The following is a 57,050-nucleotide window of genomic DNA, read 5'->3' as shown; positions in this document are numbered from 1 at the left end:
GCTGACGAACAAGCTCAAGTCCGCCGAGGGCGATACCTCCACCGTGCGCCGGGAATCGATGATCGGCGCGCAGGGCCGGGTGATCGCCGACATCCCCGACGACGGCTTCGGCATCGTCACCGTCACCGTCAACGGCCACCTGACCCGGCTCAATGCCCGGGCGGATGCGGCGCTGCCGAGTGGCACCAACGTGCGGGTCAGTGAGGTTCTGACCGCCACGTCTGCCAAGGTGGTGCCGACCTCGCTCGAGGACCCGCTCGACTGACCTGCCCCGCCGAAGGAGCCCCGCCGTGGATCTGGCCGCCATCATTCCCATTGCCCTGATCGTTCTTGTCGTATTACTGGTGATCATCTTCATCGCGCGGCGCTATCGGGTGGCGGGGCCGAACGAGGCCTACATCGTGACCGGCCGACGTGGCGCCAAGCCGGTGAAGAATCCGGAGACCGGAGAGATCACGACCGACCTGTCCGGGCAGAAGGTCGTGATGGGTGCCGGGGTGTTCGTGATCCCGTTCATCCAGCGGCTGCACATCCTGGACCTGTCCTCGCGGCGGATCATGGTGCAGATCCGTGGTGCCGTGTCGGGCCAGGGCATCAAGCTGAACGTGGACGGCGTGGCCATCGTCAAGGTCGGCGGCAACGAGGACTCGATCCGGGCCGCCGCCCAGCGCTTCCTCGCCCAGCAGGACGAGATCGAGACCTTCACCCAGGAGACGCTTGCCGGCTCGCTGCGCTCCATCGTCGGCTCGCTGACCGTCGAGCAGATCATCCGCGACCGGGCGGCGTTCGCCCAGCGGGTCGCCGACGAGTCCGAGTCGTCCCTGACCGGCCAGGGCCTGGTGCTGGACACCTTCCAGATCCAGGACATCACCGACGACGGCAGCTACCTCGCCGACCTCGGCCGGCCCGAGTCGGCCCGGGTCGGGCAGGTCGCGGCGGTGGCCGAGGCGGCGGCCCGCCAGGAGTCGGAGCAGGCCCGGATCGCCGCCGAGCAGGAGATCGCGGTCGCCGGCCGGACGCTGATGCTGAAGCAGGCCGAGATCAAGTCCGAGACCGACGCCGCGGCCGCACAGGCCGCCGCGGCCGGGCCGCTGGCGCAGGCCGATCGCGACCAGGCGGTGCTGGCCGAGCAGGAGAAGGTGGCCGTGCGGCAGGCGGCGCTGAAGGACCGGCAGCTCGACACCGAGGTCCGCAAGCCCGCCGACGCGGAGCGCTACCGGGTGGAGACCGAGGCCGAGGGCCGGCGCAACTCCGAGATCCTGGAGGCCGAGGCGCGCAAGGCGGCGGCCATCGCGGCCGCCGAGGCCGAGGCGGAGAAGGCCCGCCTGACCGGTGAGGGCGACAAGTCCCGGCGCAGCGCGCTCGCCGAGGCCGAGGCCATCGAGGGCGCCCGGCGGGGCGAGGCGGAGAAGGCCCGGCGTACCGCCGAGGCGGATGCGGTCCGCGCCGAGGGCGACGCGCAGGCCGCGGCGATCCTCGCCACCGGCCAGGCGGAAGCCGAGGCGATGAACAAGCGCGCCGACGCGTTCGCCCGGTACAACGAGGCGGCCGTGCTGCAGATGCTGGTCGAGGCCCTGCCGCAGGTGGCGCGCGAGGTGGCCGCGCCGATGCAGAGCATCGACAAGCTGACCGTCGTCTCCACCGACGGCGCCGGCGAGATGCCCAAGCAGGTCACCAACAACGTCGTGCAGACCATGGAGTTGATCAAGAACACCACCGGCGTGGATCTGTCCAAGCTGGTCGCGAAGTACTCCGAGGACGCGGCGCCGACCAGCGCACCGGCCCCGGTCGTGCCGGCGCCGGTGTCACCGGACGACGAGGGCTAGAGCCGGCGCAGGAAGTCCGGGTCGTCGTCCGGGCTGAGTGGCGTGCGTCGGTGCTGGCCGAGGCTGCGGGCGTTCGGCCGCCCGAGCAGCAGCCAGGCGGCAGGGCCGACGACCGGCAACAGCACGATCGCGAAGAACCACAGCCACTTGGGCATCGCCCGCACGGCATCGCGCGGCGCCTGCGCCAGCTCGATCACGCAATAGATGAGCAGCGCCACCGCAATCAGAATCGGCAGATAGCGGATCATCGGCCAAGTGTACGCCGCGGAGCGGGTCCTGGCGGGTCCGCGGCCGGCGAACCGACCGCCTCCGTTCCCGGCCGGAGAAGCGCGGCGCCCGGACGCGCCGTGGTGGCGCGCCCGGGCGATTCGCGGGGCCGACTCAGTGCGTCGGGAAGCCCAGGCTGATCTGGCTCTCCGAGGGCTCCGGCCAGCGGGTGGTGACGACCTTGCGGCGGGTGTAGAAGTTGAACGACTCGGGCCCGTACATGTGGGTGTCGCCGAACAGCGACTTCTTCCAGCCGCCGAAGGAGTAGGCCCCGATCGGCACCGGGATCGGCACGTTCACGCCGACCATGCCGACCTCGATGTCGAACTCGAACTGCCGCGCGGTCTTGCCGTCGCGAGTGAACACCGCGACCCCGTTGGCGTACTGGTTGGCGTTGATCAGCTCGACCGCCTGGTCGTAGCTGCCGACGCGAACGACCGACAGCACCGGACCGAAGATCTCGTCGTCATAGACCTTCATCCCGGGCTCGACATTGTCGACCAGGCTGACGCCGATGAAGAACCCGTCGCCGTCGAACTGCTTCTCCCGCCCGTCCACCACCACGGTCGCGCCTTCGCCGGCGGCGCCCTCGACATAACCGGCGACGCGATCGCGCGCGTCGCGGGTGATCAGCGGGCCCATCTCGGACTCGGGATCGGTGCCGTCGCCGATCTTCAGCCCGGGCAGCCGGTCGGCGACCTTGCCGACCAGCTCATCGGCGACGTCGCCGACGGCGACCAGCACCGACACGGCCATGCAGCGCTCGCCGGCGGACCCATAGGCCGCCGAGACGGCCGCGTCGGCCGCCGCATCAAGATCGGCATCCGGCATCACGACCATGTGGTTCTTGGCGCCGCCGAGGGCCTGTACCCGCTTGCCGTTGGCGGCGGAGGTCTCGTAGATGTGCTTGGCGATCGGCGTCGAGCCGACGAAGCTCACTGCATCGATGCCATCGTGGTCCAGGATCGCGTTCACGGTCTCGGCATCGCCGTTGATCACATTCAGTACGCCGGCCGGCAGCCCTGCCTCGGCGAACGCCTGCGCGATCCACAGTGCCGCGGAGGGATCGCGCTCGCTGGGCTTGAGGATCACCGCGTTACCGGCGGCGATCGCCGTGGTGATCATCCACAGCGGCACCATCGCGGGGAAGTTGAACGGTGTGATGCAGGCGACCACGCCGACCGGCTGGCGGGTCTGGTGCACGTCGACGCCGCCGGCGACCTGCTCGGAGTACTCGCCCTTCAGGTGGTGCATCAGCCCTGCGCAGAACTCGACGTTCTCCAGCCCGCGCGCCACCTCGCCGGCCGCGTCGCTGACCACCTTGCCGTGCTCGCTGGTGATGATCCGGGCCAGCTCATCGGTCCGCTCGGTGACGATCTGGCGCAACCGGAACATCACGCCGGCTCGCTTCGCGAGCGGGGTGGTACGCCACTCGCGCTGCGCCTTGCGGGCGATGTCGACGGCATTGTCGAGCTCGGCGCCGGAGGCGAGCGCCACCTCGCCGCTCTGCTCGCCCGTCGCCGGGTTGTAGACGGGGCCGGTCTTCTCGCCACCGTCGACCACCTGGCCGTCGACGAAGTGTCCGATGCGCTTCACTGCTGCTCCTTGTCGGTCTGTGGCAGGCCGGGTGCCTGCGGGTCGATGTTGCGGATGATCACGCTGCAGTCGAGATCGGCATCGCCGTCGTCGATCACCTGCTGCAGTTGGCCGGCGACCAGCTCGGCGGCCGGCAGGCGTACCCCCACCTGCTCGGCTCCGGACAGCGCCAGGCCGACGTCCTTGCGGGCCAGGTCGGTGCGGAAGGTCGCGGCGAAGGAGTTGTTGGCGGCGGCGGTGTCGATCACGCCGGGTACCGGATACCAGGTCTGCAGGGCCCAGGAGTTGCCCGAGGAGACCTTCGCGATGTCGTGGAAGACCTTCGCGTCCAACCCGAGCTTGCGCGCCAGCACGGCACCCTCGGCGCATGCCTGCAGGCAGATGAACAGCATCATGTTGTTGCAGATCTTGGCGGCCTGGCCCGACGTCGCGCCGCCGGTCGGGATGATGTTGCCGCTCATCGGCTCGATGATCGACTTCGCCGCCTCGACGGCATCCTCGGCGCCGCCGACCATGAAGGTCAGGGTGCCCGCGGCGGCGCCGCTGATGCCGCCGGAGACGGGTGCGTCGACGAACCGGAAACCCTTCTCGGCGGCCGCATCGTGCAGATCCTGCGCGGTCTGCACGTCGATGGTGGAGGAATCGATCAACAGGGTCGACGGATCGGCGTGTTCCAGGATGCCGCCCTCGCCGAGATAGGCCTCCCGGGCATGATCACCCTTGGGGACCATGGTCACGACCGCGTCCGCGCGCTCGACCGCCTCGGCGATCGAGCCGACCACGTTCACCCCGTCTGCCGCGGCCGCCTCGGCGATCTGTGGCACCACGTCGAAGCCGCGTACCTCATTGCCCGCCCGGACCTGATTGGCGGCCATCGGCCGGCCCATGTTGCCGAGCCCGATGAAGGCGATCACTGCCATGCGCTTCCTCCTCGTCGAGATGCCGTCAGGCTAGGCTCGCGACCTCGGCGAGGCAATGCACACAGAGCCCGAAACTTTGCACCTGCGCCGTGCGTCTGTGCACAATCGCGGGCATGGCCCCGACCGGCGGAAGCAACCCGAATGCCGACGATCTGCTCGTCCTGCTCGCCGTGGCCCGGCTGGGACGGTTCACGGCGGCGGCCGACGTGCTCGGCGTGAACCATACGACGGTGTCGCGGCGGATCGCCGTCCTCGAACGAGCCGTCGGGGGGCGCGTCCTGGTGCAGACGCCGGGCGGCTGGGAGTTGTCCGATCTCGGCCGGCGGGTGCTGCCGGTCGCGGAGGAGATCGAGCGGGCGATGCAGTCGCTGGCCGTCGCCGCGGGCGGTGCGGAGGAGGTACGCGGCACCGTGCGCGTCGCCTCGCCGGACGGATTCAGCATTCACGTCGTGGTGCCGGCGGCGGCGGCGCTGCACCGCGAACACCCCGGGATCGACTGCGAGCTGATCGCCGCCACCCAGCGGCTGCGGCACCATCGCAGCGGCGTCGACATCGAGATCGTGGTCGGCGAACCGCCCGTGCACAAGGCGATCGCGGTCCGCCTGGGCCAGTACGCGCTTGCCCTCTACGCCACCGAGGAGTACCTGGCGCGGGCCGGCGTACCCGAGTCCGTCGCCGATCTTGCCCGGCACACGCTCGTCTACTACATCGAGTCGGCGCTGCAGGTCGACGATCTGGACATGGCCACCCGGGGCCTGCCCGCCCCCGCGGGATCGCTGGCCTCGACCTCGGTCTTCGCGCACGTCGAGACCACGCTCGCCTCCGGGGGCATCGGCCTGTTGCCGGACTACATGGCGGCGATGCATCCGCGGTTGCGCCGCGTGGTGCCCGGCTTCGAGCACCCGCTGTCCTACTGGGCGGTGCTGCGTGAGGAGGCACTGCGCAGCCGCCCGGTGCACCTGATGCTGAACCAGATCCGGCGCCAGGGCGCCCGGACCGTCAGTCCCGACGCGCAGCCTCCCGCTCGGTGAGTTCGCGGTAGTCGTCGTCGATCTTGGTCAACGAGATTCCCTTGGTCTCCGGGGCGATCAGTACGCCGATCATGGTGATCACGCAGCAGATCACGATGTAGATCGCGATCGGCAGCGAGCTGTTGTACGTGCGGAGCAGGGTGACCGCGATGATCGGCGCCAGCGAGCCGGCGAAGATCGACGTGACCTGGTAGCCGATCGACACGCCCGAGTAGCGCATCCGGGTCGGGAACTGCTCGGCCATGATCGCCGGCTGGCCGGCATACATCAACCCGTGTGCGATCAGGCCCAGCACCAACGCCAGCAGGATCGACCACGCCTGACCCGTGTCGAACAACCGGAAGGCATAGAACCCCCAGGCGGCCGCGAGCACGACGCCGATCGCATAGACCGGTCGGCGCCCGACGCGGTCGCCGAGCCAGCCCCAGATCGGCACGGTGAAGAAGTGGATCAGGTGGGCGATCGCCAACAGGCCGAGGATCTCGGTGGTGTTGATGCCGACCGTCTGGCTCAGGTAGGTGATCGAGAAGGTGACCACGATGTAGTAGAAGACGTTCTCCGCGACGCGCAACATCATCGCGGTGAGCACGCCCTTCGGGTAGCGGGTCAGGACCTCGCCGAGGCCGAAGCTCTGGTGGGCCTTGGCCTCGCCCTCGGCCTGCGCCTGCTGGAAGATCGGCGCATCGCTGACCCGGGTGCGGATGTAGTAGCCGACGACCACGATCACCGCGGACAGGAAGAACGCGATCCGCCAGCCCCAGGCCAGGAAGTCCGCCTCCGGCATGGCATTGGACAACACCAGCAGCACCAGCGTGGCGAGCAGGTTTCCGGCGGGTACGCCGGACTGGGGGAAGCTGGACCAGAAACCGCGGGACTTGTTGGGCGAGTGCTCGGCGACCAGCAGCACCGCGCCGCCCCATTCGCCGCCGACGGCAAAGCCCTGGGCGAAGCGCAGCAGCACCAAGATCACGGGGGCGGCGTACCCGATCATGGAGAACGGCGGGATCAGGCCCATGGCGAAGGTCGAGACGCCGACCAGGATGATGCTCACCTGAAGCAGGTGCTTGCGGCCGTACTTGTCACCGAAGTGCCCGAAGACGATGCCGCCCAGCGGCCGGGCGACGAAGCCCACGGCATAGGTGACGAAGGCGGCGATGATGCCGTCCAGCGGGTTGCCCGTCTTGGGGAAGAACAGCGGGCCGAAGACCAGGCTGGCGGCGGTGGCGTAGAGGAAGAACTCGTACCACTCGACGACGGTGCCGGCCATCGAGGCGGCGACCACCGGGCGCAGCCGCTCGCGGATCGTGCGCGGCGACTCGTTGCCCGGATCGGGGTTCACCGGCGGATCGGCCGGGGCGGCGTGCGACATGGAGCGACTCCTCGTCTTCGTTGACTCCCCGCGAGTATGGACCTCCGCGGGCGGGCGCGGCAATGAAACCGGCCGCCCCGATCTGTGCAATCACGCAGATACGGGTGCGGTGACCTGCACACGCTCGGGGCGCGTGTAGACGTTCATCCGCCGGCCGCGGACGAACCCGGCGAGCGTCATGCCGACCCGCTCGGCGAACTCGACGGCCAGCGAGGACGGCGCGGAAACGGCCACCAACAAGGGGATTCCGGCCATCGCGGCTTTCTGGGCGAGCTCGAACGAGGCGCGCCCGGAGACGACCAGGGCCGTCCGGGAAAGCGGCAGCCGGTCCTGCAGAACCGCCCAGCCGATCACCTTGTCCACGGCGTTGTGTCGGCCGACGTCCTCGCGTACCACCAGCGCCTCGCCGGTGGCGTCGAACAGCCCGGCCGCGTGCAGGCCGCCCGTCTTGTCGAAGGCCCCCTGCTGCTCCCGCAGCCGGTCGGGGAGTTGCGCGATCAACTCGGCGGGCCAGCGGGACGCGTCGGCGCCGGGGTCGTGGCGCAACTGGGTGGTGATCGCGTCGATGCTGGCCTTGCCGCAGATCCCGCAGGACGAGGTGGTGTAGAAATTGCGGCCCTCGGGCAGGACGATTCCGGGCGCCGCCGCGACATCGATGATGTTGTAGGTGTTCTCGCCCTCGACCGATCCGGCGCAGTAGCGCGCGTTGATCACATCGGTGCGGCCGCCGATGATGCCCTCGGTGAGCAGGAAGCCGTGGGCGAGCTCGATGTCGTGGCCGGGGGTACGCATGGTCACCGCCAGCGAGGTCCCGTCGACCCGCAACTCCATCGGCTCCTCGGCGATCAGCGTGTCCACGCGGTGCTTCTCGACCGGGTCGGCGGCAAGGTCGATCGTGGTGATCCGGCGTCGCGAGGTCAGCCTGCCCATGCCGGCCAGCCTACGCCGGGCCGGCGGACTTGCCAGAGCGCGCGCGGCGGGGGAGGGTGCGGCCATGCTGCCCGCCGGAGCCCCTGCGCCGGGGGAGGTTCGCGCCCTGGTGCTGACCGGTGGGGCCTCGCGGCGGATGGGGCGGCACAAGCCGGCGATCGCGGTGGACGGGGTGCCGATGGTCGCCCGGGTGCTGGCGGCCGCCGCGGCGTACCGGCCGGTCGTGGTGGGGAGTGCGGACGGCGTACCCGCGGGTGTGCCGGTGATCGCGGACGGTACGCCGGGAGCGGGGCCGGTCGCCGCGATCGCCACCGGTCTTTGCACCGTCGCCGCCGCCACCCGGGTGCTGCTGCTGGCCGCCGATCTGCCGCGGCTGACCGCCGCCCACCTGGCCGCCCTGGCCCGGGCCGGGGGCGACTGCGCGGTTACGGTGCGCGACGGTCGGGCGCAGTGGTTGTGCGCGGCGTGGTCGGCGGCACTGCTGGCCGACCGGCTGGCGGCCGAACCGGCGCGCGGGCGGTCGATGCGCTCGCTCTACGCCGGGCTGGTGCCGGTCGAGGTGCCCGATCCGGCCGGCGCATCGGTCGATGTGGACACCCCGGCGGACCTGTCGGCGCTCTGAGCCCGCGCCAGGTCGAGGAACCGGCCGATCGTCCTTCGCCACAGGGCGCGCAACTCGGCATCGCGACGCTCGGCCTCGGCCAGCACGGCGTCCGGGTCGAATCCCCACTCGCGCAGCTTGTCCGGGTCCCACTGCCGGACGCGGGCGGCCGCAACCTCCGGGTGGAACTGCACGCCCCAGACGCGATCGCCGAGCCGCAGCACCTGGTTGGCGCAGCGCTCGCTGCTGGCCAGCAGCACGGCGCCGGGCGGTAGGCCGGTGATCTGGTCGCGATGGCTCTCGATGGCGGGGAAGGGACTCGGCAGCTCGCCGAACACCGGGTCGTCGGCGGCCGCGGGCAGCAGTTCGAGATCGACGACCCCCTTCTCCGGGAGGCCGTGCTTCGCCGCGACCGTGCCGCCGAAGGTATGGGTGATCATCTGCGCGCCGAGGCAGATGCCGAGCACCGGTTCCCGCGCCCGGCCGGCGGTGGCGCGCAGCAGCGCGCGCTCCCCCGGGAGCCACGGCCGCTCGGCGTCGTCGTCGGGGAGCATGCCGCCGCCGAGGATGATCAGCGCCAGATGGCCGGAGGCGTCGGCGGGCAGCGGGTCGCCGTCCCAGGCCTGGATCACGACCGGCCGCAGACCCGCCTCGGCGATCCAGTCGAGCAGCATCGCCGGCCCGGAGTCGGGATCGTTCTCGATGACCAGGACGGTGTCGGGGTCGCTGGTGGTGCTCATGTGACCAGCCAACCAGATCGCGCGTGCCACACCGGGCATCGACCGCCTGCCGGGAGTGGGGGAGCCCGTGCATCCGCGGGCCCAGTCGGCATCCAGGGGCCCAATCGGCAGGCGCGGGCCCAGGTCGGCATCCGCGGGCCCAATCGGCCGAGGGGGGCCTACCCGAGCGCGAGCCCGACCAGCATCCCCACCGCGCAGGCCAGCTCGGCGAGGCCGGTCAGCTTGAGCACACCGATCAGGGGCCGGCCGGTGGCACCGGCCAGCACGGTACGCACCGCGGGCGCGGCCACCGGGACGAAGAGCAGCGCCAGCAGCGCCCACCAGGTACTCGTCGCGGCGAGCGCGATGCATGCGGCGGCCGCGGCGACGATCAGCACCAGGTAGCCGGCCCGGGACCGCCGGTCTCCGAGTCGGACGGCCAGGGTCTTCTTGCCGACGGCGGCATCCCCGGCGATGTCGCGCAGGTTGTTCGCCATCAAGATCGCGCAGGCGAGCAGCCCGATCGCCAGCGAGGCGAGCAGCGCGTGACTCCACGCGGCGCCCGACCCGAAGCCCGTCTGGACCAGCGCGGTGCCGGCGGTCGCCACCAACCCGAAGAAGATCAACACGAAGACCTCGCCGAGACCGGCGTACCCGTACGGACGCTTGCCGCCGGTGTAGTACCAGGCCGCGAGGATCGCCGCGATGCCGACGCCGATCAGCCACCACTGCCCGGTCAGCGCGGTGATCGCCAGCCCCGCGATCGCGGCCGCGCCGAAGCAGCCGAAGGCCGCGGCCTTCACCGTCGCCGGCGCGACCGTGCCCGAGCCGACCAGCCGCAGCGGCCCGACGCGATCGGCATCGGTGCCGCGGATGCCGTCGGAATAGTCGTTGGCGAAGTTCACCCCGACCTGCAGCGCCAGCGCGACGATCAGGCACAACACCGCAAGCAGCGGCGCGAAGGCGCGGTGGAAGATCGCAACGCCGGATCCCGCCAGGACCGGCGAGACCGCCGCCGGGAGGGTACGCAGCCGCGCGCCCTCCAGCCACTGTGCCGTGCTCGCGCTCACCGGCGCTCCTCCTCGATCTCGTCCCATTCGTTGATCAACTTCTGCCGGTCGGGCTTGCCGCTGGCCAGCAGCGGCACCTCCGCCACCCTCGCCAGCGCCCGGGGCAGGGCGGCGGCCGACAGGATGCCCGACAACCGGTCGCGCAGCTCGGTCAGGTCGAGCGGCGAGGTGGTGGCGAGCGCGACCCGCGTACCCCACTCCGGATCCGGTACGCCAACGACCACGCCGCTCACCCCGATCCCCTCCACGGCCCGCTGCACCTCGGCAAGATCGACATTCACCCCGCCGGAGATGATCACCTCATCGACCCGCCCCCGCACCCGCAGCCGCCCATCCTCGAAGACCCCGCGATCGCTGGTCCGGAAGCGATCGCCGGCCAGCACCTGGTCGGTCAGGTCGGGCCGCAGCCGATACCCGGCGAAGATCATCGGCCCGGCCAGCTCGATCCGTCCCGCCTCGCCGAGCCGCACGTCCACCCCGTCCAGCGGCACCCCGTCGTAGACGCAGCCGCCGCAGGTCTCCGACATGCCGTAGGTGGTGATCACCGCAACCCCGGCCTCGCGCAGCCCGGCCAGCAGCTCCGGCGCCGCCGCCGCGCCGCCGAGCAGCACCGCGTCGAACTCCGCCAGCCGCGCCAACAGCGCCGGGTCGCCCAGCGCCCGCCGCGCCTGCGTCGGCACCAGCGACAGGTAGTTGCGGCCCGGCCGCACCGCCAGCCCGGCAAGATCACCGGGCCACGGCACCGGCCCGCTCCCGGCCAGCAGCGCCCGCGCCACCACCATCGCGCCGGCGACATAGTGGGCGGGCAGCGCCAGATGCCAGCTGCCCGGGCCGCCCAGCCGGGCCTGCGTCGCGGCCGCGCTCGCGGCGATGGCGGCGGCGGGCAGACGCACCCCCTTCGGCGCCCCGGTGGAGCCCGAGGTCGCGACCACGAGCGTGCCGGGCAGTTCGGGCTCGTCGGGTCGCAGCGCCGCCACCGCCCGCGCGGACTCGGCCGGGTCGGCCGGTAGCGGCAACATCGCGGGTCCGCCGTCCAGGGTGCGGCGAAGCGCCGCCGCGAATGCGGCCACGTCCGCGGCGTCGACCACTTCCAGCACCCGGACACTGTAGGGGCGCTAGGTTGGCTCGGTGCCCGCACGCCCCGCCGCGAGCGCCGCCATCGCCTGGCGGCTGCCGATGCGTACCCGCTTCCGCGGGCTCACCGAGCGCACCGGCATGCTCGTGCCCGGGCCGGCGGGCTGGGCGGAGTGGAGCCCGTTCGCCGACTACACGGGCGCGGAGCTGGTGCCGTGGCTGCGCGCCGCGGACGAGGCGCGCACGCTCGGCTTTCCCGAGCCGGTCCGCCGCCGCGTACCCGTCAATGCGACCGTGCCCGCCGTCGATCCCGAGCGCGCGCACGCGATCGCCGCGCGGTCCGGCTGCGGCACCGCGAAGGTCAAGGTGGCCGAGCCCGGCCAGCGCCTCGCCGACGACCTCGCCCGGGTGGAGGCGGTACGCGACGCGCTCGGCCCCGGCGGCCGCGTGCGCGTCGACGCCAACGGCGCCTGGTCGGTGGACGAGGCGATCACCGCGCTCGGAGCTCTCGCCCGCCTCGGCCTGGAGTACGCCGAGCAGCCGTGCGCCAGCACCGAGGACCTGGCCGAGTTGCGCCGGACGCTGGCCCGCCGCGGGATCGACGTGCCCATCGCGGCCGATGAGTCCATCCGGCGCAGCGGCGATCCCGAGCGGGTGGTGGCGCTGGGGGCCGCCGACATCGCCGTGCTGAAGGTCCAGCCGCTCGGCGGGGTCCGCGCCTGCCTGGCGCTGGCCGATCGGCTCGGGCTGCCGGTGGTGGTCTCCAGCGCGCTGGAGACCTCGATCGGCCTGGACGCCGGGCTGGCACTGGCCGCGGCGCTGCCCGAACTGCCGTATGCCTGCGGGCTGAACACCGGGCCCCTGCTCGACGGCGATCTGGTCGCCGAGCCGCTGCGCGCCGTCGATGGCGAGATCGCCGTGCCGGCCGCGCCGCCGGCCCCCGATCCCGAACTGCTCGCCGCCGCGGCCGACGGCGCCCCGGCCGCCCACTGGGCCGACCGGTTGGCCGCGACGCGCGCCCTGGCCGAATACGAGTACGCCCGATGACCGCGATGGACCTCGCCCGCGTCGTGATCGCGGAACTGGTCGCGGGCGGCGTGGCCGATGTCGTGGTGGCCCCGGGCTCGCGCAATGCCCCGCTCGGCTTCGCCGCCTGGCAGGCCGCCGAGCGCGGGGAGCTCGCCCTGCACGTGCGGATCGATGAGCGGGACGCCGGCTTCACCGCGCTCGGTCTGGCCATCGGCGGCGGCCGCCCGGTGGCGGTGATCACCACCTCTGGTACCGCCGTCGCCAATCTGCATCCCGCCGTGCTGGAGGCCGCCCACGGCCGTCGCCCGCTGATCGTGATCAGCGCCGATCGGCCCGGCTACCTGATCGGCTCCGGCGCCAACCAGACCACCGACCAGCGCGGCATATTCGCCCCGGCGGTACGCGACGACGCCCAGCTCGCCGACGCCGATGATCAACCGGGGCACTGGCGGTTCGCGGTACGCCGACTGCTGGCCGCGGCGACCGGGCTGCGCGACCGCCGGCCCGGGCCGGTGCACCTCAATGTCGCCCTCCGCCCGCCGCTGGTGCCCGGCCCGGCCGACCGCGAGCTCGCCCCCGCGCGGCCCTTCCGCGCCGAGCCCGCGCCCGCGCCGGATCCCGTGCGGCTGCCCGCCGCACCGCGCACGGTCGTGCTGGCCGGCGACGCCGATCCCGCGGTCGGCGCAGCGGCCCGTGCGCTGGCCGAGGCGGCGGGGCTGCCGTTGCTCGCGGAGCCGTCGTCCAATGCGCGCGCCGGCGGGTCCGCGATCGGCGCCTATCGGCTGCTGCTGGACCGCTTCGCCGACCGGATCGAGCGGGTGATCGGCTTCGGCCATCCGACGCTGTCCCGTCCGGTGTCTCGGCTGCTCGCCCGCGAGGACGTCGAGCTGATCATGGTCAGCCCGACGGCGGACTGGATCGATCCGGGGCTGGCGGCCGACCGGGTCGTCGACGCGGTGATCGTCGACGGTCGTGGCGACCCCGGCTGGCTGGTCGACTGGCGCACCGCCGATGCCGAGCTGGGCGCGGCGCTCGTCGACGCCCTGGACCGCGCCGGCGCGATCACCGGCCCGGCGCTCGGCGCCGCGGTCTGGTCGGCGTTGTCCGGGGTGACGGCACGCGGCGACGTGCTGGTGCTCGGCTCATCCAATCCGGTGCGCGATGTCGATCTTGCTCCGATCGGCGAACAGGCGCCGGTGACGTTTGCCAACCGGGGGCTGGCCGGCATCGACGGCACCGTCGCCACTGCCGCCGGGATCGCCCTCGGCGCCGGCCGGCCCGTCCAGCTCCTGGTCGGCGACCTGACCTTCCTGCACGACGTGAACGGACTCCTGCTCGGCCCGGACGAACCGCGCCCGGACCTGCGGATCATCGTCGCCAATGACGACGGCGGTTCGATCTTCGCGACCCTGGAGCAGGGCGCGCCCGAACACGCGGGCGCCTTCGAGCGGATCTTCGGCACCCCGCACGGGACGGACCTGGCCGCGCTCGCCGCGGCGTACCGCGTGCCCTACCAGCGAATCGACGATCTTTCGGTGCTGGGCAAGCAGCTCGCTCGCGCGCCGCGGGGCATCGAGATGATCGAGGTCCCCCTCGATCGGACCGGCCGGCGCGAGCTGGATCAGCGGCTGCGATCCCTCGGGCGCGGCGAGTCGCCCGGCTGAGCCGGGCCGTCCGGGTGCCGCGGCCTGATCATGGTCGCCAGCAACAGCAGGCACCCGGCGACGGCGATCGCGATCCCGCCGAACAAGAAGACCTGGCCGGCCGGCCCGGTCAGCCACTTTCCGAGGATCGTCGCCAGCGCCGCGCCCAGCGCGATCAGCCCGAGCGCGCCGAACAGCCGCAGCGGATAAGTGTCCCTCACGCCGACCACGGTAGCGCCCCGATGATCATTGCTGCTCGCGCAGCCAGCGGCGCAACTGCCAGGTCGCGGTCACATCGTCCTCGTTGTAGGCCAGCACCCGGGCCCGGGCCGCGGCTCGTTCGACCGGATCGACGGCATGCACCGCCTCGTCGAACCAGGTCAGCGAATTCAGCCCGCCCGGATCCTCGTCGCGCCAGGTGAACCCGGCACCGCGCGTCGCGACCGTCTTCAACCCGAGTCCGTGGGCGCCGAAGTAGTGATCGGCCACCACCCGGTACAGATCGCAGAACCCCTCGCGCGCGAACTCCAGCGCCCAGGCCAGCTCCGGATCGCCGGCGGCGGCGAGCCGGCGGAGCTGGACCACCTCGTAGTCGGAATAGTGATAGACCCGGACGGTACGCCCGGACGCCACCAGTTGCCGCAGCCAGCGGATCGCCCGCACCGCCAGCGCTCGCTCGCCGCGCGCGTCCAGCTCCCACCAGGCGGAGAACTCGACGAACTCCGGCGGGCTGCCCGCGGCGACGTCGTGCACCCGGAAACCCCACAGGTACACGCGTTCGGAGCGCGACGTCTCGATGTCGAGGTCGATCTCGACGTCGGCCGCGGGCACCTCGATCGGGCCGCTGGTCAGCCGCTCGAGGGCGACGTCGCGGGCGAGCAGGTCGGCCCGCCGGGCGGCCAGTTCGAGCCGCCGTTCGGCACCCGGACGGTGCCGCACCAGCGGCAGGTAGTCGATCTTGAGCCGGTCCAGATCTGCCCCGACCAGGTCATGCACGGTCTCGACGCCGAGGCCGCGCAGCGCCGAGATCTCGCGGATGTCCAGCGGGCTCTTGTCGATCCGTAGCGAAAGATCATCATCGTCGAGCTGCCCGCGGCAGTTCTCCCACCAGACGCAGTGATCGCATTCGCGGATCCGGATCGGCCGAACCAGTGGTGCCGGGTCCTGCGGGCCGCCGGTACGCCGCAGCGCGACCTTGGCCACCTTGACCCGGAACCGGAACTCGTGGTCATAGCGCTCCAGCGGCGAGCGCAGCCGCCAACCCGTCGGGCTGGACGCCGAATAGGTGCGCAGGAAGGCCTGGCCCAGGTCGATCCAGGTGACGCGGCGATCGGTGCCGATCAGCGCCGCCCGGGGCGGCCCGCCGGCCGCCCAGCCGGCGGCCTGCAGCATCCGCCAGTGGTGGGCGGCCTGCAGCAGCAGGCCCTCGTTGCGGGTTCGCCATGATCGTTCCGGATCGCCGCGGCTGGCCGAGAACTCCGGTCGGGTGAGCGCGGCGATCCTGATCACCGCGCCCTCGGCGGCCTCGCTGGGCCGGGACTGACGGCGGCGCTCGGTGAGTTTGCCGAACCGGGTCAGCACCGGGAAGTAGCCCGCCGTGCCGTCGGCCCGGTTCGGGCCGCGCAGCAGCGCCGCCGGCCGGCCCGTGCGGCGGCCGAGGCCATCGACCGGCGGGCTGCCGGCGATGATCAACGAAAGCCCCAGCGCGATCGCGTCGGCCGTGCGGGCGGTGCGCTCGGTGGGCGAGTCGATCCCGCGCAGGTCGATGGTCGCCGGCACCGCGTCGGCCAACGCATCGAGCATCTGGCGCGCATGCTCGGCGCCGCCGGCGAACACCTCGGGCAGCGACTCGTCGCTGGCCGGCTGCGGCGGCACGGTGGCGTCGAAACGATTGTGGGTCTTCACCGCGCAGGAGCGCGCGGCGTAGGAGTCGAGCAGGAACCCAGCGCTCATCTCGCCGTGGCGCGGTGCAGGGCGACGATGCCGCCCGAGAGGTTGTTCCAGGCGACCTCGCCCCACCCCGCCCCCGCGATCAGGTCGGCGAGCCCGCGCTGGTCCGGCCAGGCCCGGATCGACTCGGCCAGGTAGACGTAGGCGTCGGGATTGGAGGAGGTGGCCCGGGCGATGGCTGGCAGGGCGGCGAGCAGATAGCCGGTGTAGGCCTCTCGGAACGGCCCCCAGGTCGGCGTCGAGAACTCACAGACCACCAGCCGCCCGCCCGGGCGGGTCACGCGCCGCAGCTCGCGCAGCGCCGCCGAGGTGTCCTCGACATTGCGCAGCCCGAACGACATCGTGACGGCATCGAAGGCGTCGTCGGCGAAGGGCAGGGCCAGCGCGTCGGCGGCCACGAACGGCAGATCGGGCTGGCGGCCCTTCCCGGCCCGCAACATGCCGAGCGACAGGTCTGCCGGTACGCCCACCGCCCCGGCGTCGGCGAGCGGGCGCGTCGAGGTGCCCGTGCCCGCGGCCAGATCGAGGATCCGCATGCCCGGCCGCGGGTCGACGGCGCGCACGGTCGCCGCCCGCCAGGTGGGCGCCAGCCCGAGCGACAACACATCGTTGGTCAGGTCATAGCGGTCGGCGACGCGGTCGAACATGGCCGCGACCTCGCCGCGGCGCTTGGTCAGGGAGGCGCGATAACCGGTCTGCATCACCGCCCCATCTTCGCAGAACGACCCGACAGCCAGCGATGGACGACGGCGCCGCCGCCCGAGTCGGTGAATCGGCCCGGACGCGGCACAATCGCCCTCATGGCCAAACGCGACTCGCGCCCCGTGCTCGAGGTGAAGAAGCTCACCCGCAGGTACGGACCCGTCACCATCGTGGACAACTTCAATCTCGCCGTGCGACCCGGCGAGGCCGTCGCACTGACGGGCCGCAACGGCGCGGGCAAGTCGACGGTGCTGCGCTGCCTGGTCGGCGCCGACAGCGCCGACGAGGGCAGCGTCGAACTGGACGGGACGCGGGTCAGCGAGACCGACCCACGGATCCGGCGTGATCTTGCCGTGGTGATCGACGACCTGGACTTCTTTCCCGACCTCAGCGTCGTCGAGCACCTCGACCTGTTGGCCCGCGCCCACGGCGTCGACGATGCCGACGAGTTGGTCGACGCCGTGCTGCACGAGGTGCAGCTCGTCGGCCAGTCGGGTCAGTTGCCCGGCACGCTCTCCTCGGGCCAGCGCCGGCGTCTGGCCCTGGCCACGGCCTTCGTCCGGCCGGCCCGGCTGCTGGTCCTGGACGAGCCGGAGCAGCGCCTCGACGTCGAGGGCGTGGCCTGGCTGGCCGAACGCCTGAAGGCCGACCGGGAGGCCGGAGTGGCGATCGTGATGGCCACCCACGACCCGGTGCTCAGCGAGCACGTCGCCACCCGCACCGTCGAGCTCGGCGGGCCGCGCGGATGAGCATGAAGATCACCACCTCGCCGCCCGGGCGCGGCCTGGAACGCGAGCTGCGCGACCAGATCCGCGAATGGCGCCAGGGACGCGCCACCAAGAAGCTGTCCGAGGCGCTGTCCGATGCCTACGTATTGATCTTCGCGGTCGTGGTGATCGGCGCCATGTTGATCAACGTGCTGCTGACCGCCCAGGTGACGGCGAGCCAATGCGCCGAGGGCTCCTGCCTGGCCGCGCGCACCCTGTTGCCGGTGGCCACCTGGGCGGGCGTGGTGGCGATCGCGATCGCGGTCGCGCGGCTCTTCGGGCCGGTGGTCGCCTCGACCGCCGAAGGTTTCTGGTTGATGGACGCGCCGGTCGATCGCGGCCGGCTGCTCACCGGCCGGTTGGCGGGAGTGCTCGCGGCGGCGACCGGCATCGGGGCAGCGGCGGGCGCGCTGATCACCCTGCTCACCGGCACCCAACCCGCGGGCGTGATCGCCTGGGCCCTGGCGAGCGGGCTCGCCGCCGCCGCGCTGACCGCCTTCGCCGCGGCCGAGCAGGGGGCCGAGCGGACCATCTTCGTCCGGCTCGCCGAGGTGGCGTTCGGGCTGTCCGCACTCGCGGCGATCCTTTTGGTGGTGGCGATCGCCGCCGACTGGGTACGCCTGGCGATCGCACCCGCCGTGGAGGTGCAACTCGCGTTCGTGATCGCGGCCGCCTCCTTGCTGGTGTTGATCATCTCCGCGGTGCTGGCGCGGGCCCGGCTGACGGCGATCCGCCGGGTCCGGTTGACCAGCGGCGGTGCCTTGGTGAAGGGCCTGTCGGGCTCGTTGTTCGCGCTCGACTTCGGCCTCGCCCATGACATCCTGACCGAGCAGCGGGCGAAGGAACGCGGCCACGTCCGGCCGACCCGCGGCCGCGGCCAAGGCCCGTCCGCCCTGGTCTGGCGCGATCTGCAGCGGCTGCTGCGCCGGCCGCAGGTGCTGATCGGTCCCGTGGTGGCCGTCGTCGTGCCCTATGCGGCCGCCGCGCTCGGCCTGGGCACCGTCGCCTCGCCCCTCACCGCGATCGCCCTGTTCTGGGCGCTGGTGCCGATGCTCGGCGGCCTGCGGGTCCTCTCCCGCAGTCCCGGGATCGCCCGGGCGCTGCCCTTCGCCGGCTCCCGGATCCGGGTCGCGCAGGTGCTCGTGCCCGCGGTGGTCGCGATCGTGTACGCCGTGGCCACCGTTCCCGCCTATGTCGGCCTCGGCGCGGGCGGGCGCCCGTTGCTGGAGGCGGTCGAGGTGGCCGTGATCACCGCCGCGGCGGGCCTGTTGGCGGCCGTCCGCTGGATCACCGCGAAGCCCGCCAACTATCAGGCCCCTGCGGTGGCGAGCCCGATCGGCTCGCTGCCGACCGGCATGATCGGCAACCTGGTCCGAGGCTTCGAGGTGGCGTTCCTGATCACCATTCCGCTGGTCTTCGGGCTGCCGATGGTGATCTCGCTACTGATCGCGGTGATCACCGCGATCGTCCTGTTCGGGGGCGGGGTGAACATGGAGGAGTTGCAGCGCCAGCAGGCCGAACAGCGGCGCCGGATGGATGCCGAGCGGCGCTGAGTCAGGCGTCCCGCACCGGTGCAGCGGCCGCGGGGCCCCGACGCCTCGGGGGACAACGTGGGGCTCATCGGGCCGGGCAACACCGATGCGGGACGTGTTCCAGTCTGCACCGAGGCGGCCGGTCACGTTTGACCTTTCGCGACATTGCTTTGACCGTCGGCGACAACCTCGGCCCGCGGGCCGGCCGCGGCGTATCGGTGTGCGGCGATCAGAACTATCGTCGTCATTCATGCGGGGGCGACGATGGCCACCATGATCCGCGCGGCAGCGCTGCGCGGGCTGCCTGCGCTGGTCGATGAGTTGGGCGCCGACGGCGCTGCTCTCGCGCGCCGCCACGGCGTACCGCCGGAGTTGCTCGAGGTCGCCGGACCGCCGACCCACGGCTCGGAACTGATCCGGGCCGACGATGCGGCGGCACTGATCGAGGCCGGGGCCGAGGCCACCGGTCGCTCCGATTTCGGTCTGACGCTCGCCGAGCGGCACGGACCGGAGATGCTCGGGCCGCTGGCGCTGGTGCTGGAGAACTCCTCGACCCTGGACGAGGCGCTCGAGCTGGCCTCGCGCTACCTGTTCATCCATTCACCGGCGATCCGGGTCTTCCTGGTCGCCGACCACGACGAGGGATCCGCCGTCGCGGGTCTGCGCTACGAGAGCGAGCGGGCGGGCCCACAGGGCTGCGAGTTCGGCGTCGGGGTGTTCCACCGGATCGTGCTCGCGCTGGCCGGCGGCCCCTACGGCCTGGTCTCGGTGCACCTGCCGCACCCGCCGCAGTCGTCCCGGCAGCGCTACCGGGACTTCTTCGGCGCCGAGGTGTCGTTCAATCGGCCGGCGTCGGTGCTGTGGGTGCCGAACGGGCTCGGCGCATCGGCGCCGACCGGCGGCGACTCCCGGCTGCGCCATCTGGCGCTGGCCCACCTGGAGGCCACCTTCGGGCCCGCCGAGCCGCGCGTCGGTGACCAGGTTCGGCTGGTCATCGAGGGGGCGCTGGGCAGCTCACTGATCCGGCTGGAGGCCGTCGCCGCCACCTTGGGGATGCATCCGCGTACCCTGCAGCGCCGGCTCGCCCGGGAGGGGCTGCGGTTCGCCGACCTGGTCGACGAGGTACGCCGGGACAATGCGCTCGACCTGATCCGGCGTACCGACCTGCAGTTTCGCCAGATCGCCGACCTGGTCGGGCTGAGCGAACCGGCCGCGCTGACCCGGTTGGTGCGGCGCTGGACGGGGCGCAACCCGAGCGCGGTACGCCGGAGCACGACCGCGCCCGGCGTAGGGTCGGCTCATCCGTAGACGCTCACCTGCGCCAGGTACGCCGGTGCCCGCGAGCCCGTCACGCTGACCCGGACCTTGTCGGCGTTGACCGGGGTGTCGAGCCGGATGATCCGGCTCATCCCGATCGAACCGCGCTCGGCCACCGTGCGCCACTGGCCGTCGACGCGCGCCTCGACGGTGAACGACTCGACCTGCTGGCCGTGCTCGGACACCTCCTCGGCCAACCGGAAGCGCGAGACCCGGCGCGCGCCGCCGAGATCGATCTCCACCGATCCGGCGCCGACCTGCCCGGAACTCCAGGCGGTCAGGGGATCCCCGTCGGTGATCGCGGTCCGCTCGCCGACGGCCCGGCCGGCCCGCGCGCGCTCGGCGGTGTCGCGGGTGATCACGGGACGCCCGGCGGCCAGATCGGTGCCATAGACCCGGTCCAGCTCGGTGCGGAAGGCCCGCAGCGCGGCAACCGATGCCTCGGAGAACCGGCCGGTGGTGGTCGGCGGGACATTCATCAGGAAGACCGAATTGCGCCCGACCGACTTCTCGTAGATGTCCATCAGCTCGGTCGTGGACTTCGGCCGGTCGTTCGGGTGGGCGAACCAGCCCTGGGTCAGCTTGAAGTCGGCTTCGGCCGGCCACCAGCGGATCTCGTCGGCCTGGTCCGCCCGTACGGTCTCGATCAGGTTCTCCCGGCTGCCGGTGGCCGGGTTGTCGTAGGTGTCGGCATAGTCGACGCGGCTCGACGCTTTGACCCGGACCGGAACCGGGCCCCACTCGTTCTCGCGCGCGATGCCGGCCTCGTTGCCCACCCAACGCACGTCGTTGCCGCCGACGGCGATCACCGCATCGGGTTGCAGCTCGCCGATCAGGTCGTAGAACGCCTCGTAGTCGTAGGTCTCCGTCGCGCCCGTGTTGCCCTGCGCGCCGTCGAACCACACCTCGCTGACCTCGCCGTACTGGGTCAGCACCTCATACAGCGTGTTCAGGAAGTAGGCGCCGTAATCGGTTGCCTGGTAGGTGAACGTCGGGCCGCCGGTGCGGTCGTCGCCGGGCACTGGGGTCGGGATCACCCGCTCCGAGCGCGGCGAACCGTTGCCGAAGACGCCCTTCAGCTCCTGGTTGGAGTCGGCGGGGGAGAGGTAGAAGCCGATCTTGAGGTCGTACTTGCGTGCCGAGTCGACGAACTCGCGGACCAGGTCGCCCCGGCCGTCGCGCCACGGGCTCGCGGCCACGGAGTGATCGGAATAGCGCGAGGGGTAGAGCAGGAAGCCGTCGTGGTGCTTCACGGTGAGGATGACCCGCTGGAAGCCGGCGTCGGCGAGCTCTCGGGCCCACTGGTCGGTGTCGAGGTCGGTCGGGTCGAACCGGGCCGGGTCCTCGGTGCCGTGGCCCCACTCCTGGTCGTAGAACGTGTTGATCCCGAAGTGGATGAAGGCGCTCAGCTCGTCGCGCTGCCACGCGTACTGCTGCGGCGTCGGCCTGATCAGCGAGGCCTTCCGAACGATGTTCTCGGTGCAGTCGGCAGGGCTCACCGAGATCGCGACCGACGGCTCGGCGTTCAGCGGCGTGCACTCGGGTTCGGGTTCGGGCTCGGTGGGCCCGGACGGCTGGAACTCGAAGTTGTCGTAGCCGGCCGATGCCGGCGCCGGCGCCAGCCGGATCCGGCGCAGGTCGCCCGGGAAGCCGCGATTGCCGGCCGAGGGGTGGACATCGTTGCCGAAGCCGAAGGCCGACGGGTCGGCCACGGCGAAGGGCGCCCCCTGGGCGGTCGGCAGCTCGGTCCCGTCCAGCCAGACCCGGAGCGCGGCGCCACCGCCGCCCGTCGGCCGGTAGTCCAGCGCCAGGTTGTGCTCGGTGCCCGCGGTGGGCAGCGGCACGCTGCGCGAGGCCCGGGTCCAGCTCGCGCCATCGCGATAGTCGAAGCCGTAGCTGAGGCTGCCGCCCTGGGCGCGAACCTGCAGGCCGCCGCCGGCGGAGAACAGCGTGGCCAGCTCCCCGGCGCCGCCCGCGGGCGTGAAGCGCATCTCGGCGAGGAAACCGGTGGTCGCGGTGTCCGCGCCGAGTGACAGTTCCGAGGGCTCGACGCGGATGCCCTGGCTGCCGCCGGCCAGTCGCACGCCGACGCCGGCGAGTTGTTCCTCGCCGCCGTCCATCCGGCGCAGGGTGCCGCGCAGCACCTCATCACCGGCGGTGGTGTAGGCCTGCGTGCCGACCAGCGAGCCGCCGAAGCCGACATTGGCGGCATCGCTCCCGGCCGCGCGGGCGGCGCCGGGGGCGAGCGTCGCGACCAGGGTGGTGGCGGCGGTGACGGCCAGCAGGCGTGCGAATCGGGGACGCCCCCGACGGAGGGGTTCGTTGTCGCTCACGGTTTCCTCACTCGGGGTCGGGGGTGATCACCGCACCGGTGTAGTCGGGCGCATCGGCGCTGTCGCACCCGGGACGGGCGCGGTCGCAGCCGGCGGTCCAGGCGTCGTCGCCTTCGTAGGCGCCGAGATCGGCCGGCCCGCTGTCCGGGCGGGTGATGCCGGGAATGGCGACACCGGCGCCGCGCGCGGGTGAGTTCGGCGCGAGCCGGAAGTCATCGCCGTCCGCGTCGACCCACGTCTGGCTCGGCGCACCGGTCAGGTTGTGGTCGAAGGTGCCGTTGGGCTGGGCGGCGTCGATCTTCGACGTCAGCACGTTGTTGCGCGCGACGGTCCCGGTCAGATCGGTGATCCGGTAGGTGAACCACATGTCGCCGGCGTCGACGACCGTGTTGTTGAAGATCCGGTAGTTCTTGCCGCCGTTCAGCATCAGGGCCGGGCTGGGGCCGGAGTCCACCACGTTGTGATCGATCAGCGGATTGAAGCTGTAGTTGTCGATGTAGATGCCGACGCCGGCCGTCGCGGGGTCGTGGATCCGGTTGTAGCTCACCCGGGTGTCGGTCATGTCGACCGTGCAGCAGACGTAGAGGCCGCCCAGGTCGGACTGGGTGACGGCGTAGGCGGAGATGTCGTTGTAGGCGATCTCGCTGTCGGTGAGCGACTGCAGTTCGGGCACGTTGCTGTTCACGTTGATGCCGTCGCGACCGGCGCCGTACATGGTGTTGCGGGTGATCGTGAGATTCGACGACCCACCCTGCACGGTGACCGGCGCGGTGTAGTAGCCGCCGTAGGCGATGTCGGTGATCAGATTGTTGGTCACGGTGTGCCCGCTGCCCGACACTGCCACCCCGGAACCCGTCGACAGTGCGATGCGCGAGTCGGCCAGCGTGTTGTCGCGGCCGCGCAGGATGATCCCGGTGTCCATCTTGTGCGCCGCGTCGTAGGCGCCGTGGTAGGGCAGTGAGTCGTCGTACTGCGCGGTCATGAAATGCGAGACATAGCGCGCATCGAGGCCTGTGATCTTGATTCGGGCCGAGTCGTCGTCGGTGCGTACCGTGGCCGCGTTGATCGACAATCCGGCCAGTTCGATGTCGGTACGCCCGGCGAGGTCGACCGCATAGTTGCGCTGCTTGGCCTCGATCCGGGCCGGGGCGGTGCCGTCGGTGATCATCGACAGGCGTTTTGCCGCCGCGTCGTAGAACCACTCGTGCTCGGCGTCGAGGAAGGCGCGCTTGCCGATCAACCGGAAGTTGACATTGCTGTAGTCGCCGCCGGCCTGGGGGTAGAGGGGTGGGTCCGCCGGCGGCAGCGCATAGGAGATCGCCTGACCGTCGTTGGCGGTGACCTCGCCGGACAGGGCCGTCCAGCCGCCGAAGAAGGTGATCGAGGCGCCCGTCAGATCACCGAGGCCGCTCGGCAACGAGCGGGCGGTGAAGGTGCCCTCGGCGCCGCCGGTGGTCACCGCGGAGACCTTGGCGAAGGTCGGTTCCATGGGGTCCAGGCCGGTGTTGGGGAACTGGGCCTCGGGCAGTGCGGTGCCGTCGGCGAAGATCTGGTTGGCCGCCAGGGTGGTGTTGTCGGGATCGACGGTGGCGTCGTAGCCGGGCGCGAGGTCGGCGGGCGCCGACCACAGCCGCGGGTTCTCGGCATCGCGTTCCCAACCCGTGACGGGATCGGCGCCGCTGATCACCACCTTCTTCGCCCGGGGAGCCTTCCGGAAGGTGATCGGGGAGCCGGGCGATCCCGAGCGCGCGGGCCGCACCGTCTCGCGGTAGGTGCCGTCGCCGATCTCGCAGGCATCGCCCGGGCGGGCCTGTGCCGCGCAATCGGCGATGGTGGCGAACGGTCGGCCCCGGCTGCCGTTGCCCGGCAGGCCGGTGCGGTTCTGCTGCTCGGTTCCCCGGACCTGGTCGACCGTCCAGGTCCGACCTCTGGGGGCGCTCTCGGCGCTGCCCGGGAAGCCGACGAGAGCGATCGGGATGGCCGTCGCGAGGATGGCGCCGGCCAGGCGAAGGCCGATTCGGCGGCGCGGGCGAGCGACGTCGTGGCGTGGGGGGATCGGCATGGGGCTACTCCTCATCGAGCGCTTTCCCAGCATCCAAGCAGCATTGGTTGGATGATTGCAAGGGTGGTCGGAGGCCGGATGAGATTTGATCATGAACGGCTTCGTCCGCCGGATGCCGCCGCCGCCGGGGTTGCGCTTCCCGTCGGCCCGGTTACGCTTCGGGGCGAACGTGTCGAACCGCGAGAGAAGTCGAAGCACCATGGAACCTGAACCGTTGACGGCCGCCCGCTCGGCCGGCTGGGGCAGTGACGTCGAGGCGGCCGGGGACCCCGCGCGGGCCAGGACACCCCGAGCCGCGACCGCGCCCGAGGGCTACCCGGCGGTGTCGGGTCGCGTCGCCTATCTCGATCTTCCCGACGGCGCGGTCGGCGTGGCCGCGCTGGTCAAGGTGCGCGACGGCGACGGCGCCCGGTGGGAGTTGCAGGCCACGGCGGTGGAGGATCACGAGTTGCTGGGCGCGCTGCGCGTGCAGGCCGCGATCCTGGAAGATCGGCTGCGCCGGGACGGCTGACCGCCGCGCGCGTGCCCCGGTCAATTTCATCAACACGAGCGTTGCGAAAATCGGCGGCATTTTCCCTAGTCAAGGCCGGGTACGCCGGCGTCGTGCCGGATGCGCGGCGGCGTACGGAGGGCCTAGACTGCTGACGAGTTAGTGAACTCTTTCACGAGCAGTTCTCACGAGCAGGAGTTGCAATGACCCAGGGTCTCGCCGCGGAGGCGGAGGCCGACGTCATCGTCGTCGGGGCCGGGCCGGCAGGCTCGACGGCCGCCGCCTACCTGGCCCGCCGCGGTCTCGACGTGCTGCTGTTGGAGAAGTCTGCCTTCCCGCGCGAGAAGGTCTGCGGCGACGGCCTCACCCCGCGCGCCACCCGGCAGCTCATCCGCCTCGGGATCGACACCTCCGAGCAGGCGGGTTGGCTGCACAACAAGGGCCTGCGGATCTACGGCGGCGACCGGCCGTTCGAGCTGAACTGGCCCGACCTGACGGACTTCCCGCCTTACGGCCTGGTCCGCCCGCGCGCCGACTTCGACGACCTGCTGGCCAAGCATGCGGTGGCCGCGGGGGCGAAGATGCTGGAGAACTGCAACGTCACCGAGCCGGTCCTCGACGAGCGCACGGGCCGGATCCGGGGCGTCCGGACGCGAGACGGGCGTACCTTCCTCGCTCCGCTGGTGGTCGCCGCCGACGGCAACTCGACCCGGCTTAGCGTCGCGATGGGCCTGCAGAAGAAGGACAACCGGCCGATGGGCGTGGCCGTGCGGACCTACTACACGAGCCCGCGGACCAACGACGACTACCTCGAGTCGTGGCTGGAGCTGTGGGACGGCAAGCCGGGTCAGTCCGATCTGCTCCCGGGCTACGGCTGGATCTTCGGGATGGGCGACGGCACCTGCAATGTCGGCCTCGGCATCCTGAACACCTCCTCGGCCTTCGGCAAGACCGACTACAAGGACCTGCTCCAGCGCTGGCTGGACAACACCCCCGCCGAGTGGGGCTTCCGCGAACAGAACCGGACCATCCCGGTCCGCGGCGCCGCCCTGCCGATGGGTTTCAACCGCACGCCGCACTACACCCGCGGGCTGTTGTTGATCGGCGATGCGGGCGGCATGGTCAATCCGTTCAACGGCGAGGGCATCGCGTACGCCATGGAGTCGGCCGAGCTGGCCGCCGACGCGATCGCCGAGGCCCACTACCGCGGGGTGGGTACGCCGAGCGCCGAGCGCGCCCTGCGCGGCTACCCGACCGCCCTGTCGGACCGCCTCGGCGGCTACTACCGGCTCGGCACCATCTTCGTGAAGCTGATCGGCAATCCGCAGGTGATGCGGCTGTGTACCCGCTACGGTCTGCCGCGGCGTACCCTGATGCGCTTCACGCTGAAGCTGCTGGCCAACCTGACCGACGCCTCCGACGGCGACGCGATGGACAAGATCATCAACGGCCTCTCCAAGATCGCCCCGTCAGCATGAGCGCCGGGGCGATGACGAGCGGGACGAACCGGGAAGGACGGGCATGAACGATCCGTACGCACCACTGCTGGTGCTGTTGGTGATAGCTGCGGGCTTCGTCGCGGTCTCGGTGATCACCAGCATGCTCGTCGGGCCGCAGCGCTGGAACCGCGCCAAGTACGACTCCTACGAGTGCGGCATCGAGCCGACCCCGCAGCCGGTGGGCGGCGGCCGGTTCCCCGTCAAGTACTACGTCACGGCGATGATGTTCATCATCTTCGACATCGAGATCGTCTTCTTGTATCCGTGGGCGGTGAGCAGCAACCAGCTCGGCACCTTCGCCCTGGTCCAGGTCGTGATCTTCGTGGCCGTGGTGATGATCGCCTACTTCTACGAACTCCGCCGCGGCGGTCTCGAATGGGACTGAGGGCTGGGGAAGGGAACTGAGAGATGGGTGTTGAGGAGAAGCTCCCCAGCGGCGTGCTGCTGACGACCGTCGAGGGCCTGTTCGGCTGGATGCGCCAGGCCTCGTTCTGGCCGGCGACCTTCGGGCTCGCCTGCTGCGCGATCGAGATGATGACCTACGGTGCGCCGCGCTACGACTCCGGCCGCTGGGGCCAGGAGGTGTTCCGCGCCTCCCCGCGGCAGGCCGACCTGATGATCGTCGCCGGCCGGGTCAGCCAGAAGATGGCGCCGGTGCTGCGTCAGATCTATGACCAGATGCCGAACCCGAAGTTCGTGCTCTCGATGGGCGTGTGCGCCAGCTCCGGCGGCATGTTCAACAACTACGCGATCGTCCAGGGCGTCGATCACGTGGTGCCGGTCGACATGTACGTGCCCGGCTGCCCGCCGCGTCCGGAGATGTTGATCGACGGGATGTTCAAGCTGCGCGAGATCGTCCAGCGGCAGAAGATCGGCTCGAATGCCGAGGCCGAGATCACCGAGCGCGAGCGCGAGGCGCTGACGGCCACGCCGACGCACGAGATGAAGGGGCTGCTGCGGTGAGCGACAAGACCCCCGACGAGAAGCCCGAGACCGGCCAGAAGCCCGAGACCGGTAAGACCATCGACGACAAGCCGGACGCGGCGGAGTCCGCGCCGAAGGCGGGCGTCGAGCGCGAGGACGCGCCGGCCGGCGACGAGACGCCGGAGATCGCGGTCTCGGCCGAGCAGAGCGCGATCGAGCAGCGCGCGGGCGTCGGCGGTGCGACCAAGGTCCGCCGGGGCATGTGGGGCAGCGGTCGCGGCTCCGGCGACACCTCCGGTTATGGCCGGGTACGCCGGGTGGTCGAGCCCCCGGCCGGCTCGCCGCGCCCCTACGGCGGCTGGTTCGACGAGGTCGTGGACCGGATCGCCGAGCTGGTGCCCGGAGCGGTCGCCGAGGTCGTCGTCGACCGCGGCGAGCTGACGCTGCTGGTGCCGCGGGAGAAGCTGGCCGAGCTGGCGCCGGTCCTGCGCGACGATGCCTGGCTGCGCTTCGAGCACTGCGCGTCGGTGTCGGGCGTCAACTACCCCGAGCACGTGGGCGCCGAGCTGCATGTGGCGTACCACCTGCAGTCGATGACCCACAATCGGCGGCTGCGCGTCGAGGTGACCTGCCCCGATGCCGATCCGCACATCCCGTCGGTCGTCGGCACCTATCCGGCCGCCGACTGGCACGAGCGCGAGACCTGGGACATGTTCGGCGTGATCTTCGATGATCACCCGGCCCTGACCCGGATCCTGATGCCGGACGACTGGCCCGGCCACCCGCAGCGCAAGGACTACCCGCTCGGCGGGATTCCCGTCGAGTACAAGGGGGCGACGATCCCGCCGCCCGACGAGCGCAGGAGCTATGCCTGATGAGCACCGAGACGCAGACCGATCAGCAGTTCGACCCCTACGCCGCCCCGACCGACGAGGCGGTGGAAGGCACCGTCTACACCGCCTCCGGCGCGGACTGGGACGCCATCGTCGCGGCCCAGGCCGAGCGCGGCGACGAGCGGCTGGTGGTCAACATGGGCCCGCAGCACCCGTCGACGCACGGTGTGTTGCGGCTGATCCTGGAGCTGGAGGGGGAGTCGGTCGTCGAGGCCCGGTGCGGCATCGGCTACCTGCACACCGGCATCGAGAAGAACATGGAGGTGCGTACCTTCACCCAGGGCGTCACCTTCTGCACCCGGATGGACTACCTGACGCCGTTCTACCAGGAGGCCGCCTACGTCCTCAGCGTGGAGCGGCTGCTGGGCATCGAGGCCGACATCCCGGAGCGGGCGAACATCCTGCGGGTGTTGATGATGGAGCTGAACCGGATCTCCTCCCACCTGGTCTGCATCGCGACCGGCGGCATGGAGATCGGCGCGCTGACCGTGATGACGATCGGCTTCCGCGACCGGGAGAAGATCCTCGACGTGTTCGAGGCCGTCACCGGGCTGCGGATGAACAACGCCTACTTCCGTCCGGGCGGCGTCGCGGTCGACGTCGATGATCACGGGATGGACCAGATCGCCGACACGATCGCCTGGCTGGAGCAGCGGCTGCCGGAGTATGCCGCGTTCTGCAACGAGAACCCGATCTTCATCGGCCGGCTCGGCGGCGTCGGCAAGCTCGACCTGGCCTCCTGCATGGCGCTCGGCATCACCGGGCCGATGCTGCGCTCGGCCGACTTCGGCTGGGACCTGCGCAAGTCCCAGCCCTACTGCGGCTACGAGACCTATGAGTTCGACGTGCCGACCTGGGACACCGCGGATGCCTACGGACGGTTCCGGGTGCGCCAGGAGGAGATGTGGCAGTCGCTGCGGATCGTCAAGCAGGCCTTCGAGCGGCTGAAGGCGACTGCGGGGCAGCCGGTGATGGTCGACGATCCGAAGATCGCCTGGCCCGCACAGCTCTCCCTCGGCAATGACGGGCTGGGCAACAGCCCCGAGCACATCAAGCACATCATGGGCGAGTCGATGGAGGCCCTGATCCACCACTTCAAGCTGGTCACCGAGGGCTTCCGGGTGCCGCCGGGTCAGGCGTACGTGCCGATCGAGTCGCCCAAGGGCGAGATGGGCGCGCATGTGGTCTCCGACGGCGGTACGCGGCCCTGGCGCGCGCACTTCCGCGACCCGAGCTTCAACAACCTGCAGGCGGTGCCCGCGGTCTGCGAGGGGTCGATGGTCTCCGATGTGGTGGTCGCGGTCGCCTCGATCGACCCGGTGATGGGGGGCGTGGACCGGTGAGCCATTTCCAGACCTATTTCCCCGACTCCGGCGGCTACGACATCTACGACGACGATGCCGACAACGGCGGTCGGGGCTCGCTCACCGAGCAGACCCTGGTCGAACTGCGCGAGATCGCCGCGCGCTACCCGCAGAAGCGGTCGGCGCTGCTGCCGATGCTGCACCTGTGCCAGAGCCAGCTCGGGCGGATCACCACCTCGGCGATGGAGGCGTGCGCGGAGATCTGCGAGATCTCGGTGGCCGAGGTGAGCGGCGTAGTGACCTTCTACACGATGTACAAGCGCAAGCCGGTGGGCAAGCACCTGGTCGGTGTCTGCACCACGGCGCTGTGCGCGATCATGGGCGGCGACGCGCTGCTGGCCGGCCTGCAGGACCATCTCGGGGTCGGGCTCGACGAGACGACCGCCGACGGCGCGATCACGCTGGAGCATGTCGAGTGCAATGCCGCCTGCGACTACGCCCCGGTGATGATGGTCAACTGGGAGTTCTTCGACAACATGAATCCGGAATCGGCGGTGGCCCTGGTCGACGCGCTGCGCGCCGACCAGCCGGTCGCCTCGCCGCGCGGCGCGGAGATCACGAGCTGGCGCGAGGCCGAGCGGGTGCTGGCCGGCTTCGGCGACGGCCGCGCGGACCAGGGCCCGGCCGCCGGGCCCGAGTCGCTGCTCGGCCTGGAGATCGCCAACGAGCGCGGCTGGCACGCCCCCGAGGCGCCCGGCCGGGCAGGCGGGCCGGATGCCGACGCCGGGACCGACCGCGAGGAAGGAAGCGCGAAGTGACCGATCCGATCACCCCGGTGCTCAGTGCCAACTGGGCCGACGAGCGCGCGTGGAAGATCAACAACTACGAACGCACCGGCGGGTACGCCGCACTGCGGCGCGCGTTGCGGATGGCCCCGGACGAGATCGTCGCCGAGGTCAAGGACTCCGGCCTGCGCGGCCGCGGCGGTGCCGGCTTCCCGACGGGCATGAAGTGGTCGTTCATCCCCAAGGACAACCCGAACCCGAAGTACCTCGTGGTGAACGCCGACGAATCGGAGCCGGGCACCTGCAAGGACATCCCGCTGATGATGGCCAGCCCGCACACGCTGGTCGAGGGCGTGATCATCTCCTCCTATGCGATCGGTGCCTCGCATGCGTTCATCTACGTCCGCGGCGAGGTGCTGCACGTCGCCCGCCGGCTGCAGCAGGCGGTCGCCGAGGCGTACTCCGCCGGCTACGCGGGCAAGAACATCCTGGGCTCGGGCTATGACCTGGAGGTCACCGTGCACAGCGGCGCCGGTGCCTACATCTGCGGCGAGGAGACGGCGCTGCTGGACTCGCTGGAGGGTCGGCGCGGTCAGCCGCGGCTGCGCCCGCCGTTCCCGGCGGTCGCCGGCTTGTACGCCAGCCCGACGGTGATCAACAACGTCGAGTCGATCGCGTCGGTGCCGCCGATCATCGCCAACGGACCGGAATGGTTTGCCTCGATGGGCACCGAGAAGTCCAAGGGGATGACGCTGTACTCGCTGTCCGGGCACGTCGCCCGGCCCGGTCAGGTCGAGGCGCCGCTCGGGATCACCCTGCGCGAGCTGCTGGAACTGACCGGCGGGATGCGCGAGGGTCACCAACTGAAGTTCTGGACCCCCGGCGGATCGTCGACGCCGATCCTCACCGACGAGCATCTGGACATCCCGCTGGACTACGAGGGGATGGCCGGGGCCGGCACGATGCTCGGCACCAAGGCGCTGCAGTGCTTCGACGAGACCACCTCGGTGGTCCGCAGCACGCTGCGCTGGATCGAGTTCTACAAGCACGAGTCCTGTGGCAAGTGCACCCCGTGCCGGGAGGGCTCGTGGTGGCTGGTGCAGATCCTGATGCGGATCGAGGCCGGCGAGGGCCGCGAGGGCGACATCGAGAAGATGCTCGACCTGTGCGAGAACATCGGCGGCCGCTCGTTCTGCGCGCTCGCCGACGGCGCGGTCGCTTGCCTGACCTCGGCGATCAAGTACTTCCGCGAGGAGTTCGAGCAGGGCTTCCACACCCCGGCGTGGGAGCTGTTCCCCTACGAGCGCAGCGCGCTGTTCGCGGCGCCCGCCCGGACCGCGACGACGGGAGCACACGCATGACGGTGACCAACAAGCCGCAGGCGGACGAGCAGGTGGGCGGCCAGGTCGAAGAACTCGTCACGCTGACCATCGACGACACCGAGGTCTCGGTGCCCAAGGGCACGCTGGTGATCCGGGCCGCCGAGATGATCGGCACCGCGATCCCGCGGTTCTGCGACCACCCGCTGCTGGACCCGGTCGGCGCCTGCCGCCAGTGCCTGGTCGAGGTGCCCGATGCCGGCAACGGCCGTGGGATGCCGAAGCCGCAGGCCTCCTGCACCCTTGAGGTCGCGCCCGGCATGGTGGTCAGGACGCAGCTCACCTCCCCGGTCGCCGACAAGGCGCAGAAGGGGATGATGGAGCTGCTGTTGATCAATCACCCGCTGGACTGCCCGATCTGCGACAAGGGCGGCGAGTGCCCGCTGCAGAACCAGGCGATGTCCAACGGCGGCGGCGAGACCCGCTTCGAGGCGGTGAAGCGTACCTTCCCCAAGCCGATCAGCATCTCCGCCGAGGTGCTGCTCGACCGCGAGCGCTGCATCCTGTGCGCCCGCTGCACCCGGTTCTCCGAGCAGGTCTCCGGCGACCCGTTCATCGCGCTCGTCGAGCGCGGCGCGCTGCAGCAGGTCGGCATCTACGAGGAGCAGCCCTATGACAGCTACTTCTCCGGCAATGTGATCCAGATCTGCCCGGTCGGCGCGCTGACCTCGACGGCGTACCGCTTCCGCTCCCGGCCCTTCGACCTGGTCTCCACGCCGTCGGTCTCGGAGCTGGACGGCTGCGGGTCGGCCATCCGGGTCGACCACCGGCGCGGCCAGGTGATGCGCCGGCTGGCCGGCGACGAGCCCGCCGTGAACGAGGAGTGGATCACCGACCGCGACCGGTTCGCCTTCCGCTCCGGCCGTGGCCCGGACCGGCTGACCTCGCCGCTGGTGCGCACCGACGGCGAACTGCGCCCCGCGTCCTGGCCGGAGGCCATCGACGCCGCGGTCGCCGGGTTGGCGGCGGCCAGGGATTCGGTCGGCGTGCTGACCGGCGGCCGGCTGACGCTGGAGGACGCCTACGGGTACGCCAAGTTCGCCCGCGCCGTGCTGGGCACGAACTCGGTCGACTTCCGCTCCCGGCCGAACTCGGCCGAGGAGGAGCAGTTCCTCGCCGGCTGGGTCGCGGGCCGGCCGATGGAGGTCACCTTCGACGACCTGGAGCGCGCCGACCGGGTGCTGCTGGTCGGCTTCGAGCCCGAGGACGAGGCCGGTGCGGTGTTCCTGCGGCTGCGCAAGGCGTACCGCAAGAACGGCCTGCCGATCACCACCCTGGCCCCGTACGCGAGCTGGGGCTCGGCCAAGCTCGGCGCGACCGTCGAGCCGACGGTGCCGGGCCTGGAGGCGCGCGCGCTGGACCGGATCGGCAGCGACGGTACGCCCGAACTCGGCCCCGGCTCGATCGTGCTCGTCGGCGAGCGCGCGGCGACCAGCCCGGGCGCGCTGAGCGCGCTGGTCGCGCTCACCGAGCGCACCGGCGCCCGGCTCGCCTGGATCCCGCGCCGCGCGGGCGATCGGGGTGCGGTGGACGCGGGCTGTCTGCCCGGGCTGTTGCCCGGTGGCCGCCCGCTGAGCGACCCGGCCGCGCGCGTCGACACCCAGGCCGTGTGGGGTACGCCCTCGCTGCCGACGGCCCGCGGGCTGTCCGCCGACGCCCAGTTGCGCGCGGCCGCCGACGGCGAGCTGGCCGCGCTGGTCGTTGCCGGCCTGGAGCCGGGCGACTTCGCCGATCCCGGCGCCGCGCGCGCCGGGCTGGAGGAGGCCGGCTTCGTGGTCAGCATCGAGGCGCGGCTGTCCGAGGCGGCCCAGCGGGCCGATGTGGTGCTGCCGATCGCGCTGGTCGAGGAGCGCTACGGGCACTTCCTGAACTGGGAGGGCCGCGAGCGTCGCCTGGAGCGCGCGATCACGGCCCGGAACACGATGACCGATCTGCGGGTCCTGGCGGCGCTGGCCGACGGGCTCGGCCGACCGCTCGGGGTGCGTACCCCGGAACAGGCGAAGGCCGAGTTCGACGAGCTCGGTGCGTGGGAGGGCGAGCGTGCGGCCGACCCGCGGGCCGAGGCGCTGGACGCGCTGGCGCCCGGCGACCTGGGGCCGGGGGAGGCGGTGCTCGCCACCTGGCGGACCATGATCGACAACTCCCGGTCCAATGATCACGAGGAGCACCTGCTCGCCACGGCCCGCCGGCCCGTGCTGAAGGTCGGGCCGGAGACGGCGCAGTCGCTCGGGCTGGCCGACGGCGAGACCGCCCGGGTCAGCCGGGAGGGCGCCCTGGAGTTCGCGGTCGAGGTGGTGCCGGGGATGTTGCCGGGCGTCGTCTGGCTGCCGTACAACGCACCGGGCCTGTCGCTGGCCGACGGGCTGCGCGCGGCGCCGGGCGATGTGGTCCGGGTCGATCCGCTGGGTGCGGCGAGCGCCGTGGAGGGAGAGCGCTGATGAACGATCCGTGGTGGCTGGTACTGATCAAGGCGCTGGCGATCTTCGTCTTCTTGCTGGTGATCACGCTGTTCAACATCGTGTTCGAGCGCAAGGTCGTCGGCAAGATGCAGCATCGGCAGGGCCCGACGATGAACGGCCCGTTCGGCTCGCTGCAGTCGCTCGCCGACGGCATGAAGCTGATGTTCAAGGAGGACTTCCGGCCGAAGAATGCCGACAAGATCGTCTTCAACATCGCGCCCTACCTGATCGCGATCCCCGCCTTCACCGTCTTCGCGGTGATGCCCTTCGGCGGCGAGGTCACGCTGCCCGGCGGGCTGACCACCCGGCTGCAACTGGTCGACACCCCGGTCGGTGTGTTGTTGGTGCTGGCGCTCGCCTCGATCGGCATCTACGGCATCGTGCTCGCCGGCTGGTCCGGCGGGTCGACCTACTCGCTGCTCGGCGGCCTGCGTTCCAGCGCCCAGATGATCTCCTACGAGATCGCGATGGGCCTGTCGCTGGTCGGCGTCTTCCTCTACGCGCAGTCGATGTCCACCGTCGACATCGTCGAGTCCCAGGCGCAGCCCTTCGTGATCCCGTTCCTGAACCTGCAGACGCCGCTGCAGGGCTGGTACTTCGCCCTGCTCTTCCCGTCCTTCGTGATCTATCTGATCTCGATGGTCGGCGAGACCAACCGGGCGCCGTTCGACCTGCCGGAGGCCGAGGGCGAGCTGGTCGGCGGCTTCCACACCGAATACTCGGGCATGCGGTTCGCGATGTTCTTCCTCGCCGAATACATCAACATGGTGACGGTGTCGGCGCTGGCCACCACGCTGTTCCTCGGCGGCTACCTGGCGCCGTGGCCGTTCAGCATGATCCCGGTGCTGAACAACCCGTGGCTCGGCCCGGTCTGGTTCACGCTCAAGATCTTGTTGTTCATCTTCGTCTTCGTCTGGCTGCGCGGTACGCTGCCGCGGTTCCGCTACGACCAGTTCATGAAGCTGGGCTGGTACTGGCTGATCCCGCTGTCGGTGATCTGGCTGATGATGGTCGCCGTCCTGCGCGCCTTCTGGAGCGAGGGCCCGAGCCAGCCGCTGTATGTGATCTCCGCGGTCCTGCTGATCGTGTTGTTCGCGGTGGTGATGTTCGGCGGCCGCGGCGGGGACGACGAGACCGATGCGGCGGCAGACACCGATGCCGACGGCAGTTTCGACGCCTTCGCCGGCGGCTACCCGGTGCCGCCGCGCGCGGGCCAGGAGTTGCCGGAGCTGTCCGGCGTACTGCCCGGTGAGTCGGTCGCGGACCGGGCGACCGGTACGCCGCCGCGCGCGCAGGCCGATGACCGACCGACCGACCGGAGCAACGAGAGGGAGGAGCTCTGATGGGCATCCTCGATGCATGGGCAGGGTTCGGGGTGACATTTCGGACCATGTTCCAAAAGACCTTCACCGAGGACTACCCGACCGGGCGCAAGCGCGGCCACGGGCGTGGCTCGGCCGAGGAGGTCGGTGCGCCCCGGTTCCACGGGCGGCACCAGTTGAACCGCTGGGCGGACGGGCTGGAGAAGTGCGTCGGCTGCGAGCTGTGCGCCTGGGCCTGCCCGGCCGATGCGATCTATGTGGAGGGTGCGCAGAACACCGAGGAGGCGCGCTACTCCCCGGGCGAGCGCTACGGCGCGGTGTACCAGATCAACTACCTGCGCTGCATCCTGTGCGGGTTGTGCATCGAGGCGTGCCCGACCCGGGCGCTCACCATGACCCGGGAGTTCGAGCTGTCCGACAGCTCGCGCGAGGCCATGATCTATGAGAAGGACCGGCTGCTGGCCCCGCTGCTGCCGGGCATGCAGGCCCCGCCGCACGCCCGCGAGCTCGGCGACGACGAGCAGGCCTACTTCCTCGGCCTGCCGGGCACGTCGCCGAGCGACGCCCAGGTCGAGGAGTACCGGGCCGAGGAGCGCGCCGAACGCGCGGGCAGCAAGGGGCGCGGGCGATGACCGCGATGCTGACCGGCCAGGCGGTCGCCTTCTGGCTGCTCGCGCCGGTGATGATCCTCGCGGCGCTGGGCATGGTGGTGTCGCGCAAACCGGTGCACTCGGCGCTGTGCCTGGCGACGGTGATGATGTCGCTCGCGGTGCAGTACGCCGCCCTGGACGCGCCGTTCCTGTTCGCCGTGCAGATCATCGTCTACACCGGCGCGATCTTGATGCTCTTCGTCTTCGTCGTGATGCTCGTCGGCGTCGACTCCCGTGACTCGCTGGTCGAGGTGCTGCGGGGGCAGCGGGTGCTGGCCGCGCTCGCCGCGCTGGCGATCATCGTGCTGCTGATCGGCGCCATCGGCAGCGCCTTCGTCAACCCGCCCGTCGGCCTGGTCGAGGCCAATGCCGCCCGCGGTACCAACGTCAACGGGCTCGCCGAGCTGATCTTCGGCCGCTATGTGGTGCTCTTCCAGGCCGCCGGTGCGCTGCTGCTGACCGCCACGGTCGCCGCGCTGATCCTCGCCCACCGCGAGCGGCTCAGCCCGCATCGCAGCCAGGGCGAGCGGATGCGCGACCGGATGCGGCGCTACGCCGAGACCGGCGAGCACCCGGGGCCGCTGCCGACGCCCGGCGTCTACGCCCGGCGCAATGCGGTCGACGTGCCGGCGCTGCTGCCGGACGGCAGCCCGGCGCCCACCTCGGTCTCGGAGACCCTGCGGGCCCGCGGCCAGGTGCTGGATGCCCGCGAGGTCGCCGCGCCCACCGCGCGGACGCTCGCCGCGATCCAGGACAGCGACGAGGTCGGCATCGCCGGGTCCGATCTCGGCCCGCGGCAGTCCGTCGGCGCCGACGAGCCGAAGGATCATGGCCCCCTGGTCGGCGGGCGGGTCAGGGATCTCAACGAGGTCGTGACCGCCGCCGATGTCCCGCCGCGCGATGCCTCCGGGGCGGACGAGCCCGGTGATGACGACGCCGATCGGAGGGAGGGCCGATGAGCTCGGAGCCCTATCTGGTGCTGGCCGTGCTGCTGTTCGGTATCGGCATGTTCGGATTCATGGTGCGGCGCAATGCGCTGATCATGTTCATGTCGGTCGAACTGATGTTGAATGCGGCCAACCTGGTGCTGGTCACCTCGGCCCGTCAGCTCGGCAGCCTCGACGGGCAGGTCGCCAGCTTCTTCGTGATGGTGGTCGCGGCCGCCGAGGTCGTGGTCGGCCTGGCGATCATCATCACCATCTTCCGTACCCGCCGCTCGGCCTCGGTCGACGACGCCAACCTGCTGAAGCACTGAGGGGTAGCAGCGATGGATTCCTACGCGCCCGCCACCGGGCTCTTCGCCTACGCCTGGCTGATGTTCGTCATCCCGCTGGTCGTCTCGGGAGTGCTGCTGCTGGCCGGCCGGCTGAGCAATGCCTGGGGGCATCTGCTGGCCACGGCCGCCGTGCTCGCCTCCTTCGGGATCGGTCTGGCGCTGTTCGTCGAGATGATCGGGCGCCCCGTCGAGGAGCGCGCCGTCGGCGTACCCGTCTATGAATGGATCGCGGCCGGCGCCTGGCGCTTCGACGTCTCGTTGCTGGTCGACCAGTTGTCGATCGTCTTCGTCCTGCTGATCACCGGTGTCGGCTCGCTGATCCACATCTACTCGATCGGCTACATGAGCCACGATCCCGACCGGCGCAAGTTCTTCGCGTTCCTGAACCTGTTCATTGCCGCGATGCTGGTGTTGGTGCTGGCCGACAACTACCTGGTTCTGTTCGTCGGCTGGGAGGGCGTCGGCCTGGCTTCCTACCTGCTGATCGGTTTCTGGCAGTACAAGCCGAGCGCCGCCGCGGCCGCCAAGAAGGCGTTCGTGATCAACCGCGTCGGCGACATGGGCATGGTCGTGGCGATCATGGCGATGCTGTTCAACTTCGGCTCCTCGGCCTTCGCCGAGGTCAATGCCGGTGCCGCGAACCTGAGCCCGTTCTGGGCCACCCTGATCGGCCTGATGCTGCTGCTCGGCGCCTGCGGCAAGTCCGCCCAGGTACCGCTGCAGGCCTGGCTGCTGGACGCCATGGAGGGGCCGACCCCGGTCTCGGCGCTGATCCACGCCGCCACCATGGTCACCGCCGGCGTCTACCTGGTGGTCCGCAGTCATGCGCTGTTCAGCCAGTCCGAGGTCGCCACGATGGCCGTCGTGGTGATCGGCACGATCACCCTGCTGGCCGGCGCCTGGATCGGTTGCGCCAAGGACGACATCAAGAAGGTGCTGGCCGGGTCGACCATGTCGCAGATCGGCTACATGATGGTCGCCGCGGGCCTCGGTCCGGCCGGCTGGGCGTATGCGATCTTCCACCTGCTGACGCACGGCTTCTTCAAGGCCAACATGTTCCTCGGCGCCGGTTCGGTGATGCACGCGATGGACGACAATGTGGACATGCGCCGCTACGGTGCGCTGGCGCGGTTGCTGCCGATCACCTTCGCGACCTTCGCGATCGGCTATCTGGCGATCATCGGCTTCCCGTTCCTGTCCGGCTACTACTCCAAGGACCACATCATCGTGGCGGCCTTCGAGTACAACACCCTGGTCGGGGTGTTGACGATGATCGGTGCCGCGGTCACCGCCTTCTACATGACCCGGTTGATGATCATGACCTTCGGCGGCCGCAAGCGCTGGGCCGAGGGCGTGCACCCGCACGAGTCCCCGGCGGTGATGACGGTGCCGCTGATCATCCTGGCCGTGGCCTCCGGCATCGCCGGCCTGCTGATGAACAACTGGATCGCCGAGTGGCTGGAGCCGGCGTTCGGCGAGGAGCCGCACGCCACCCACTACCCGGTCTTCGAGACCAGCCCGATCGCGCTCGCAACGCTTGCCCTGGTCGCGGCCGGCGTGGTCGTCGCCTGGCTGGTCTTCGGCCGCGGACGCGCGATCGCCGAGGTGGCGCCCGAGCGGCCGAATGTGCTCGCCGCCGCCGGCGCCAACGATCTCTACGGCGACGCCCTGAACGGCGCCCTGGTGGTCGAGCCGCAGACCCAGCTCTCGCGGGCCATCGTCACGGTGGACGATCGCGGCGTCGACGGGATCGTGAACGGCGGCGCGGGCGCCGTCGGCGGTCTCGCGCGGGCCACCAGGCGGATCCAGAACGGCTATGTCCGCAGCTATGCCCTGACCATGATCGTCGGCGCCATCGTGATCGGTGTCGTCCTGATCCTCGGCCGGCTGGCCTGAGGGGAGGAGTGGAGATGACTTTCCCCTGGCTGTTGGCGCTCGGCCTGCTGCCGCTGATCGGTGCGGCGCTGCTGATCATGTTGTCCGGGCAGGTGGCCCGGGTCGCCGGCCTGGCGTTCTCGCTGGCCACGCTGGCGGTGGCGGTCGTCGTCGCGGTGCTGGTCGCCGGCGGCGCCGTGATCGGCATCCAGGTGCCGTGGATCGCGACCTTCGGCGCATACTTCTCGCTCGGCCCGGTCGACGGGCTGTCGCTGACCATGCTGCTGCTGACCGCGCTGCTGACGCCGATCGTGCTGATCGGCACCTGGGCCGAGCCGGACCGCAGCGGCCGCGGCAAGCACTGGGACTCCAACACCTTCTTCGCCCTGGTGCTGGCCACCGAGGGCCTGGCCCTGTTCACCTTCATGGCCACCGATGTGTTGTTGTTCTACATCTTCTTCGAGGCCTCGCTGATCCCGATGTACTTCCTGATCGGCGGTTTCGGCGGCCCGCGGCGCAGCTATGCGGCGATCAAGTTCTTGTTGTTCTCCCTCGCCGGCGGTCTGGTCATGCTGGCCTCGGTGATCGGGCTGTATGCGATCACCGCCGGTGCCGGGCGACCGACCTACCTGATGAGCGAGCTCGCCCAGTTGAACCTGGACGGCGGGGTCGGCCGCTGGATCTTCCTCGGCTTCCTGTTCGCGTTCGCGGTGAAGGCGCCCATGGTGCCGGTGCACACCTGGCTGCCGGACGCCGCCGAGGAGGGTACGCCGGGAGGCACGGCCCTGCTGGTCGGCATCCTGGACAAGATCGGCACCTTCGGGATGATCCGGATCTGTCTGGAACTGTTCCCCGGCTCCTCGCAGTGGGCGGCGCCGGCGATGATGACGCTGGCGGTGATCTCGATCATCTGGGGTGCGCTGGCCGCGCTCGGGCAGCGCAACCTGTACCGGCTGGTGGCGTACTCCTCGATCAGCCACTTCGGCTTCATCGTGCTCGGCATCTTCGCGATGACCAGCCAGTCGCTCGACGGGTCGATCTTCTACATGTTCAACCACGGCCTGTCGACCGCGGCGCTGCTGCTGGTGCTCGGCTTCCTGGTCGCTCGCCGCGGATCGGCGCAGATCGATGCCTTCGGTGGCGTGATCAAGGTTGCGCCGGTGGCGGCGGGCGTACTGCTGTTCGCGGGCCTGTCCTCGCTCGCCCTGCCCGGCCTGTCCAGCTTCGTCAGCGAGTTCCTGGTCCTGGCCGGCACCTTCGCCCGGCATCCCGGCTGGGCGGTGGTGGCCGTCCTCGGCATCGTGCTCACCGCCGCCTACGTGCTGACCATGTACCAGCGGACCATGACCGGCCCGGTCACCCCGCAGGTGAAGACGACGATCGGGTCGGACCTGACCGGCCGCGAGCGGCTCGCCGTCGCCCCCCTGGTGGTGCTGATCCTCGCGCTCGGCCTGTTCCCGCAGCCGATGCTGAACCTGATCGAGCCGGCCTCGCAGACCACCATGCAGATCATCGGCCTGACCGATCCCGAGCCGATTGCGAAGGGGAACAACTGATGCCCAGTTCCGCGCCGTCCATCGACTGGCAGGCCCTGCTGCCGTTGATCATCGTGTTCGCCGGTGGCGTCGTCGGCGTCCTCGTGGAGTCGCTGCTGCCTCGGGCGTACCGGTCGGCGCTGCAGCGCGCAGTGGCGTACCTGACGGTGCTGGCGGCCTTCGTGTTCACCGGACTGAACTGGTTGCTCGGGGTCTACGGCCCGACGGCCGGCGGTTCGATCATGGTCGACGTGCCGAGCTACTTCACCTGGCTGACGCTGCTCTTCTTCACCGTGCTGGCGCTGCTGCTGTTCGGTGAGCGGCGGCTCTACTCCGGCGTCACGGCGTTCGCGCCGCAGGCCGCGGCGACGCCGGGCAGCCCGGACGAGCGGGAGGCGATCGAGAAGCGCGTGGAGCAGAACGAGCTCTACCCGCTGACCATGTTCGCCCTGGTCGGGATGATGCTCTTCGCCGCCTCGGGCGACCTGTTGATGATGTTCGTCGCGCTGGAGATCATGTCGCTGCCGCTGTATGTGATGTGTGGCCTGGCCCGCCGTCGGCGACTGCTCAGCCAGGAATCGTCGATGAAGTACTTCTTGCTGGGTGCGCTGTCCTCGGCGATCTTCGTCTTCGGTATCGCGCTGCTCTACGGCTTCGCCGGTTCGTTCAACCTGGGCGGTACCTACGACAGCCAGGCGGGCCTGGTCGATCCGGGCCTGGCGGCCGCGATCCAGCTCCAGCCCGAGGGCAACGGGATGCTGTTCGCCGGCCTGGCGATGGTCGGCATCGGCCTGCTGTTCAAGATCGGCGCCGCGCCGTTCGCCTCCTGGGTGCCCGATGTCTACGCCGGAGCGCCGAGCCCGATCACCGCGTTCATGGCCGTCTGCACCAAGATCGCCGCGATGGTCGGCCTGGCCCGGGTGTTCTTCGTCGCCTTCGGCGGCCTGCGCTGGGACTGGCAGCCGGTGCTGGCGATCGTCGCCGTGGCGAGCATGGCGATCGGGTCGGTGCTGGCGATCGCCCAGAGCGACGTGAAGCGGATGTTGGCGTACTCCTCGATCGCCCATGCCGGGTTCCTGCTGGTCGCCGTGACCGGCGCCTTCCAGGCCGCCGGCCCGGACCAGTTGACCAGCCTCGCCTCGGTGCTGTTCTATCTCGTCGCCTACGGGGTGACCACGATGGGCGCCTTCGCGATCGTGACCATGGTCCGCAACCGCTCGGGCGAGGTGAACCAGCTCGGCGCCTGGGCCGGGCTCGGCCGCAAGTCGCCGGTCGTCGCCGGGCTGTTCGCGTACTTCTTGTTGAGCTTCGCGGGGATCCCGCTCACCGCGGGCTTCATCGGCAAGTGGACGGTCTTCATGGCCGCCTGGCGCGGCGGGTACGCCTGGCTCGTCGTGGTGGCCGTGCTGGTCAGCGTGATCGCGGCGTTCTTCTACGTGCGGGTGATCGTCACCATGTTCTTCTCCGATCCGGCCGAGGGCGACGCGGAGGTCGCGCAGGCCGGCTGGGGGACGCAGGCCGTGTTGGTCGTAAGCTGTGTGCTCACCGTCGTGCTGGCCGTCGTCCCGGGGTGGTTGCTGACCCTCTCGGCGCAGGCCGGCCAGTTCCTCAGATAGGAGATCCGTTGCGCCCGCATGCCGAGGACGTCGCCACGGGCGCCGGGGGCGAGTTCGCCGATGGGGTACGCCGGGAGCTGCGGCTGGTCGAGGCGCGCCTGCAGGACGCGGCGAAGGGGCACGACCGCCTGGTCACCGAGATGGCGGGCCACATCATCGCGGCCGGCGGGAAGCGTTTCCGCCCGATGCTGGTGCTGCTCGCCGCCCGGTTCGGCGGGCCGGTGCCCGACGATCGGCTGGTCGATGCCGCCGTCGTGGTGGAGCTGACCCACGTCGCGAGCCTGTATCACGACGACGTGATGGACGAGGCCGACCTGCGCCGCGGTGCGCCGAGCGCGAACAGCCGCTGGGGCAACCTGCAGGCCATCCTGGTCGGCGACTTCCTGTTCTCCCGCGCGTCGTCGATCGTCGCCGGGCTGGGCACCGATTTCGTGGCGGTGCAGGCCGACACCTTCGCCCGGCTGGTGCACGGCCAGATCGCCGAGACCGTCGGGCCCGCGCGCGGGGAGGATCCCCTGGCGCACTACCTGCAGGTGGTCGCGGACAAGACCGCCTCGCTGATCGCCACCTCGGCCCGGTTCGGGGCGATGGTCGCCGGCGCGCCGGTCGCGACGGCGGCGGCGCTGACGGACTTCGGCGAGGAGATCGGCGCGGCGTTCCAGCTCAGCGACGACATCATCGACGTGACCAGCGACGACACGGGCAAGGCGCCGGGCACGGATCTGCGCGAGGGCGTACCCACCCTGCCGACGCTGCTGCTCGGCGAGGCTCCCGAGGATCGTCAGTTGCGGGACCTGATCGCCGGTGACCTGAGCGACCAGGCGCGGCTGGCGGAAGTGCTGGGGCGCCTGCGCGCGCACCCGGTGATCGATCGCGCACGCGACGAGGTCGCCCGGCGGGCGGAGGTCGCGCGCGGCCTGTTGCGGCCGCTGCCGGACTGCGAGGCGCGCGAGGCATTGTTCGCGATGTGTGACCAGGTGGTCACCCGGACCAGTTGATGGCCGGGATCGCCGCCGAGCTGTCGGCGCTGGAGCTGGCCGCCGCGATCCGCGCGGGAGAGCTGTCGATCGCGGAGGTGACGGCGGCCGCCCTGGCCGCCGCCGAGGCCGACTCGCTGGGCGCCTTCGCGCGGGTCGAGCGCGGGTACGCCGAGGCGGCGGCGGCCCAGGCGCAGCGCCGGCTGGCCGACGGCGATCCGGCGCCACTGCTCGGCGTACCGTGCCCGGTCAAGGATCTGACCCGGGTCGCCGGGCTCGGCTTCGAGGGCGGTAGCCGGGCGTGGGCGGGCAATGTCGCCGAGATCGACGACGGGATCGTCACCCGGCTGCGCGCCGCGGGCACGATCATGATCGGCAAGACGAGCACGCCGGAGTTCGGCCTACCGTGCTACACCGAGCCCGACCTCGGGCCACCGGCGCGTACCCCGTGGGACCGGCGTCGCTCTGCCGGCGGATCGAGCGGCGGCGCTGCGGCGGCCGTCGCGTCCGGTGTGGTGCCGCTCGCGCACGGCAGCGACGGCGGCGGGTCGATCCGGATTCCCGCCGCGTGCTGCGGACTGGTCGGGCTGAAGCCGAGCCGCGGGGTGATCAGCCCGGGCCCGCACGGTGTCGACGGGCCGGGGCTGGCGACGCAGGGCTTCCTGACGCGTACCGTCGCCGACACCGCGGCCGTGCTGGATGCGGTCGCCGGGCCGTGGCCGGGTGATCATTTCCCGGGCGCGACGGGCGGTTTCTCGGTGGCGCTGGCCGAACGGGTCCGCGGCCTGCGGGTCGGATTGTTGACCGAGCCGGTGCTGGTGCCGGACGCACCGGTGCACCCGCAGGCGCGGGCGGCCGCGGAGCGGGCCGCCCGGTTGTTGGGGGAGTTCGGGCACGAGGTGTCCGAGGCGCCGGTGCCGTTCGGGCCGCAGGAGTGGTCGGCGTTCGAGGCGCTGTGGGCGGTGGCCGCGCTGTCGGCGCCCGTCCCCGAGGGCCGCGAGGATGATCTTGTTCCGCTGACCCGGTGGCTGCGCGAGCGGGGTCGGTCGGTGACCGGGCAGCAGTACGCCGAGGCGATCGCGGCGGCGCAGCGGCTGGAGCGTACCGTCGCCGCGCGGTGGGCCGGCTTCGACGTCGTGCTCACCCCGACGCTGGCGCAGCCGCCGGCGATGATCGGATCGTTGCGCGATGATCGCGATCCCGCGGCGGACTTCGCCGCCCAGACCGCCTACACGCCCTGGACGTCGATCTACAACCTGGTCGGCCGGCCCGCGATCAGCGTCCCTGTGCACCGGGCCGAGGTCGACGGCACGGAGCTGCCCTTCGGCGCGATGCTCGGCGGCCCGGCCGGTTCCGATCGGTTGCTGCTGGCGCTCGCCGCCCAGCTCGAGGCCGCCGACCCCTGGCCTGCCACCCCTCCCGCGCCTCGTTGACCTCCCTCAGCTCCCACCCCTCCCTTCGCTCATCCCCTCCCTCCGCTCATCCCCCTCCCTCCGAATTGTTTCCGTAGTTATGCCCGCTAACCGCGGCGGATAGCGGGCATAACTACGGAAACAATTCGGAGGGAGGGGGTGGAGGGTGAGTCGGTACGAGGTCAGCGGCCGAGGGCGGTGGCGCGGAGCAGGGCCAGCCGGCCCGGGCCAGGGCAGGCGCGCGGCGACGGCGGCCAGGGCCGCGGCGAGCCGGGGCCCGACCGCGTCGAAGATCGCCCGCTGGTCGGGTCCGTCGAGCCGGGCGACGGCGTCGAAGAGCGCCACCGTCTCGTTCGGCCCGAGACCGAGCAACCAAGCCCCGGGACGCCGCCAGGCAGATCCCGGGCAAGCACGCGGTCGCCGCCGGGTTCGACGCCGCGGCCGACAGCTATGACCGGATGGTCGGGTTGAACCCGGGCTATCGCCACCACCTGCGCCTCGCCGCCGATGCGCTCGTGGCCGGCATCGACGAACCCGAGCCGACACTGATCGACCTCGGCTGCGGCACCGGACTGTCCACCCGCGCCCTGCTGGACGCCGCTATCGCCCGCGGGCTGACGCCGCGGATCGTCGGCGTCGACGCCTCGCCGGGGATGCTCGCCCGCGCCCGGGCCGGGGACTGGCCAGGTGGCGTGGAGTTCGTCGACGGCCGCGCGGAACAGCTCGGCGAGCTCGGGCTGCCCGCCGCCGACGGTGTGCTGGCCTGCTACCTGCTGCGCAATGTCACCGACCTGCCCGCGACGCTCGCGGCGATCCGCGCGGCGCTGCGACCGGGCTCCCCGTTCGTCGCCGAGGACTCCTCGGTCACCGGTTTCGCCTCCGTCCCCGACCTGTGCCGAGCGATGGCGGCGACGGGCTTCGTCGAGATCGCGGCGCGGACGGTGCCGGGCTGGCAGCACCGCATCCTGCACGTCATCCGCGCCCGTTCGGCGCCCGGCCTAGACTCGGAGGCATGAGCGAGGACAACGGCGCGCACCAAGATCCCGAACCGCTGTGGCGCGAGGCCGCCGGGGCCGAGCTGCGGCGCCGACGCACGGATGCCGGTCGTACGCTGGCCGATGTCGCCGACGCGGCCGGGGTCTCGGTGGCGTACCTGTCCGAGATCGAGCGCGGTCGCAAGGAGCCGTCCTCGGAGATGCTCGGCGCGGTTTCCGGGGCGCTCGGCATCGGCCTGGTCGATCTCACCTCCAGCGTCGCCGAGACGCTGACGCGGCGGCCGGCCGGCGAGATCGCGGCGCCGCGCGCCGAGGCCCGCGCCCAGGGGCAGTTTATGTTGGCAGCCTGACCGAACGAGAGGAGCAGTACGCATGACGACAGCAACACTCGACGGACGCACCATCGCTTTTCTGGTCTCCGGCAAGGGGATCGAACAACCCGAGCTCACCGGGCCGTGGCAGGCCATCAAGGACGCGGGCGGCAAGCCCGTCCTGCTTTCCCCGGACGGCGGCAAGGCGTCCACCGTCAACAACGATCTCGACCCGGCCGAGGACTATCCGGTCGACGGGACCATCGCCGATGCCGATCCGGGCGAGTACGACGGCGTGATCATCCCCGGCGGCACGGTGAACGCCGACACGCTGCGGACCGACGACGATGCCCGCAACTTCGTGCGTGCCGCCGCGCAGGCCGGCCGCCCGATCGCGGCGATCTGTCACGGCCCGTGGCTGCTGGTCGACGCGGGGCTGGTCGAGGGGCGCACGCTGACCTCCTACCCGTCGCTGCAGACCGACATCCGCAACGCCGGCGGCACCTGGGTGGACGAGCAGGTCAAGATCGACGACAGCGCCGCGCCGTTGATCACCTCGCGCAATCCCGACGACATCCCGGCCTTCGTCGACGCGACGATCAAGCAGTTCGCGGGCGATCGGGGCTGATCACCCGGCCGGCAACGAGACGATCTCGTCGGCGAGCCCGTACTCCACCGCCTCGGTGGCGGTGAACACCCGGTCGCGTTGGATGTCGCGCTGCAACTCGGGCACGCTGCGCCCGGTGTGGTACGCCAGCACCTCGTCCTGCAGATTGCGCAGCCGGGTGATCTCCGCGGCCTGCACCGCCAGGTCCGGCAGGGTGCCCTGGCTCTCCATCGACGGCGGGTGCAACAGGATCCGCGCGTGGGGCAGCACGAGCCGCCGGCCGGGCTCGCCCGCAGCGAAGATCACCGCCCCGGCGGAGGCGGCCTGCCCGACGCAGTAGGTCGCCACCGCCGGGCGCAGGAATCGGATGGTGTCGTAGATCCCGAACATCGCCGTCGCCGAGCCGCCGGGGGAGTTGATGTAGAGGTTGATCTGCGCGTCGGAGTCGACGGACTGCAGGTGCAGCAACTGGGCGATGATCACGTTCGCGACGCCGTCGTCGATCTCCGTGCCCAGGTAGACGATCCGGTCGCTGAGCAGGCGGCTGTAGATGTCGCTGGTCCGCTCGCCGCGGCTGGTCTGCTCGACCACATAGGGAATCGAGTAGCTGGCCATCTCAGACCCCCATCCCGATCGGCTGCGTCCGCTGCCGCGGGGCGACCGAGTCGAGCTGGGTGATCACGTGATCGGCGAAGCCGTACGCGACGGCCTCCTCCGCCGAGAACCACCTGTCCCGCAAGGAATCCTCGGTGACCCGGGCGACCTCCTGCCCGGTGTGCTCGGCCGTCAGGCTGAGCATCAACTGGTTCAGGTGCGCGAGATTGTCCGCCGCGATCTCGATGTCGATCGCCGTACCGCGGAACCCGGCGGATCCCTGGTGCAGCAACACCCGGGCGCGGGGCAGCAGGTGGCGCTTGCCCGGCGTACCCGCGGTCAGCAGGAACTGTCCCATGCTCGCGGCCAGGCCCATCCCGAGCGTGCTGACGTCGTTCGGGATCAGGGTCATCGTGTCGTAGATCGCCAGCCCCGCCGTCACCGAGCCGCCCGGTGAGTTGATGTAGAGCCGGATGTCGGAATCGGGATCCTCGGCCGACAGCAGCAGCAACTGCGCACACAGCCGGTTGGCGACCTCGTCGTCCACCTCCTGGCCGAGCACCAGGATCCGCTGCTCCAGCAGGCGACCCGTCAATTGATCATCGTGCGTGTTCATGATCGCCAGCCTGCCCCGGCGTACCGCCGAGCGGGGCGCGATCTGCTGCCAGCAGATCTGCGGTCAGCGGATCCGGGCCGGGGTGCGGGAGGCGGTACGCGAACGCGCCCACCACCAGCAGCCGGCCAGCAGCGCCACGCCGAGCAGCGGGCCGACGGCGGTCGCGAGCTGACCGCCGGCGCCCAGCCGCAGCCCCACCTCGGTATCGACGTTGAGGTCCTGGAACGGCTCCCACGTCGCCCAGCCCCAGTAGCCGACCGCGAGCAGCCGCAGCCACCCGGGCAGCGGCCGCAGCAACGCCAGCACCGCGATCGGCGCCAGCCAGGTGTAGGCATGGGTCCAGGAGATCGGCGCCGCGACCGTCGACCCGAGCCCGACCAGCAACAGCGCCAGCATCGGCTCGCCCGCCCGCGCCACGACCACCGCCGCCAGCAGCGTCAGCGCCACCACCGCGCCGCCGAGCAGCACCGTCAGCCACAGCGGCAGCTCGGGCGTACGCAGGAAGCGGACGGCGATCGCCAGCAGCGACTGGTTGGTCACCTGATAGGGCGCATCGGGCTCGCCGGGGAAGTTGCCGGTGGCGATCCGCGCCCAGTAGCCGGCCGACTCGGCCGGCCGCACCGCGAATCCGATCATGGTCGCGCCCGCCGCCGACAACACGGCCACCAGCGCCGGCCGGCGCCGGCCCACCAGCACCAGCGCCACCACGAACAGCGCGGGGGTGAGCTTGATCGCCGCCGCGACGCCGGTCAGCACGCCGGCCGGCAGCAGCCGGTCCGGCACCCCGAACGGCAGCCAGCGCCCGGCCCGGGCGAGCAGGGTCGGCCCCGGCGCGAGGTCCAGCACGCACAGCGCCATCAGGAAGATCCCGACCTGGCCGAGGAAGAAGACCTGCGCGAGCGGGCCGCCGAGCGCGATCGCGACCGCCGCGACGATCAGCGCCGGCGCGGCCCGCAGGCCGATCCGGGCGAACACCGCGGCGGCCAGGGCGGCATTCAGCAGCGGCCAGATCAGGTACGCCGCCCCGGGGCCAGCCGCCGCCAACGGGAGCGTCAGCACGGCCGCGAACGGCGGATAGATCATCGGCAGCCGGCCCGGCGGATCGAAGTACAGCGGCTGGCCCGCGGCCAACCGGTCCGCGGCCGCGAGATAGACGTCCAGGTCGACCTGCTGCAGCAGCCACGGCCACCCGCCGGCGTGCAGCAGCGCGGCCAGGAACGGCCAGGGCAACGCGAGCAGCACCGCGGCGAGCTCGCGCCGGCGTACCCGCGGCGTCACGGCACCGGCTCGTCGGATGCGCGCTCGTGCGCCCAGTCCAGGGTCGCCGCGCACAGGGCGAGCGCCAGCAGCGGGCCGGTGGCGACCACCAACTGCTGCAGGCCGGTCAGGTCGAGCGCGGCGTCGCCGCCGGCGTCGATCGACTTGAACGGCTCCAGCGTCGCCCAACCCCAGTAGCCGACCGCCAGCAGGCGGACGCCGAGCGGTGCCGGTCGGAGCAGCGCCACCACCGCGAGCGGCGCGAGCCAGGTGAAGGTGTGGGTCCAGGCGACCGGGGAGGCGAGGCTGGTGCCGAGGCCGACCAGCAGCAGCGCGAAGGTCAGCTCCCCGCGCCGGGCGATCGCCGTGGCCGCGACCAGCACGGCGACCCCGGCGATCGCGCAGGCCACCAGCGCCGCGGTCTGCCAGGCGGCGTCGCCGCCGAAGCGGACGACCACCGCGCCGAGCGACTGGTTGGTCAGCCGGTACATCGAGTCGGTCTCCTGCGGCAGGTCGCCCGAGGCCAGATTTCCCCAGTAGAGCAACGAATCCGCCGGCCGGACCAGCGCTGCCACCCCGGTTGCCACCGCGGCCGTGATCGTCGCGACCAGCGCCGGCCGCCGCCGTCCGAACAGCACCAGCGCCACGATGAACAGCGCCGGTGTCATCTTGATCGCGACCGCCAGCCCGGTCAGCACGCCGCGCGGCAACAGTCGCTCCCGGCCCGGCCAGATCCGGCTGACCAGGGTCGGGCCGGGCGCCAGATCGAGGATGCACATCGCCATCAGCACGACCCCCACCTGGCCGAGGAAGACCACCTGGTCATACGGGCCGCCGAGCATGATCACCGCCGCGGCCGCGATCGGCGCGCGCCAGCCGCGCAGGCCGATCCGGGCGAACACGGCCACCGCCAGCGCCGCATTCAACAGCGGCCAGGTGAGGTAGCCCGTCTCGGCGTCGGTGATCAGCAAGGGCAGTGCCGCGATCGCCGCGAACGGTGGATAGGTCATCGGCAGGTCGCCGGGATCCTCGGCGTACAGAGGGGTTCCGGCCAGCAGGTCCTCGGCGGTGCGGCGATAGACGTCGAGGTCGACCGCCATCGGATTCCACGGCCAGCCGCCCGACAGCGCGAGCGCGGCCAGGAACGGCCACGGCAGCGCCACGACGAATGCGGTCGGGAACCGCAGCCGCCGGACCCGATCCACCGTCGCGGTCACCGCGGCATCCCCGCGCGCTGGGCGGCGGCGCCGGCGATGACCACCGCGAACCAGGCCAGCGTGAGCAGCAGGCTGCCGGCCGCGACCAGCTCACCGCCCACCCGCGACGCCGGCTGCACGCACGCCCACAGCCCGAGCACGGCCGCGGCCAGTTGCCACAGCCACGGACCGCAGCGGACCAGCATGATCGCCGCCAGCGGCAGCGCGATCACCCACGCCTGCGGAAAGGCGAGCGGCATGATCACGACGCCGCCCAGCCCGGCGGTCAGCATCCCCGCCAGGTGCCGGCCCGAGCGGCACAGCGCGAGGCCGGCGGCCAGCGCCGCGGCGAGGACCACGAGCGCCAGCACCGTGCCGAGCACGGTCGTGGTGGGCTGCTCACCGAGCCCCCGGGCGAGCACCGCGGGGAGCGAGCCGTTCGTCTCGCGCTCGTAGGCATTGCCCTCGGCGAGGTGGCGGCCCGCCAGCGTCGCCGACCAATAGCGCAGCGAGGAGACCGGCGCGGCCAGCCAGGCGAGCAGGGTGATCCCGATCGCCGTCGTCGCGCCGAACAGCCCGGCCCGGCGGTGCCGCGGCGAGGCGAGTTGCAGGATCACGACGACCACCGGAAACACCGCCAGCGCCGCGGCGATCCCGGTCAGCACGCCGCGCGGCAGGCGGGGACCCGGGCGCGGGCGTACCAGATCGGCGATCAGCAGGCAGGTGATCAGCACGGTCACCTGGCCGAGGCGGAAGTTGTCGCGGATCGGCACGGCGAGCGTGATCAGCAGCGCGGCCAGCAGCGGCACCCACGCCGAGCGGGCCAACGCCGGCGACCGGTACGCCAACAGCGGCGCCACCAGTAGCGCGGCCACCAGGCCGGCGGTGATCAACACCCAGAGCAACTGTGCCGCCTCGGGGCCGGCGATCGCGAACGGGATGCCGAACAGCGCCATCGCCGGCGGCATGCTGAACGGCACGCCGCCGCCGCCGTAGAGATCCTCCCCGGACAGCAGCCTTCCCGAGGCGCCGATGATCGCCTGCAGGTCGACCATCGCGCCCCGCCACGGGGTCCAGCTCGCGCCGTCCGCGCGCGAGGCCTCGTACGCCCCGGCGATCAGCGGCAGCGGCCACAACAGCCAGCGCCAACGGCCCGGCGCGCGGGTCACCAGATCTTCACGCGGCGATCCGGCGGCAGCCACAGCTCGTCGTCCCCGTCGGTGCCGAACGCCTCGTGGAAGGCGTCGACATTGCGTACCGTCTGGTTGGCCCGGAACTCCGGCGGCGAGTGCGGATCGGTCGCCAGCCGCTGCTTGACCGCCTCGGGGCGCATCTTGGAGCGCCACACGGCGGCCCAGTTCAGGAAGAGCCGGCGGCCGGCCGGCACGCCGTCGATCTCGGCGTCGGGATCGGCGCCGCTCAGGCGCCACGCCTTGTGCGCGATCGACAGGCCGCCGAGATCGCCGATGTTCTCGCCGATGGTCAGCTCCCCGTTCACCGGGCGCCCATCGGCGCCCTCCGGTGAGAGCTCTGCGTACTGGCCGACCAGCGCCGCGGTGCGCTCCTCGAACGCGGCGCGGTCGGCGTCGGTCCACCAGTTGCGCAGCGCGCCGTCGCCGTCGCAGGTCGATCCCTGATCGTCGAAGCCGTGCCCGATCTCGTGCCCGATCACCGCGCCGATGCCGCCGTAGTTCAGCGCGTCGTCGGCCTCGGGATCGAAGAACGGCGGCTGCAGGATCGCCGCCGGGAAGACGATCTCGTTGCGCAGCGGGTGGTAGTAGGCGTTCACCGTCTGCGGGGTCATGAACCACTCGTCCGGATCGGTCGGCCGGGTCAGCTTGTCCAGTTGATCATCGAGCTGCCAGGAGGCCACCGCGAGCACATTGCCGACAAGATCATCGGCGCGAAGGTCGAGGGTCGAGTAGTCCTTCCACTTCACCGGATAGCCGATCTTGGGCCGGAACCTGTCCAGCTTGCGCAGCGCCTCCGCGCGGGTGTCCTCGGTCATCCAGTCGAGCTCGCTGATCGATTGCCGGTACGCCTCGATCAGGTTCGCCACCAGCTCGTCCATCCGGTCCTTGGCGGCGGGCGAGAAATGCTTGTCCACATAGAGCTTGCCGACGTCCTCGCCGATCGAGGCCTCGACCAGGTCGACGCCGCGCTTCCAGCGCTCCTTCAGCGTCGGCGTACCGGACAGGGTCGTGCCGTAGAACGCGAAGTCCTCGGCGACGAAACGATCATCGAGATAGCCCGCGAACGCCGATGCCGTCTGCCAGCGCGCCCAGGCGCGCCAGGTCTGCGCCGGCGTCGCCGCGAGCAGCTCACCGAGCCCGGCGAAGTAGCTCGGCTGGGCATTCACCACCCGGGCCAACACGGCGTCGTCGAGCTCGGCACCCGCCAGTAGTTGCGCCCAGTCCAGGCCGGGGCTGGCGGCGGCCAGCTCGTCGCGGGTCTGCGGGTTGTACATCTGGCGCAGGTCCCGGGTGCGCACCTTGTCCCAGTGCAGTGCCGCGATCGCCGTCTCCAGCTCCAGTACGCGCGCGGCCTCGCCAGCGGGGTCGTCGCTGCCGATCAGCTCGAACATCCTGCCCAGGTGGGCCGTATAGGCCTCGCGGATCTCGGCATAGGTGTCGTCGCGGTAGTACTCCTCGTCGGGCAACCCGATCCCGGACTGGCCGAGGAACAAGATCACCTGCTGCGGATCGCCCGGGTCGGCATCCACCGACATCCCTACCAGCGTGCGGATCCCGCGACGGGTGGCCCAACCCATCCAGTGCGCCAGGGATGTCGCGTCGGTGATCTCGTCGGCGGTCGCCAGCAGCGGCGCGAGCGGCTCGGCGCCGCGCTCTGCCACGGTGTCGGTGTCGACGAAGCTGGCATAGAGCGAGGCGATCCGGCGCTGCGGCGTACCGGTCTGGTCGCCGGGGTCGCCGAGGGAGGTGATGATGTCGCGGACGGCCTCCTCGGCGTTGTCGCGCAGCTCGATGAAGGCGCCGGTGCCGGGCTTGTCGTCCGGGATCGTGGCGGTTTGTAGCCAGGCCCCGTTGACGTGGCGGTACAGGTCGTCCTGGGGTCGGGTCGCCTCGTCGGTGTGGGCGAGCAGCTCGGAAGTCACCGGTCGAGGCTAGCGCGTCTCGCGGGCAGACTCAGCGGTTCGTCCAGCCGATGCTCGGCGGGTCCTGGTCGTAGCTGACGATCGCCGTCGTCTCCACCGTGAAGTCCTGCGTGTCCAACGGGATCTCCTCGCCGGAGTCGCGGACGCTGCCGTCCAGGGTGTAGGTGATCGTCAGATCGGCCAGGGCCACCGGTGCGCCGTCCTCCGTGCGTACCTGGACACCCTTCAGCGGATCGTTGGTGAGCTCGGTCCGCACGGAGTCCGGGATGATCTCCTGGCCGCTGGTGGTGGTGTCCTTCATCGCGTACGGGCAGTTCTTCGGCTTCAACTCGTTGCTGCCGATGCAGCGGTCGATGCCCTTGCGGATCTGCACCAGCGCGTCGCGCCGTCCCGCTTCGGTCAGCGCCAGTGGCACCTGGCCGAGGCGTTGATCAGGACGATTGTCGGTGACCCGGAAACGATGATCGATCTGCAGCGCGTCGGTCGTCGAGGTGACCAGGTAGGAGCCGGGGAAGATCGGGTAGTTGCCCGGTCCGTCGAGCCGGGCGCCGTTGATCAGGAACGGCATGTTCAGGTCGGCCTCGGGTGACTCCAGCGTCGCCCAGGCCTGCGGCATGGTCCAGCGACCATCGATCTTGGCGACATCGAAGACGCCGGAGACCGGCTCGCCCCCGAGCCTGTAGTCCACCTGGACGCGGGTGTCGTCGCTGGCGACCACGGCGATGTCGGTGATCGGCGCGCGGTTCAGCGAGTCGGCCAGCACCTCCGGGGTGAGCAGCCGGCCGTCCGGCGGCGGGGCGGAGGCATGGGCCAGCGCGCCGGCGGCATCGCCGCGTGCCAATGCCTGCAGGTAGGACTCGACGAACCGGTCCGGCTTGATCGACTGGTCGGCGGGGCCGATCAGGTTCCGGCCGACGAAGAAGACGCCGACCGCGACCACCAGCGCCAGCACGCCGACGATCACCCAGCCGACGACGTTGCGCCGCGGACTCTCCTCCTCGTCCTCCTCGGCCAGCTCGAAGGCGTCGTCATCGGGATCGAAGCCGAGCCGGCGCGCGGACGCCGGCGGCGGCACCGGAGCGCCCAGCGCCCGGGTGGCGTCGGGGTCGAGCGCGCGGGTGGCGTCGGGATCGTCCAGGGGGCCCGGGTCGTCCAGGGGGCCGGGGTCGTCCAGGGGGCCGGGGTCGTCCAGCACTCGCGGGTCATAGCCCATGCCGCGCGCGTTGGTCGCGGTCACCGACTCGTCCTCGGGCTCCGCGGCCCGGCGCGGCTGGTCCGACATCTCGTTCCGTCCTGGGTCTGGTTGCGGCCTGCTCTGCCCGCCGGGTCGGCGGACCGGCCGCCAGCCTATCCGGCGCGGGCCTTCCGGGCGCGGCGGCGGACCACGATGGCGTACCCGGTGAGTAGGGAGAGCGCGATCCAGACCAGTACGAATCCCGCCCAGCGTGCCGGGCTCATCGGCTCGCCGAACCACGCGACGCCGAGGATGAACTGCAGGGTGGGGGCGAGGTACTGGGTCATCCCCATCGTGGAGAGTCGGATCCGCGGCGCGGCCCAGGCGAAACACAGCAGCGGGATCACCGTGACCACGCCGGCGCAGATCAGCAGTGCGTCGTAGCCCGGGCCGAGCGTGCCGAAGCTGCCGACGCCGCGGGCGGCGAGCCAGCCGAGGTAGGCGGTTGCCGGGATCAGCACGACACCCGATTCGATCACCAGCGTGACGATCGGGTCGGCGGGGGCGAACTTCTTGAGTACGCCGTAGGTGGCGAAGCTGGTGGCCAGGGTGAGCGCGATCCACGGCGGGTGGCCGTAGTCGATGGTCAGCACAATCACCGCCGCGAAGGCCAGCCCGATCGCGGCCCACTGTGCCGGGGCGAGGCGCTCGCGCAGCACGAGCACGCCGGCGAGGATCGACAGGATCGGGTTGATGTAGTAGCCGAGCGAGGCCTGCACGACCTCGGCGTGGGTGACCGCCCAGATGTAGACGCCCCAGTTGACCGAGATCACCACCGCGGCCGCCGACAGCAAGAGCATGGCGCGACGATTGCGGAGGGTACGCAGCAGCGGCCGGCGGGCGATGATCAACGCGATCAACGCGGCGACGACGAAGGCCCAGACGATCCGGTGCGCGAGCAGCTCGACGGCCTGGCTGCGATTCAGCAGCGGCCAGAACAGCGGGACGAGCCCCCAGATGGCGTACGCCCCGATCGCCGCCAGCACCCCCGCGCCGGACTCCGCCGGAGCTGCCGGTGTCTGCTTTGCCACGCCCCCATCGTGTCGTCAGTTATCGCCCGCCGCACGCGTGTCCGGGCGGCGATACCTCACGAAGGGATCGGGCGGGTCAGGCGGCGCGCGCGGCGAGCAGCCGGCGGAGCAGTGTCGTGACCCGGACGAAGTCGGTGCGCTGGTCGCCGGCGTCGGCCCGCAGGACGCGCCAGCCGCCGCCGACCCAGGCCTCGTCGCGGCGGATGTCGCTGCTGAGCTGTGCGCCGTCGCGGTGGTGCGCGCCCTCGTACTGCAGGGCGATCCGCTCCCGGCGATATCCCAGATCGGCCTCGGGGGAGTGGGGGTCGTCGGGATCGAGCCGGAGCTGCGTCTGTGGTTCGGGCAGTCCGGCCTCGATGATCGCGAGCCGCAGGCGCGTCTCCGGCGGTGAATCCGACCCCTGGCGGACCAGGGCATGTGCCTCGCGGCCGAGGACGACCCCGGCCCGCCACTCGTTCAGCTCCAGGATGTGGCCCAGGTCCTCCCGCGCGCACCACGGTTCGAGGTGGGCATCCAGATTGCGCCGCGGCCGCCGGATCAGTTGATCCCCGATGATCACCGCCTCGGCGAGGGTGAGTGCGGGTAGCAGCTCGAACCAGGCGCGGGCCCGGGTGGCAATGCGCAGGCCGCCGACGGTGGTGATCTCCTCCTCCGTCACGCGGGCGGCGTGGCCGCGCACGCGTCGCCGGCGCGCCGGCTCGCAGGTGTTGCCGCGGCTGATGTGGAGGGTGGAGTCCGAGGCTAACCTCGTCGGCAGCCAGAAGCCGTGGAGCTGTCCGGCGCTGGCATGGGAGACCCATCCATCGGGGGTGAGAGCGAGCACGGCACGGGCGTGCTCGGCGAGGGGAAGCTCGCCCGCCGGCGCTCGGATGTCGCGGCTGGGCGATTGCAGATCGCTGGCCCGGAGTCGCTTCTCGGTCACGGGGTACGCCGCGGCATCGGCCAGCGTGAATGCCCGCC

At 71.4% G+C, this 57,050-nt stretch carries 51 protein-coding genes and 1 pseudogene (2 of these 52 only partly in view); 30 read left to right on the top strand and 22 right to left on the bottom strand.

Translation table 11 applies throughout. From position 1 onward, the window contains the following. Together GGQ54_RS06015 and GGQ54_RS06010 are read left to right on the top strand one after the other, a co-directional pair. Positions 1-265, top strand: the 3' portion of a protein-coding gene (locus GGQ54_RS06015) for an NfeD family protein (protein WP_179444568.1). Its footprint begins 260 nt before the window's first position; 265 of the gene's 525 nt are visible here — the last part of the coding sequence; the start codon falls outside the window, past its left edge; its stop codon occupies positions 263-265. A gap of 25 nt (positions 266-290) precedes the next feature. Next, positions 291-1,826 carry a flotillin family protein gene (locus tag GGQ54_RS06010; protein ID WP_343045866.1) on the top strand — a complete coding sequence of 512 codons (1,536 nt, stop codon included), beginning with the start codon at positions 291-293 and terminating at the stop codon, positions 1,824-1,826. Here GGQ54_RS06010 and GGQ54_RS06005 read toward each other — a convergent pair. The 3 genes from GGQ54_RS06005 to mmsB all read right to left on the bottom strand — a co-directional run bounded on the left by GGQ54_RS06005 (position 1,823) and on the right by mmsB (position 4,609). Continuing rightward, positions 1,823-2,074 carry a PLD nuclease N-terminal domain-containing protein gene (locus GGQ54_RS06005; RefSeq protein WP_179444567.1) on the bottom strand — a complete coding sequence of 84 codons (252 nt, stop codon included), beginning with the start codon at positions 2,072-2,074 and terminating at the stop codon, positions 1,823-1,825. The genes GGQ54_RS06010 and GGQ54_RS06005 overlap by 4 nt on opposite strands. A 133-nt stretch (positions 2,075-2,207) precedes the next feature. Then, a complete protein-coding gene (locus GGQ54_RS06000) occupies positions 2,208-3,689 on the bottom strand; it encodes a CoA-acylating methylmalonate-semialdehyde dehydrogenase (RefSeq protein WP_179444566.1) in 1,482 nt (493 codons plus the stop codon). Beyond that, a complete protein-coding gene (mmsB, locus tag GGQ54_RS05995) occupies positions 3,686-4,609 on the bottom strand; it encodes a 3-hydroxyisobutyrate dehydrogenase (RefSeq protein ID WP_179444565.1) in 924 nt (307 codons plus the stop codon). The genes GGQ54_RS06000 and mmsB overlap by 4 nt, the downstream gene beginning before the upstream one ends. A gap of 113 nt (positions 4,610-4,722) precedes the next feature. Here mmsB and GGQ54_RS05990 point away from each other — a divergent pair, with 113 nt between their 5' ends. Then, entirely contained in the window at positions 4,723-5,640 is a 918-nt protein-coding gene (locus tag GGQ54_RS05990; RefSeq protein ID WP_179444564.1) for a LysR family transcriptional regulator, read from the top strand. On the opposite strand, the gene GGQ54_RS05985 is transcribed toward GGQ54_RS05990, so the two are convergent. Together GGQ54_RS05985 and fdhD are read right to left on the bottom strand one after the other, a co-directional pair. After that, positions 5,609-7,009 (bottom strand): MFS transporter, encoded by a 1,401-nt coding sequence (locus GGQ54_RS05985; RefSeq protein WP_218843724.1) that lies wholly within the window; start codon positions 7,007-7,009, stop codon positions 5,609-5,611. The genes GGQ54_RS05990 and GGQ54_RS05985 overlap by 32 nt on opposite strands. Positions 7,010-7,099: 90 nt before the next feature. Beyond that, positions 7,100-7,939: a formate dehydrogenase accessory sulfurtransferase FdhD gene (gene fdhD, locus GGQ54_RS05980; RefSeq protein ID WP_179444563.1), complete on the bottom strand. Its 840-nt coding sequence runs from the start codon at positions 7,937-7,939 to the stop codon at positions 7,100-7,102. Between the two features lie 64 nt (positions 7,940-8,003). On the opposite strand from fdhD, the gene mobA reads away from it, so the two are divergent. Then, the gene (gene mobA / locus GGQ54_RS05975) at positions 8,004-8,561 is read left to right on the top strand and encodes a molybdenum cofactor guanylyltransferase (RefSeq protein ID WP_179444562.1); all 558 of its coding nucleotides are present in this window, start codon (positions 8,004-8,006) and stop codon (positions 8,559-8,561) included. On the opposite strand, the gene GGQ54_RS05970 is transcribed toward mobA, so the two are convergent. From GGQ54_RS05970 to GGQ54_RS05960, 3 genes are all read right to left on the bottom strand, one after another. Continuing rightward, positions 8,474-9,280, bottom strand: a complete 807-nt coding sequence (locus GGQ54_RS05970) for a type 1 glutamine amidotransferase (protein ID WP_179444561.1) — start codon at positions 9,278-9,280, stop codon at positions 8,474-8,476. The genes mobA and GGQ54_RS05970 overlap by 88 nt on opposite strands. Positions 9,281-9,438: 158 nt before the next feature. Next, positions 9,439-10,356 carry a 1,4-dihydroxy-2-naphthoate polyprenyltransferase gene (locus GGQ54_RS05965; RefSeq protein ID WP_179444560.1) on the bottom strand — a complete coding sequence of 306 codons (918 nt, stop codon included), beginning with the start codon at positions 10,354-10,356 and terminating at the stop codon, positions 9,439-9,441. After that, on the bottom strand, positions 10,326-11,426 hold the full coding sequence (locus tag GGQ54_RS05960; RefSeq protein WP_343045865.1) for an AMP-binding protein: 1,101 nt from the start codon (positions 11,424-11,426) through the stop codon (positions 10,326-10,328). Before GGQ54_RS05960 ends, GGQ54_RS05965 begins: the two co-directional genes overlap by 31 nt. A 31-nt stretch (positions 11,427-11,457) precedes the next feature. On the opposite strand from GGQ54_RS05960, the gene GGQ54_RS05955 reads away from it, so the two are divergent. Together GGQ54_RS05955 and menD are read left to right on the top strand one after the other, a co-directional pair. After that, positions 11,458-12,450, top strand: coding sequence for an o-succinylbenzoate synthase (locus GGQ54_RS05955; RefSeq protein WP_343045864.1), 993 nt, complete (start codon positions 11,458-11,460; stop codon positions 12,448-12,450). Next, positions 12,447-14,096 carry a 2-succinyl-5-enolpyruvyl-6-hydroxy-3-cyclohexene-1-carboxylic-acid synthase gene (gene menD / locus GGQ54_RS05950; protein WP_179444559.1) on the top strand — a complete coding sequence of 550 codons (1,650 nt, stop codon included), beginning with the start codon at positions 12,447-12,449 and terminating at the stop codon, positions 14,094-14,096. Before GGQ54_RS05955 ends, menD begins: the two co-directional genes overlap by 4 nt. Here menD and GGQ54_RS05945 read toward each other — a convergent pair. From GGQ54_RS05945 to GGQ54_RS05935, 3 genes are read right to left on the bottom strand one after another with little or no spacing between them, the layout of a single operon-like run. Further along, positions 14,054-14,296, bottom strand: coding sequence for a hypothetical protein (locus GGQ54_RS05945; protein ID WP_179444558.1), 243 nt, complete (start codon positions 14,294-14,296; stop codon positions 14,054-14,056). The two genes, menD and GGQ54_RS05945, sit on opposite strands and share 43 nt — an antisense overlap. 25 nt (positions 14,297-14,321) lie before the next feature. Next, a complete protein-coding gene (locus GGQ54_RS05940; RefSeq protein ID WP_179444557.1) occupies positions 14,322-16,028 on the bottom strand; it encodes a TM0106 family RecB-like putative nuclease in 1,707 nt (568 codons plus the stop codon). Beyond that, a complete protein-coding gene (locus GGQ54_RS05935) occupies positions 16,025-16,726 on the bottom strand; it encodes a demethylmenaquinone methyltransferase (RefSeq protein ID WP_179444556.1) in 702 nt (233 codons plus the stop codon). The genes GGQ54_RS05940 and GGQ54_RS05935 overlap by 4 nt, the downstream gene beginning before the upstream one ends. 99 nt (positions 16,727-16,825) lie before the next feature. Between GGQ54_RS05935 and GGQ54_RS05930 the strand changes: the two genes are divergently transcribed. The 3 genes from GGQ54_RS05930 (at position 16,826) to GGQ54_RS05920 (ending at position 20,334) form a co-directional block, all read left to right on the top strand. After that, positions 16,826-17,476 (top strand): ABC transporter ATP-binding protein, encoded by a 651-nt coding sequence (locus GGQ54_RS05930; RefSeq protein ID WP_179444555.1) that lies wholly within the window; start codon positions 16,826-16,828, stop codon positions 17,474-17,476. 2 nt (positions 17,477-17,478) lie between these two features. Further along, positions 17,479-19,047 carry a DUF6297 family protein gene (locus GGQ54_RS05925; protein ID WP_179444554.1) on the top strand — a complete coding sequence of 523 codons (1,569 nt, stop codon included), beginning with the start codon at positions 17,479-17,481 and terminating at the stop codon, positions 19,045-19,047. A 252-nt stretch (positions 19,048-19,299) separates the two neighbouring features. Beyond that, a complete protein-coding gene (locus tag GGQ54_RS05920) occupies positions 19,300-20,334 on the top strand; it encodes an AraC family transcriptional regulator (RefSeq protein WP_179444553.1) in 1,035 nt (344 codons plus the stop codon). On the opposite strand, the gene GGQ54_RS05915 is transcribed toward GGQ54_RS05920, so the two are convergent. Then, complete coding sequence (locus tag GGQ54_RS05915) at positions 20,325-22,676, bottom strand: alpha-L-fucosidase (RefSeq protein ID WP_218843723.1); 2,352 nt, start codon at positions 22,674-22,676, stop codon at positions 20,325-20,327. The two genes, GGQ54_RS05920 and GGQ54_RS05915, sit on opposite strands and share 10 nt — an antisense overlap. A 7-nt stretch (positions 22,677-22,683) precedes the next feature. Continuing rightward, positions 22,684-24,738, bottom strand: coding sequence for a right-handed parallel beta-helix repeat-containing protein (locus GGQ54_RS05910; RefSeq protein ID WP_179444552.1), 2,055 nt, complete (start codon positions 24,736-24,738; stop codon positions 22,684-22,686). A gap of 199 nt (positions 24,739-24,937) precedes the next feature. Between GGQ54_RS05910 and GGQ54_RS05905 the strand changes: the two genes are divergently transcribed. The 21 genes and pseudogenes from GGQ54_RS05905 (at position 24,938) to GGQ54_RS05805 (ending at position 47,068) form a co-directional block, all read left to right on the top strand. Further along, entirely contained in the window at positions 24,938-25,249 is a 312-nt protein-coding gene (locus GGQ54_RS05905) for a hypothetical protein (RefSeq protein WP_179444551.1), read from the top strand. Positions 25,250-25,431: 182 nt separating this feature from the next. After that, the gene (locus GGQ54_RS05900) at positions 25,432-26,706 is read left to right on the top strand and encodes a geranylgeranyl reductase family protein (protein ID WP_179444550.1); all 1,275 of its coding nucleotides are present in this window, start codon (positions 25,432-25,434) and stop codon (positions 26,704-26,706) included. Positions 26,707-26,749: 43 nt separating this feature from the next. Further along, complete coding sequence (locus GGQ54_RS05895) at positions 26,750-27,112, top strand: NADH-quinone oxidoreductase subunit A (protein ID WP_179444549.1); 363 nt, start codon at positions 26,750-26,752, stop codon at positions 27,110-27,112. A gap of 23 nt (positions 27,113-27,135) precedes the next feature. After that, positions 27,136-27,690: a NuoB/complex I 20 kDa subunit family protein gene (locus tag GGQ54_RS05890; protein WP_179444548.1), complete on the top strand. Its 555-nt coding sequence runs from the start codon at positions 27,136-27,138 to the stop codon at positions 27,688-27,690. 59 nt (positions 27,691-27,749) lie between these two features. Next, complete coding sequence (locus tag GGQ54_RS05885; protein WP_425487416.1) at positions 27,750-28,526, top strand: NADH-quinone oxidoreductase subunit C; 777 nt, start codon at positions 27,750-27,752, stop codon at positions 28,524-28,526. After that, positions 28,526-29,887 carry an NADH-quinone oxidoreductase subunit D gene (locus tag GGQ54_RS05880; RefSeq protein ID WP_179444546.1) on the top strand — a complete coding sequence of 454 codons (1,362 nt, stop codon included), beginning with the start codon at positions 28,526-28,528 and terminating at the stop codon, positions 29,885-29,887. The genes GGQ54_RS05885 and GGQ54_RS05880 overlap by 1 nt, the downstream gene beginning before the upstream one ends. Continuing rightward, the gene (gene nuoE, locus GGQ54_RS05875; RefSeq protein WP_425487396.1) at positions 29,884-30,666 is read left to right on the top strand and encodes an NADH-quinone oxidoreductase subunit NuoE; all 783 of its coding nucleotides are present in this window, start codon (positions 29,884-29,886) and stop codon (positions 30,664-30,666) included. The genes GGQ54_RS05880 and nuoE overlap by 4 nt, the downstream gene beginning before the upstream one ends. Continuing rightward, a complete protein-coding gene (gene nuoF, locus GGQ54_RS05870; protein ID WP_179444545.1) occupies positions 30,663-31,994 on the top strand; it encodes an NADH-quinone oxidoreductase subunit NuoF in 1,332 nt (443 codons plus the stop codon). The genes nuoE and nuoF overlap by 4 nt, the downstream gene beginning before the upstream one ends. After that, entirely contained in the window at positions 31,991-34,450 is a 2,460-nt protein-coding gene (locus GGQ54_RS05865; protein ID WP_179444544.1) for an NADH-quinone oxidoreductase subunit G, read from the top strand. The genes nuoF and GGQ54_RS05865 overlap by 4 nt, the downstream gene beginning before the upstream one ends. Beyond that, positions 34,450-35,814 carry an NADH-quinone oxidoreductase subunit NuoH gene (gene nuoH / locus GGQ54_RS05860; RefSeq protein ID WP_179444543.1) on the top strand — a complete coding sequence of 455 codons (1,365 nt, stop codon included), beginning with the start codon at positions 34,450-34,452 and terminating at the stop codon, positions 35,812-35,814. Before GGQ54_RS05865 ends, nuoH begins: the two co-directional genes overlap by 1 nt. Continuing rightward, entirely contained in the window at positions 35,814-36,425 is a 612-nt protein-coding gene (gene nuoI, locus GGQ54_RS05855; RefSeq protein WP_179444542.1) for an NADH-quinone oxidoreductase subunit NuoI, read from the top strand. Before nuoH ends, nuoI begins: the two co-directional genes overlap by 1 nt. Then, positions 36,422-37,192, top strand: a pseudogene (locus tag GGQ54_RS05850) (NADH-quinone oxidoreductase subunit J); the annotation flags it as partial. The gene nuoI and the pseudogene GGQ54_RS05850, both read left to right, overlap by 4 nt. A gap of 206 nt (positions 37,193-37,398) precedes the next feature. Continuing rightward, entirely contained in the window at positions 37,399-37,698 is a 300-nt protein-coding gene (gene nuoK / locus GGQ54_RS05845) for an NADH-quinone oxidoreductase subunit NuoK (RefSeq protein ID WP_179444540.1), read from the top strand. A 12-nt stretch (positions 37,699-37,710) separates the two neighbouring features. Next, complete coding sequence (nuoL, locus tag GGQ54_RS05840; protein ID WP_179444539.1) at positions 37,711-39,615, top strand: NADH-quinone oxidoreductase subunit L; 1,905 nt, start codon at positions 37,711-37,713, stop codon at positions 39,613-39,615. A gap of 14 nt (positions 39,616-39,629) precedes the next feature. Further along, positions 39,630-41,150, top strand: coding sequence for an NADH-quinone oxidoreductase subunit M (locus GGQ54_RS05835; RefSeq protein ID WP_179444538.1), 1,521 nt, complete (start codon positions 39,630-39,632; stop codon positions 41,148-41,150). Beyond that, positions 41,150-42,745 carry an NADH-quinone oxidoreductase subunit NuoN gene (gene nuoN, locus GGQ54_RS05830; protein ID WP_179444537.1) on the top strand — a complete coding sequence of 532 codons (1,596 nt, stop codon included), beginning with the start codon at positions 41,150-41,152 and terminating at the stop codon, positions 42,743-42,745. Before GGQ54_RS05835 ends, nuoN begins: the two co-directional genes overlap by 1 nt. Before the next feature lie 8 nt (positions 42,746-42,753). Further along, entirely contained in the window at positions 42,754-43,743 is a 990-nt protein-coding gene (locus GGQ54_RS05825) for a polyprenyl synthetase family protein (protein ID WP_246292560.1), read from the top strand. Then, complete coding sequence (locus GGQ54_RS05820) at positions 43,743-45,155, top strand: amidase (protein ID WP_179444536.1); 1,413 nt, start codon at positions 43,743-43,745, stop codon at positions 45,153-45,155. Before GGQ54_RS05825 ends, GGQ54_RS05820 begins: the two co-directional genes overlap by 1 nt. A 377-nt stretch (positions 45,156-45,532) precedes the next feature. Then, on the top strand, positions 45,533-46,150 hold the full coding sequence (locus GGQ54_RS05815) for a class I SAM-dependent DNA methyltransferase (protein ID WP_343046011.1): 618 nt from the start codon (positions 45,533-45,535) through the stop codon (positions 46,148-46,150). After that, entirely contained in the window at positions 46,147-46,479 is a 333-nt protein-coding gene (locus GGQ54_RS05810; RefSeq protein WP_179444535.1) for a helix-turn-helix domain-containing protein, read from the top strand. The genes GGQ54_RS05815 and GGQ54_RS05810 overlap by 4 nt, the downstream gene beginning before the upstream one ends. 22 nt (positions 46,480-46,501) lie before the next feature. Next, on the top strand, positions 46,502-47,068 hold the full coding sequence (locus tag GGQ54_RS05805; protein WP_179444534.1) for a type 1 glutamine amidotransferase domain-containing protein: 567 nt from the start codon (positions 46,502-46,504) through the stop codon (positions 47,066-47,068). Here the strand turns inward: GGQ54_RS05805 and GGQ54_RS05800 are convergent, their stop codons facing one another. From GGQ54_RS05800 to GGQ54_RS05760, 9 genes are all read right to left on the bottom strand, one after another. Next, a complete protein-coding gene (locus GGQ54_RS05800; protein WP_179444533.1) occupies positions 47,069-47,662 on the bottom strand; it encodes a ClpP family protease in 594 nt (197 codons plus the stop codon). A gap of 1 nt (position 47,663) precedes the next feature. Beyond that, on the bottom strand, positions 47,664-48,257 hold the full coding sequence (locus GGQ54_RS05795; protein WP_179444532.1) for a ClpP family protease: 594 nt from the start codon (positions 48,255-48,257) through the stop codon (positions 47,664-47,666). 63 nt (positions 48,258-48,320) lie between these two features. Further along, on the bottom strand, positions 48,321-49,535 hold the full coding sequence (locus GGQ54_RS05790) for a glycosyltransferase 87 family protein (protein WP_179444531.1): 1,215 nt from the start codon (positions 49,533-49,535) through the stop codon (positions 48,321-48,323). Beyond that, positions 49,532-50,731, bottom strand: coding sequence for a glycosyltransferase 87 family protein (locus GGQ54_RS05785; protein ID WP_179444530.1), 1,200 nt, complete (start codon positions 50,729-50,731; stop codon positions 49,532-49,534). The genes GGQ54_RS05790 and GGQ54_RS05785 overlap by 4 nt, the downstream gene beginning before the upstream one ends. Next, complete coding sequence (locus GGQ54_RS05780; protein WP_179444529.1) at positions 50,728-51,879, bottom strand: glycosyltransferase 87 family protein; 1,152 nt, start codon at positions 51,877-51,879, stop codon at positions 50,728-50,730. Before GGQ54_RS05780 ends, GGQ54_RS05785 begins: the two co-directional genes overlap by 4 nt. Then, on the bottom strand, positions 51,876-53,825 hold the full coding sequence (locus GGQ54_RS05775; protein WP_179444528.1) for a M13-type metalloendopeptidase: 1,950 nt from the start codon (positions 53,823-53,825) through the stop codon (positions 51,876-51,878). Before GGQ54_RS05775 ends, GGQ54_RS05780 begins: the two co-directional genes overlap by 4 nt. A gap of 31 nt (positions 53,826-53,856) precedes the next feature. Continuing rightward, positions 53,857-55,107 (bottom strand): hypothetical protein, encoded by a 1,251-nt coding sequence (locus GGQ54_RS05770; protein WP_179444527.1) that lies wholly within the window; start codon positions 55,105-55,107, stop codon positions 53,857-53,859. Positions 55,108-55,172: 65 nt separating this feature from the next. Next, positions 55,173-56,090, bottom strand: coding sequence for an EamA family transporter RarD (gene rarD, locus GGQ54_RS05765; protein WP_179444526.1), 918 nt, complete (start codon positions 56,088-56,090; stop codon positions 55,173-55,175). A gap of 76 nt (positions 56,091-56,166) precedes the next feature. Continuing rightward, a protein-coding gene (locus GGQ54_RS05760) for a hypothetical protein (protein ID WP_179444525.1) crosses the window boundary here: on the bottom strand, positions 56,167-57,050 show its 3' portion. 37 nt of this gene lie beyond the right edge of the window; the window shows 884 of its 921 coding nt (coding positions 38-921); its start codon lies off the right edge, out of view; it ends in the stop codon at positions 56,167-56,169.

The organism is Naumannella cuiyingiana (assembly GCF_013408305.1).
Taxonomy (GTDB): domain Bacteria; phylum Actinomycetota; class Actinomycetes; order Propionibacteriales; family Propionibacteriaceae; genus Naumannella; species Naumannella cuiyingiana.
This window is presented reverse-complemented; position numbering and strand designations above follow the sequence as displayed.

Coding starts and splice junctions, on each gene's coding strand:
- nuoN (WP_179444537.1), top strand. CDS start 41,150: ATGCCCAGTTCCGCGCCGTCCATCGACTGGCAGGCCCTGCTGCCGTTG.
- GGQ54_RS05920 (WP_179444553.1), top strand. CDS start 19,300: ATGATCCGCGCGGCAGCGCTGCGCGGGCTGCCTGCGCTGGTCGATGAG.
- GGQ54_RS05905 (WP_179444551.1), top strand. CDS start 24,938: ATGGAACCTGAACCGTTGACGGCCGCCCGCTCGGCCGGCTGGGGCAGT.
- GGQ54_RS05900 (WP_179444550.1), top strand. CDS start 25,432: ATGACCCAGGGTCTCGCCGCGGAGGCGGAGGCCGACGTCATCGTCGTC.
- GGQ54_RS05970 (WP_179444561.1), bottom strand. CDS start 9,280: ATGAGCACCACCAGCGACCCCGACACCGTCCTGGTCATCGAGAACGAT.
- GGQ54_RS05795 (WP_179444532.1), bottom strand. CDS start 48,257: ATGAACACGCACGATGATCAATTGACGGGTCGCCTGCTGGAGCAGCGG.
- GGQ54_RS05990 (WP_179444564.1), top strand. CDS start 4,723: ATGGCCCCGACCGGCGGAAGCAACCCGAATGCCGACGATCTGCTCGTC.
- GGQ54_RS05865 (WP_179444544.1), top strand. CDS start 31,991: ATGACGGTGACCAACAAGCCGCAGGCGGACGAGCAGGTGGGCGGCCAG.
- GGQ54_RS05820 (WP_179444536.1), top strand. CDS start 43,743: ATGGCCGGGATCGCCGCCGAGCTGTCGGCGCTGGAGCTGGCCGCCGCG.
- GGQ54_RS05890 (WP_179444548.1), top strand. CDS start 27,136: ATGGGTGTTGAGGAGAAGCTCCCCAGCGGCGTGCTGCTGACGACCGTC.
- nuoK (WP_179444540.1), top strand. CDS start 37,399: ATGAGCTCGGAGCCCTATCTGGTGCTGGCCGTGCTGCTGTTCGGTATC.
- GGQ54_RS05810 (WP_179444535.1), top strand. CDS start 46,147: ATGAGCGAGGACAACGGCGCGCACCAAGATCCCGAACCGCTGTGGCGC.
- GGQ54_RS05940 (WP_179444557.1), bottom strand. CDS start 16,028: ATGAGCGCTGGGTTCCTGCTCGACTCCTACGCCGCGCGCTCCTGCGCG.
- GGQ54_RS06005 (WP_179444567.1), bottom strand. CDS start 2,074: ATGATCCGCTATCTGCCGATTCTGATTGCGGTGGCGCTGCTCATCTAT.
- GGQ54_RS05805 (WP_179444534.1), top strand. CDS start 46,502: ATGACGACAGCAACACTCGACGGACGCACCATCGCTTTTCTGGTCTCC.
- mobA (WP_179444562.1), top strand. CDS start 8,004: ATGCTGCCCGCCGGAGCCCCTGCGCCGGGGGAGGTTCGCGCCCTGGTG.
- fdhD (WP_179444563.1), bottom strand. CDS start 7,939: ATGGGCAGGCTGACCTCGCGACGCCGGATCACCACGATCGACCTTGCC.
- nuoL (WP_179444539.1), top strand. CDS start 37,711: ATGGATTCCTACGCGCCCGCCACCGGGCTCTTCGCCTACGCCTGGCTG.
- GGQ54_RS05800 (WP_179444533.1), bottom strand. CDS start 47,662: ATGGCCAGCTACTCGATTCCCTATGTGGTCGAGCAGACCAGCCGCGGC.
- GGQ54_RS05770 (WP_179444527.1), bottom strand. CDS start 55,107: ATGTCGGACCAGCCGCGCCGGGCCGCGGAGCCCGAGGACGAGTCGGTG.
- menD (WP_179444559.1), top strand. CDS start 12,447: ATGACCGCGATGGACCTCGCCCGCGTCGTGATCGCGGAACTGGTCGCG.
- nuoH (WP_179444543.1), top strand. CDS start 34,450: ATGAACGATCCGTGGTGGCTGGTACTGATCAAGGCGCTGGCGATCTTC.
- GGQ54_RS05930 (WP_179444555.1), top strand. CDS start 16,826: ATGGCCAAACGCGACTCGCGCCCCGTGCTCGAGGTGAAGAAGCTCACC.
- mmsB (WP_179444565.1), bottom strand. CDS start 4,609: ATGGCAGTGATCGCCTTCATCGGGCTCGGCAACATGGGCCGGCCGATG.
- GGQ54_RS05935 (WP_179444556.1), bottom strand. CDS start 16,726: ATGCAGACCGGTTATCGCGCCTCCCTGACCAAGCGCCGCGGCGAGGTC.
- GGQ54_RS05965 (WP_179444560.1), bottom strand. CDS start 10,356: ATGGGACGAGATCGAGGAGGAGCGCCGGTGAGCGCGAGCACGGCACAG.
- nuoI (WP_179444542.1), top strand. CDS start 35,814: ATGGGCATCCTCGATGCATGGGCAGGGTTCGGGGTGACATTTCGGACC.
- GGQ54_RS05895 (WP_179444549.1), top strand. CDS start 26,750: ATGAACGATCCGTACGCACCACTGCTGGTGCTGTTGGTGATAGCTGCG.
- GGQ54_RS05880 (WP_179444546.1), top strand. CDS start 28,526: ATGAGCACCGAGACGCAGACCGATCAGCAGTTCGACCCCTACGCCGCC.
- GGQ54_RS05925 (WP_179444554.1), top strand. CDS start 17,479: ATGAAGATCACCACCTCGCCGCCCGGGCGCGGCCTGGAACGCGAGCTG.
- GGQ54_RS05835 (WP_179444538.1), top strand. CDS start 39,630: ATGACTTTCCCCTGGCTGTTGGCGCTCGGCCTGCTGCCGCTGATCGGT.
- GGQ54_RS05910 (WP_179444552.1), bottom strand. CDS start 24,738: ATGCCGATCCCCCCACGCCACGACGTCGCTCGCCCGCGCCGCCGAATC.
- GGQ54_RS05985 (WP_218843724.1), bottom strand. CDS start 7,009: ATGTCGCACGCCGCCCCGGCCGATCCGCCGGTGAACCCCGATCCGGGC.